Below are 56,946 nucleotides of genomic sequence, written 5' to 3'. Positions count from 1 at the left end.
CGAATCCTAGTACCCCAGCCATTTTTCTGTTCTCTTCCACTCAGGTGGTCGATAACAACGGCTATGTAGCTCAGTTGGTTAGAGCATCGCACTCATAATGCGGGGGTCACAGGTTCGAATCCCGTCATAGCCACCATTAATTTTGCGGAAGTGGCGAAATTGGTAGACGCACCAGATTTAGGTTCTGGCGCTTAGGCGTGAGAGTTCGAGTCTCTCCTTCCGCACCATTGACAGCAGTACCAAACAGACCAGCTCAGGCTGGTTTTTTTGTATCCGTTTTTCAACAATCCCCCCGCCGTTCCTCTTCCTTATCTACTCACCCAATTCCTGTTGCCTCTCGTCGACGCATCGGCTGGATGCCCGTCCCCGCAATCAACCATGGGGCCATAAAAAGCGGCCCAGAGGCCGCTCGTGTCGTATTCCATCGTCAGAACGGGAAGAACCAGGGGATGGCGATGACGCTCACCACCATCACCAGCAGGGTGAAGGGCACCCCGATGCGGATGAAATCCACGAACTGGTAGTTGCCAGGCCCCAGCACGAGCGTATTCACCGGTGACGAGACCGGCGTCATGAAGGCCGCCGAGGCCGCGATGGCGATGGTCATGGCAAAGGGATAGGGGGAGACCCCCATCTGCTGGGCTGTGCCGAGCGCAATGGGCGCCATCAGCACGGCGGTGGCGGTATTGGAGATGAAGAGCCCGATGACGGCGCACAGCACGAACAGGCTGGCCAGCATCACGCGAGGCCCCATCTCCCCCACGGCGCTGATGAGGGCGCCGACGATGAGATCCACCCCGCCGGTCTTCTGCAGCGCCAGGGCGAAGGGCAGCATGCCGACGATCAACAGCAGGGTCGGCCAGTGGATGGACTTGTAGGCGCTCTCCATGTCGATGCAGCGGAACTTGCCCATCAACAGACAGGCGATGAGGGCCGCGATGACGTTGGGCACCGGATCCGTCACCATCAGGGCTATCATGACCCCGAGCGCGATCAGGGCGTGGATGGCCTGACTGCGGGCGGGTGCCATCTCATCCACCTCGGCGGGCAGGCCCAGCAGCAGGAAGTCTCGTACCCTGGCCTGCAGTTGGCGAATGAGGCTCCAGTTGCCCACCACCAGCAGGCTGTCCCCCATCTGCAGCGGCTCGTCCACCAGCTTGCCGGTGAGCGCCTCCCCGCTCCGGCGAATGCCCACCACGCTCAGGCCGAAATGGGTGCGAAACGCCACCTCGCGGATGCTCTTGCCGAGCAGACGGGATTCGGGGATGAGGGAGACCTCGGCCATGCCCACCTCCCGCGCCTGATCGGAGAAGTATTCGCCCCGCAGTATCATGGGTTCGAGCCGCGCCTCGCTGCAGAACTCGCGCACATCCACCTCGGGGTCTGACATGTCGATGAGCAGCACGTCCTTGGCCTGGAACTCGGTGACGCCGGAGACGGTCACCATCACCCGCCTGAACTTGCGCCAGCGCTCCAGCCCGATGACATTGGCGCCGTAGCGAGCCCGTAGTTGCAGCTCGTCCAGGGTCTGACCGATGAGGGGGGAGTCCGGGCGGATCGCCAGTCGGCGGGCGCGGCCCGCCAGCCGATAGTCGCGAATGAGATCGCGCATGGTGCTGCGCCCCGCCGGCTTGCCCTTACCCTCTTCCCCGCCCCGCACCAGACGGTTGCGCATCAGCAGCATGTAGAGCACCCCGAGCCCCAGGATCAGCACCCCCATGGGGGTGAAGCCGAAGAAGCCGAAGCCCTGGATGCCGTGGCGCATCAGCTCGCTGTTGACCACCATGTTGGGGGGGGTCGCCACCAGTGTCATCATGCCGCTGATGAGGCCGGCAAAGCCGAGCGGCATCATCAGCCGACCGGCCGGGATCCCCATGCGGTTCGCCACGCTCAGCACCACGGGGATGAAGATGGCCACCACCCCTGTGCTGCTCATCACGGCCCCCAGGGTGGCCACCGCCACCATCAGGAGCACCAGTAAACGGGTCTCGCTGCTGCCCGCCACCTTCACCAGGCCATCCCCCACCTGGTAGGCGATGCCGGTGCGCACCAGCCCCTCCCCCACCACGAACAGGGCGGCGATCAGGATGACGTTGGGATCGCTGAACCCCGCCAGAGCCTCCGGCAGGGTCAGGGTGCCGCTCAGCACGAACAGGATGACAATCCCCAGGGCCACCACGTCCATGCGCACCTTGTTGGTAATAAACAGATAGATGGCGCCCACCAGCATGCAGAGGACCCAGATCAGCTCGGAATTCACACTCGCTCCTTATGTTCAGCCCCACCCCGGTCTGCCAGGGTGGCTCCCATCAGACCACAGCCTGTGCGCCCCCATTTTGTGACATATCAATAAAGGGGCAGGGCATCATCGCATATCAGGGCGCCATCGGGGGCTCAAACTTGTGCTCTCCTCTCTGCGCATTCTTTGAGGTGACAAGCCCGGGGCCGGACAAAAGTCCTGCCGGCTCCCCCGCGCCGCCCCTAGAATAGGTCCGGTCCGAGCACCTTCCCAATTTTCAAAGGAAACGAAAATGAGCATATTCGAGTGGTTCAGCATCCATCACACCCTGGTGACCATTCCTCTTGGCGGCGGCTACGCCATGTCCTGGATTGAGGCCATCGGCACCCTGTTCGGGTTGGCCTGCATCTGGCTCGCCAGTCAGGAGAAGACCATCAACTACCTGTTCGGTCTCATCAACGTCAGCCTGTTTGCCATCATCTTCTTCCAGATCCAGCTCTACGGCCTGTTGCTGCTGCAGCTGTTCTTCTTCTGCGCCAACCTCTACGGCTGGTACGCCTGGAGCCGCCCCGCCAACGCCCAGGGGGAGAGCCTGCAGATCCGCTGGCTGAGCAAATCCAAGCTGCTGCTGACCGTGGTGGTGAGCGTCGTCGCCATCGCCCTGCTGACCCGCTACATAGATCCCGTGTTCGCCGTCCTGGCCCGCACCGCTGTCTCGCTGCTGAACCTGTTTGGCGCCAACCTCGCCATCCCCGAGCCCTCCCCCGACGCCTTCCCGTTCTGGGATGCCTGCATGACGGTGCTCTCCGTGGTGGCCCAGATCCTGATGACCCGCAAATACGTGGAGAACTGGATCCTCTGGGTGGTCATCAACCTCATCAGCATCGGCGTCTACGCCGCCCAGGGGGTCTATGCCATGTCCCTTGAGTACCTGATCCTGCTGTTCGTCGCCGCCAACGGCACCCGCCTCTGGATGCTGGCCGCCAAGCGTTCCCGACAAGGAGCGGTCGCATGAGCCTGCTGCCCCACCTGCAATGCTCCCCGGATCAGATAGCCCCGCAGGTCATACTGTGCGGCGATCCGGCCAGGGTCGATCGCATCGCCGGCCAGCTCGAGGGCAGCGTCTTGCTCGGCCAGAACCGGGAGTTTCGCCTCATCAACGGCCGCCATCAGGGCCTGCCCATCACCGTCTGCAGCACAGGCATCGGCGGGGCCTCCGCCGTCATAGCGCTGGAGGAGCTGGTACAGGCCGGCGCTCGAACCCTGATCCGGGTCGGCTCCGCCGGTGCCCTGCAGCCTGAGATGGCGTTGGGGGATCTGATCGTGGTGGAGGGGGCGGTGCGCAGCGAGGGGGCCTCCTTGGCCTATCTGCCCCCCGAGTACCCCGCCTGCGCCGACATCCGCCTGCAGGTCGCCCTGCTCGAACAGATCGCCGCCAGCGGCCACCCCCACTGGCACGGACTGGTGCGATCCCACGACAGCTTCTACCGGGATGACGAGCTGGCGGTGTGCCGCTACTGGCATGAACGCGGGGTGCTGGGGGCGGACATGGAGACCGCCTCCCTGCTCACGGTCGGGCGCCTTCGCAGGGTGCGGGTCGCCGCCGTGCTCTGCAACGTGGTGGCGTTCGGGCAGGATGTGCAGCAGGGTGTGTGCGACTACGCCAGCAGCGAAGCCGCCATGATGGCGGGCGAGCGACTGGCCATCGCCGCCGCCCTCCACGCCCTGGTGCAATAGGCCCCGTCGGGGCCAACTCAGGGCCCCTGCAAAACGTTAAGCCCGGCACATTCGGGGGCGACAGCGCTGGCATCCGCCCCGCCCTCTTGCTAGCCTCATGGCCCTCGTCAATCCGGGCCGCTTCTCATGCAGCAACAACCCTACCCCCTCGGCCGCTTTCACGCCGAGCTTGTCGCACTCGAGCCGCGCTTTGCCACGGCGCTGGCGGCGTGTACCCTGTTTCTGCGCCGCTACCTGCCGGGGGAAGCCATCATGCGCCAGGGAGAGCGGTGCGAGCACCTCTACCTGGTGGAGCGGGGCCGGGTCTCCCTCAACAGCGCCGTCCATTCCGGGCGCCTGTTCCAGCTCGGCGAGATTGAGTGCCGGCACCAGATCTTCGGAGAGATGGAGTTCTTCAGCGCCACCCCGGTGCAGTGGAGCGTGGTGGCCGAGACGGAATTGGATGCCAGCGTCATTTGTGCCCACAAGCTGGCTCAACGGCTGCTGGCCGAGCCCGAGCTGACCCTGTTCTTCGCCACGGCGCTGGCCAGCGACTATCTGGATACCCTGGACATCACCACCAGCCGTCTGCTGCACCCCATCGCCTACAACATCGCCTATGAGTTGTGGCGCGAGCGCCAGCGTACCCCCATGCTGGGTTCCCGCAAGCGGGCCCACGAGGCGGCGCGCTTCGGCACCACTGAGCGGGTCTATCGCCGCGCCCTCAAGGAGCTGATAGAACAAGGCATCGTCGGTGAGGGCAGCGACGGCCCCGTCATCGCCGATCTCGCCAAGCTGCGCGCCTACCTCGCGCTCTAATCCCCCTTAACCTTTTTCAGGAGCCAATATGTCCGCCCATCCCTACCCCGAGTTCACCTTCTTCAGCCGCTTCGTCGATGACATCCAGGCGGGCCGCAAGACCATCACCATCCGCGACGAGAGCGAGGCCCAATGGCAGCCTGGCCAGCGCCTCTCCCTCTTCACCAACCCGGAGCACCAACCCTTCGGCGCCATCGAGGTGCTGACGGTGCGGCCTGTAGCCTTCGATGCCCTGAACGACGAGCACGCCCGCCAGGAGAACATGACGCTCGCCGAGCTCAAACAGGTGATCCGGGACATCTACCCCGAGCTGCCGCCGCTCTATGTGATTGAATTCAGGCTGATCTAGCCTCTAATCTGTGAGCGCACTCACGGCGGGTCTCTTGTCATGGACGGCCAGAGGCGCATAATCACTGTTTTTATATACAGTTATTGTGGAGTGCCCCCATGCAAACCTCTCTCGAACCCGCCATCGCCGAGATAGTCGACGGTTTTATCGCCGCCGGCCGCCCCAAAGCCAGTGAGCTGAGCTGGCAAGCGAGACGCCAAGGCTATCTCGCCTCGGCTCCGCTCGGCGGCGAGCGGGAGCAGGTCGGGGCCATAGAGGAGTGGCACGATCCCCACTATGCCGTACGTCTCTATCGTCCGGCCAAGGCGCAGACTGCCCACCCTGCCCTTATCTACTTTCACGGCGGCTGCTTCGTAAGCGGGGATTTCGAGACTCACGATCGCCAGCTGCGCATGCTGTGCAACCGCGCCAATGCCCTGGTATTCGCGGTGCACACCCGCCTCGCCCCCGAGCATGTCTACCCGGCCGCCCACGACGACGCCCTGGCGGCGACCCTGGCCATCATGGCCCGTCTCGCCGAGTGGGGCGGACACAGCGAGCGCCTGATGCTGGCCGGTGACAGCGCCGGCGGTCATCTGGCCCTGGTCACGGCGCTGCGCCTCAAGGCCATGCAGGCGCCACAGCCTGCGGCGCTGTGCCTCCTCTATCCCATGCTGGACGCCAGCGGTGCGAGCGACAGCTATCGCACCTATGGCGAGGATTACCTCATCACCGCCGACATGCTGCTGAGCGGCTATCGCACCTATCTGGGAGGCTTTCCCATCACTCACCCCGAGGCCAGCCCGCTTCATCATCCAGATCTTGCAGATCTGCCCCCCACCCATATCCTCACCGCCGAATGCGATCCCCTGCGCGATGAGGGGGAGTCCCTCTATCACGCCCTGCTTGCTGCAGGAGTCGAGGCGAGCTGCCAGCGCCAGCTCGGCGTCATCCACGGCTTCTTCCAGCTCGCCAAGATAAGCCCGGCGGCGCGCCAGGCCATAAACCAGGTGGCGACCTGGCTGCGCCGCCTCTGAGTTGGCCTTGCCCGGCGGTTGTGCTAATAGTGTCTCCTTTGAATCGATAAGGAGTTCAAGGTGCTTGAGATAACCGGTTTGCGAGAAGCCATGATGCACGGGGTCGAGCTGTTCCAGCTGCTGCTGGAGCTTATCTCCATCGCCTGCGTGGTGATTGGCCTTGGCAAGACGCTCTGGCTGGCGGCGCGGGTGCGGGATCACGCCCCCGGCTTTCCCCGCATCCGGCTCTGTTTCGGCAGCTGGCTCATCCTGGCGCTGGAGTTCCAGCTCGCCGCCGACATCCTCGCGACCACGGTATCGCCGAGCAAGGAGGAGCTGATCCAGCTCGCCATCATCGCGGTGATCCGCACCTTCCTGAACTACTTCCTCGGCAAGGAGCTGGATGCCCAGACCGAGCGCCAGCAGGAAAAACAGGCATAAGCCAAGGCCGCAGCCCTGCGGTTTATTCTATGGGCTGCGATATGGGAACACAGCCAGCCCCAAGTCGTTCAATGATAAATAAATGACAGTAACCGATTGAAAATAAATGAGTAAATAATCGGGACCGTGCTGATTATTTATCCCGTTTGATGCAGATCACCCCCCCTCTTACTATGTTTGTGACCTATCCATGGTCGGCTGCTCGTGGCCGGCCCCGACACTGGCATAGCAAGTGGACAATGCATGATCACCACAGACGGTAATAACGCGGTCGCCTCAGTGGCCTACCGCACCAGCGAAGTCATCGCCATCTACCCCATCACCCCTAGCTCCAGCATGGCTGAACAGGCGTCGGCCTGGTCGAGCGATCGCGGGAAGAATCTGTGGGGCGACGTGCCTCGCGTGGTGGAGATGCAGTCGGAGGGCGGTGCCATCGCTGCCGTCCACGGCGCCCTGCAGACGGGCGCGCTGGCGACCTCCTTTACCTCGTCCCAGGGCCTGTTGCTGATGATCCCCAACCTCTACAAGTTGGCGGGTCAGCTCATCCCCTTCGTGTTGCACGTGGCGGCGCGCACAGTCGCGACCCACGCCCTGTCGATTTTCGGCGATCACTCGGACGTGATGGCGGTGCGCCAGACCGGCTGCGCCATGCTCTGCGCCAGCAACGTGCAGGAGGCCCAGGACTTCGCCCTGATCGCCCAGGTGGCCAGCCTCAACAGCCGGCTGCCCTTTATCCACTTCTTCGACGGCTTTCGCACCTCCCACGAGATAGCCAAGATAGTGCCGCTGGCGGACGACACCCTGCGCGCCCTGCTGCCGGAGGCGGCCATCCGTGCCCACCGCGAGCGTGCCCTGAGCCCGGATCACCCCGTCGTGCGCGGCACAGCCGCCAACCCGGACACCTATTTCCAGTGCCGGGAGGCCACCAATCCTTGGTATGACGATGCCTACCGTCACGTGAGCGAGGCGATGGACGCCTTCGGCGAACAGACCGGCCGCCACTACCAGCCGTTCGAATACCGGGGTCATCCAGAGGCCGAGCGGGTACTGGTGCTGATGGGCTCAGCCATCGGCACCTGTGAGGAGGTGATAGCGCGGCTGATCGAGCAAGGGGAGAAGGTGGGACTGGTGAAGGTGCGCCTCTACCGCCCCTTCAGGGCCGAACATCTGCTGGCGGTCATTCCCGAGAGCGCCCGCAAGATCGCGGTGCTGGATCGCACCAAGGAGCCGGGCGCCCAGGCAGAGCCCCTCTATCTGGACGTGATGAGCGCGCTGGCCGAGGCGGTCAGTCGGGGCGAGCGTGGCAGCCTGCCGCGGGTCATCGGCGGTCGCTATGGCCTCTCCTCCAAGGAGTTCAACCCGGCCTGCGTGCAGGCCATCTTCGATGAGCTGGCGCTGGATAGCCCAAGGCCGCGCTTCACCGTCGGCATCTTCGACGACGTCACCGGCCTCTCCCTGCCGTTGCCCACTCTCGATTATCCGAGCCAGAGCAAGTTGGAGGCCCTGTTCTACGGCCTTGGCAGCGATGGCACCGTCTCGGCGGCCAAGAACAGCATCAAGATCCTCGGCAACCACACCCCGCTCTATCCCCAGGGCTATTTCGTCTACGACTCCAAGAAGGCGGGGGGCCTCACCGTCTCCCACCTGAGAGTCGGCGAGCGGCCGCTGCAATCGGCCTACCTGGTGGACGAGGCGGACTTCATCGGCTGCCACCAGTGGCAGTTCATCGACATGTACCAGATGGCGGAGCGGCTGAGGCCTAACGGCATCTTCCTGCTCAACAGCCCCTACGACGCCGATCAGATCTGGCAACGGCTGCCCCAAGAGGTACAGCAGACACTGCGCGAGAAGCACGCCCGCCTCTATAGCATCAACGCCGCCAGGATTGCCCGGGAATGCCAGCTCGGCAGCCGCATCAACACCGTGATGCAGATGGCCTTCTTCCAGCTGACCGCCATCATACCGCCGGCAGAAGCCACCGACTTGCTCAAGCAGGCCATCGCCAAGAGCTATGGCAACAAGAGCAGCGAACTGGTCGAGCGCAACTGGCAGGCCCTGGCCGCCACCTGCGAGGCACTGATCCCAGTGCCGCTGCAAGAACTCGATCCAAGTAGCCACCAGCGCCCCCCCGTGGTGTCGGCCAAGGCCCCCGACTTCGTCCAGACAGTCACCGCTGCCATGCTGGCGGGGCTCGGCGACAGCCTGCCGGTCTCCGCCTTCCCGCCGGACGGCACCTGGCCTGTGGGCACCACCCGCTGGGAGAAGCGCAACATCGCCAAGGAGGTGCCCATCTGGCAGGCGGATCTCTGCACCCAGTGCAACTATTGCGTGGCCGCCTGCCCGCACTCGGCCATCCGCGCCAAGGTGGTGGACAAGGATTCGCTCGAGGGTGCCCCCGCGACCCTGGACGCCCTGGATGTAAAGGCCCGCGACATGCGCGGCCAGCAATATGTGTTGCAGGTGGCGCCTGAGGATTGCACCGGCTGCAACCTTTGCGTCGAGGTGTGCCCGGCCAAGGATCGCACCGATCCGAGCCGCAAGGCGATCAACATGGAATCGCGGCTCGACCACCTCGAGGCCCAGAAGGCGAACTACGACTTCTTCCTCGGTTTGCCGGAGCGCACCGCCGAGCAGCTGGAGCGCATCGATATTCGCACCTCCCAGCTCATCTCGCCCCTGTTCGAATACTCGGGCGCCTGCTCGGGCTGTGGCGAGACCCCCTACATCAAGCTGCTGACCCAGCTCTATGGGGACAGGCTGCTGATTGCCAACGCCACCGGTTGCTCGTCGATTTATGGCGGCAACCTGCCCACCACCCCCTACACCACCAACGCCGAGGGCCGTGGCCCGGCCTGGGCGAACTCCTTGTTCGAGGACAACGCCGAGTTTGGCTTGGGATTCAGGCTCACCGTGGATCAGCATCGCGATCGGGTACGCCGCCTGATGACAAGCCTGGGGGATGTCGTTCCGGCCGAGTTGCAGCAAGCGCTGCAAGATGCCAGCCTGCCGGTCTCCGAGCAACGGGCCCATATCCAGCAGCTGCGCAGCCTGCTGCAGGGGCGCAGCGAGCCGGGCGCGGCTGAGCTCGCGCGGGATGCGGATCACCTGGTGGACAAGTCGGTCTGGCTCATCGGCGGTGATGGCTGGGCCTATGACATCGGCTTCGGCGGGCTCGACCACGTGCTGAGCCTGGGGGAGAACATCAACGTGCTGGTGCTCGACACCCAGTGCTACTCCAACACCGGCGGCCAGCAGTCCAAGGCGACGCCGCTCGGCGCCATCACCAAGTTTGGCGAGCAGGGCAAGCGCAAGGGGCGCAAGGATCTCGGTGCCAACGTCATGATGTACGGTCACGTCTATGTGGCGCAGATCTCCCTCGGCGCCCAGATGAATCAGACGGTGAAGGCCATTCAGGAGGCGGAAGCCTATCCGGGGCCGTCCCTCATCATCGCCTACAGCCCCTGCGAGGAGCACGGCTACGATCTGGCCCAGAGCCACGAGCAGATGAAGCAGCTCACCGCCACCGGCTTCTGGCCGCTCTACCGCTACGATCCGCGCCGCAGCGAGGAGGGCAAGGCGCCGCTGGCGCTGGACTCGAGGGCGCCGACGGCTTCCCTCGCCGAGACCCTGCAGCAGGAGCCCCGCTTCAAGCGCCTCGAGCGTCAGTTGCCGGAAATCGCCACCCAGCTCTACCGGGAGGCGGAGCTGGATGCCAGCCGCCGCTTCGCCTGGCTGAGTCAGCTCGCCGGCAAGGAGGCGCCAGCCCAAGAGTAAGCGGCTTGACGGTCGACCACAGCCAATAAAAAAGAGGGCTCCCCATGGGGAGCCCTCTTGCTATCTGGGATACCGCCATCAGGCCGGCTTGCTGGCCAGCTCGTGGCGCTTCAAGGCCAGCAGGGTGATGAGCAGGGCAGCGCTGGCGATCAGCGCCATGCCGACATAGGTGGCGCCGAAACCGGGGGCCAGCTCGGCCGGGCTCAGGCTCGCCAGGTTGTGACTGCTGCCCGCAGGCAGGGCGGAGTGGAACAGCATGGCACAGATGGCGACACCGACCGCGCCACCCAGCTCACGGCCGAAGTTGAACAGGGACATGCCGATGCCGCGATCCTCTCGTGGCAGCGCATTCTGCACCACCACGGAGAGGGCCGGCAGCACCAGCCCGAGGCCAAGCCCTGCGAGCCCCAGCCCCAGGTTGGCCCAGAGATCGAAGTGAATTTGCCACAGTGCCAGCGCCGCCAGGGCAAAGCCCGTCACCACGAAGCGCCGGTAGTGACCGGTGCGGCCGATCAGCTTGCCGCCGACGAAGGCCCCCGCCGTGATGCAGACCATGAAGATCACCATGTAGAGCCCGCTCTCGCTCGCCCCCATCCCCTTCTGCCACTGCATCTGCAGCGGCAGATAGACCAGCACGGCGAACATCAGCAGCTGGGAGGCCAGCGCCAGCAGCACGCTCACCAGATAGCCGGGCAGCCGCACCAGGTGGGCCGGCAGTATGGGGTCATGGGCGCGCCGCTCCACCAGGATCAGCAGCAACAGGGCCAGCGCCAGCCCGGCGGCCAGCCAGATAGCGGGCAGGCTGGTTTCCGGCGAGAGCAGCAGCAGGGTGAGGGTGGTGACTGTGATGAGCAGCCCTGCCCCCTTCCAGTCGAAGCGGCTGTGGCGCCGCACATTGAGGTGGCCGAGGTTCCGATTCACCAGCCAGAGCGCGAGCGCCCCGAGCGGCAGGTTGATCCAGAAGATCCAGCGCCAGCTCAGCTGCTCGCTGAAGTAACCGCCGAGCAGGGGCCCGGCGATGCTGGAGACCGCATACACAGCCGAGATGTAGCCCTGATACTTGCCCACCTCCCGCGGCGGTATGCTGTCGGCGATCACGGTGAAGGCCAGGGCGATGAGGCCCCCGCCCCCCAACCCTTGCAACACCCGGGCCCCTAGCAGGGTCGGCAGATCCTGGGCCAGGGCGCAGGCCACGGATCCCGCCAGAAACAGGCCTATGCCGATGTTGAGCATCCGCACCCGGCCAAACAGATCGCTCAGCTTGCCGTAGACGGGCAGGGCGGCGGTGGCGGCCAGCAGGTAGGCGGTGACCACCCAGGTGAGGGCGGCGCCGGCGTTCAGCTCGGCCCCTATGATGGGCAAGGGGGTCGTGACTATGCTCTTTTCCAGTGATCCCAGGGCGATCACCAGGGCCACACTCGCGAAGATGGTTTTGGGGGACATGTCGGGGGCTCGCTCATATAAAATGCCGAAAACGGCACAGCAGGGCTCATTATTGTCTCATAAATCATCAGCCGATGGCGAAAACCACTGACTCTGCCGACAGACATGACCCGAGTCGCGGCATCCCGCCGGCAAATCTGATAGGGTGGGTGCTTCGCCCAAGAGGAGTCAGTCCCATGACCGAGCAGTACCGCTTTGCGCAATACGACGCCCTGATCTTCGATATGGATGGCACCCTGGTGGACTCCATGCCATTGCACCTGGATGCCTGGGAGATCACCAGCGCCGAGTTTGGCCTGCCGTTCGATCGGGCTGAACTCAATGAATATGGCGGCATCCCCACCCGCAAGATTGTGGCCATTTTGGCCGAGCAGCATGGGCTGAACATCGACGTCGAGGCCTTCGCCCGCCGCAAGATTGCGCTCTATCTGGAGCAGATCGACAAGGCCCGGGTCTTCCCCCAGATGTGGGAGCTGGTCAAGGCGTATCACGGCAAGGTGCCAATGGGCATAGGCACAGGCTCGCCGCGCAATCAGGCGGAGCAGATCCTCAAGAGCACGGGTCTGGACGCCTACATCTCTGTGGTGGTGAGTGCCGACGACGTCGACAACCACAAGCCCCATCCCGACACCTTCCTGAGAGTCGCCGAGCTGCTGGGGGCCAATCCCGCCAACTGCCTGGTGTTTGAAGACACCCGGATCGGCATCCAGGCCGGCAAGGCCGCCGGCATGGCGACCCTGCTGGCCACCGAGGGTGAGCTGCAACCCGCCTGACCTCGGTTCTTAGCCATAAAAAACGCCCCTTTCGGGGCGTTTTTTTCAATATGGACTGCGACTACATGGCGTTGGTGGATTCGAAAATCTTGTCCGCCGAGGCCTCGACGAAGCCCGGGTAGAGCACGCCGTCGGCCTGCGGGTAGCGCAGGGCGAATTCGTAGAAGCAGCTCGGGATGGTACGCACACCGTCGGTGAAGGCCACGTCCGCCTTGTCCGCCATGGTGGAGGACTGCTCCAACATCACCTGGGGATCCCCCTTCACCTCGCCGCCCACGCCGTTCAGCACGAAGCCCGCCGCTTTCAGGGCCGCATTCACCTGCTGGATGGTGTCGAAGTCCGCCAGACGGTTGATGTTGACCGTGAAGTGGTTGGCACGATAGCCCCAGGCCGCCATCCAGGCCGCGTACTCGCTCTCCGCCAGCAGGGTCTGGTAATCGGTCCAGGAGACCTGCCAGGGAGCGCCGGCATAGAGGAAGGCCTGGGTATCGGTCAGGTGATCCGGCACCTGGGCCACCAGCTTGTGGATGATGGCCTGAGCGGTCTCGGAAAGCTCTTCCACCTTCAGCTCGCTGATGAACACCTTGGGGGCGTCCTGATCCGCGTGTTCGAAGTGCTTGGCGTAGAGCTTCTTGGCCTTGAACACATACTCACCCTTTTCTTCATACCCCAGGGCGCGGAAGTGGGCCGCCAGCTTCTCCAGCCCGAGTTTGGGCAGGTTGTAGGTCCGAAACGCCACGTGATCGTTGATGATGGGGGCGCCGCCTCCCAGCAGTTGGTGAACCTTGTGGGCACTGGGGGTGACTTGAATGTAGTTGTCCCACAGATGGCCAAACAGGGTCTCGATATCCTTTTGCATCTCTCTTTCCTTTGATTGCGGGTACAGACAAGGGCACCCTGGGATGCCCCTTTGATTGTTAGAAGGTCAGGCCCGGGGAGAGCTGATCTGGCATGGCGGCCTTGCTGTCCTCTACCGAGGCGACCGGGTACGCACAGTAGTCTGCGGCGTAGTAGGCGCTCGCCCTGTGGTTGCCGGAGGCACCTATGCCGCCGAACGGCGCGGCACTGGAGGCGCCTGTGATGGGCTTGTTCCAGTTGACGATACCGGCGCGGATGCGCTTGAAGAAGTGCTGCCAGTCCGCCTCGCTGTCGCCGAGCAGGCCGGCCGACAGGCCGAAGCTGGTGGCGTTGCCTTGATCGATGGCGGCGTCGAAGTCGTCATAGCGAATGAGCTGCAGCAGGGGGCCGAAGTACTCTTCATCGGGCAGTGCGCTCACGGCGGTCACATCTATGATGCCCGGGGAGACGAAGCCGGTACCCGCTTCCAGATGCTTGAGGGCGAGCAGGCTCTCGCCGCCGAGGCGCTGCAGGTTCGCCTGCGCCTCTACCATGCCGAGCGCCGCACGTTCGCTGATCATGGCCCCCATGAAGGGTTGCTCGGCAGCGTCGTAATGGCCGACCTTGATCTGAGCGACTACCTCCACCAGGCGCTTGACCAGGGCATCGCCCTTGACGCCACGCTCCACGAACAGGCGGCGCGAGCAGGTGCAGCGCTGACCCGAGGTGATAAAGGCGGATTGCACTATCGCGTGCACGGCGCCGTCGATGTCGCTCACGTCCTTGACGATGAGCGGGTTGTTGCCGCCCATCTCCAGCGCCAGGATCTTGCCAGGCTGACCGGCGAACTGCTGATGCAGGAAGTGACCGGTGCGGGACGATCCGGTGAAGAAGAGGCCGTCGATGTCCGGATTGCCGGCCAGCGCCTTGCCGGTCTCCACTTCGCCCTGCACCAGGTTCAGCACCCCCTTGGGCAAGCCGGCGTCGATCCAGATCTTGAGCATGGCTTCGGCCACCATGGGAGTCAGCTCGGAGGGCTTGAACACCACGGTATTGCCGGCGATCAGCGCCGGCACTATGTGACCGTTGGGCAGATGGCCCGGGAAGTTGTAGGGGCCGAACACGGCGACCACGCCGTGGGGCTTGTGACGCACGAACGCCTTGGCGCCCGGCATGGGGTTCTCGACTGTGCCGGTGCGCTCATCATGGGCGCGGATGGAGATGGCAATCTTGCCCTGCATGGCGGCGACCTCGGTGCGGGTCTCCCACAAGGGCTTACCGGTCTCCCGGGCTATGGTCAGGGCCAGGGCTTCCTTGTGCTCACCCAGCAGATCGGCGTAGCGACGTACGATGGCCAGACGATCATCCAGGTTCAAATCAGACCAATGGTAGAAGGCGCTGCGGGCGGCCTTGACGGCGGCCTCCACCTGGGCGGCACTCGCCGCCTCCCCACGCCAGATCACGGCATTCTTGGCCGGGTCTTTTGACTCGAATGCCTTGCCTTCACCGGCAAGCCACTGACCATCGATAAGCTGAACTAAAGACATAACGGATTCACTCCCTGTGGTTCGCAGGCAGCCTCGGCTGCCTGCTGCATATGCTGTGACATAAAACAGGCCAATTATTCCAGGTCGACGATGCGCACCATGTCGCCATTCTCCACCTTGAGGGCGGCCGCCATCTTGGGTGGGATGATGGCTTCGTGCTTGTCCAGATCGACCCGGATGTTGCCGTAACAGGCGCGATACTGCTCGAAGCGGGTGTTGCAGATGAGATAGGTGCGGCCACCGATGGGCTCACCCACCAGCACCGCCAGCTTCTGGCTGCGGCGCACGCTGCGGATGTGCTTCACGTCGCACTCGACCGTGGGGCCCGCATCGAAGATGTCGACGTAACCGCGATTCACGAAACCCTCGTCCTGCAGCATCTTGATGGCCGGGCGGGTCTTCTCGTGGGTCTGACCGATGACGGCGCGCGCCTCGTTGCTCAGCAGGTTGACGTAGATGGGGTACTTGGGCATCAGCTCGGCGATGAAACGCTTCTTGCCGATGCCGGTGAGATAGTCGACGGTGGGAAAGTCCATCGAGAAGAAATGCTTCTGCAGCCACTCGTAGAAGGGGCTGTGACCGTTGGCATCGGAGACGCCGCGCATCTCGGCAAACACGGTCTCGTCAAACAATTCCGGGTGCTCGGCCATAAACAGGAAACGGTGCTTGGAGAGCAGCCGGCCGTTGAGCCCCTCGCGGGCGCATTCGCGCAGAAACAGGGTGCAGAGCTCGGAGTTGCCCGTGTAGTCGTTGGAGAGGGTGAGGGTCTCCACCACGTTGTAGATGCCGAGCTTGGGGGAAGAGTGCACCACCTTGCCGATGTGATAGTTGTAAAACGGCTGGGACAGGCCGACGGCCGCATCGATGGCGCAGGTGCCGACCATCTCGCCGGTCTCCAGATCCTCGGCCACGAAGAAGTAGAGGCAGTCTCCCTTGCCGGCAGGCTTGTCGAGGAAGGTCTGGGTCGAGGCATCGATCTTGCGTTGCAGCAGCTCGTCGTTCACCGGCAATGAAGTCATGCCGGTGCCGGATTCGATGGCACAGGTTTTGAGGCCGGCGAAGTCGCGCTGCTCGATAGGACGGATAACCAACATAAATGACAACTCCCTTTCATTGACGACAGGTGGGGTCCCGGCTCCTGCCGGGAGGATTCCCCACCTCAACTAGGCTCAGGCAATCTGGATCAGGCGTTGACCACCTGAGCGACCGCTTTCTCGAACCGAGCCAGACCTTCTTTGATATCCGCTTCCGGGATCACCAGGGAGGGAGCGAAACGCACCACGTTGGTGCCCGCCACCAGGGCCATCAGGCCCTGGTCGATGGAGGCCAGCAGGAAGTCGCGGGAACGGCCCTTGAAGTCGTCGTTCAGCACGGCGCCGAGCAGCAGGCCCTGACCACGCACTTCGCTGAAGCAGTGGTACTTGGCGTTGATGGCCTCGAGACCGTCGCGGAACAGCTGCTCGCGCCGCCTGATGCCGCTCAGTACTTCCGGGGTGTTGATCACGTCCAGCACGGCTTCCGCCACGGCACAAGCCAGCGGGTTGCCGCCGTAGGTGGAGCCGTGAGTGCCCACTTTCAGGTGAGCCGCGATCTCGCTGGTGGTCAGCATGGCACCGATGGGGAAACCACCGCCAAGCGCCTTGGCGCTGGTGAGGATGTCCGGGGTAACGCCCAGACCCATGTAGGCGTACAGATCGCCGGTGCGGCCGACGCCGGATTGCACTTCGTCATAGATAAGCAGTGCGTTGTGCTTGTCACACAGCTCGCGCACGCCCTTGGCAAACTCGTCGGTGGGACGAATGATGCCACCCTCCCCTTGCAGCGGCTCCATCACCACGGCGCAGGTGTTGTCGGAGATGGCGGCAGCCAGCTCTTCCAGGTTGTTGTAGGTGACATGGGTGATGTCGGCGGGTTTCGGGCCGAAACCATCGGAGTAGGCAGCCTGACCGCCGACGCTGACGGTGAAGAAGGTGCGACCGTGGAAGCCCTGATGGAAGGCGATGATCTGGGTCTTGTGGGCACCGAACTTATCGATGGCGTAGCGACGAGCCAGCTTCAAGGCGGCCTCGTTCGCTTCAGCGCCCGAGTTGCAGAAGTAGACCTTCTCGGCGAAGGTGGCAGCGACCAGCTTCTTGGCCAGGCGCAGGGCCGGCTCGTTGGTCATCACGTTGGAGAGGTGCCACAGCTTCTCACCCTGGGTTTTCAGGGCCTCGACCAGCTTGGGATGGCAATGACCGAGGCCATTGACCGCGATCCCGCCCGCGAAGTCCACATACTCGCGGCCTTCCTGGTCCCAGACACGTGAACCCTCGCCGCGCACCGGAATGATCTTGGCGGGGGCATAGTTCGGTACCATCACTTCATCAAACACTTCACGTGTCACTGCCAACAACTCTGACATCTTGCTCTCCTTCTAACTGGCAGCAGAATAATCCACCACCCAAAAGTTAAATCCGTGTAAACGTGGCGGAATTATCACAGAAAAAAAGTAAAAAGTCTGCAACATCCCGGCCTATGAGGAACAATATTCGATTGCCCGTGAGATTTTAGGCAACCGCATTGCATAACGGCTCAGGGGGTGTTGGCAAGAGATAATTTGGGCAGGGAGGGAGGTGAATAAAGTGTCAGGAAAAAATTTTTTTGCCCCATCGCGATTCTGGGACTAGCGTCACGATTTTTTCAGGAAGAGGCCAAAAAATTGGCCAATAACTGGTGGCCCTGCTCGCTGAGGATGCTCTCCGGGTGGAACTGTACTCCCTCCAGCGCCAGTGTTTTATGTCGCAGGCCCATGATCTCGTCGACGCTGCCATCGCCGTGCTCGCTCCAGGCGGTCACCTCGAAACAGTCGGGCAAGGTCTCGTGCTCCACCACCAGCGAATGGTAGCGGGTGACCCGCAGCGGATCCTTCAGTCCCTTGAATACCCCCTGCCCCTTGTGACGAATGAGGGAGGTCTTGCCGTGCATCACCCGGCGCGCGCGCACCACATGGGCGCCGAAGGCCTGAGCGAGGGACTGGTGGCCGAGGCAGACACCCAGGATGGGGACCTGGCCGGCGAAGCGGCTGATGGCGGCCAGGGAGATCCCCGCCTCGTTGGGCGTGCAGGGACCGGGGGAGATCACCAGATGGCGGGGGGCGAGCCGGGCAATCTCCTCCAGGCTCAGCTCATCGTTGCGCTTCACCAACACCTCCTGCCCCAGGGTGCCGAAGTATTGCACCAGGTTCCAGGTGAAGGAGTCGTAGTTATCGATCAACAACAGCATGGGATTATCGGCGGCAGGCGATCAGCGATCCAGCAGGCGGCCCTGCTCCAGTTCACGCTCGCGCTGGCACTCCGCCAGATAGATGGCGGCTGCGATGGCGGGAGTCTTGTAATGCTTGTCGATGGCGTTGGAGACCATCAGTTGCAGGGTGTTGAGGTTCTTGGCCTTGCGAAACTTGCGCAGCCAGTGGCCCTTGTCACTCAGCTCTTCAATCACGGAATTTGATTCGACGGACATGCTTTCTCTTGGGGCAAAAACCCGCGTTGGCAATGGGAAGGTGAAGGCTCGAATACCGAGTCGGTAAAACAAAGAAAGCCAGGCAAATACCCAGCTCTCTTCAACTACACCTTCCCAGTATGTCAGGCTCGAGGAACGAAGCCGACTACATCATATACATTGATCAGCGTTTTTTCAGCCCTTTCCCGCGCTTTTTGTGCCCCGGCGGCCAGAATTTTCATCAGATGAGTCTCATCCTGACGCAACTCACGGAAGCGAGCCTGGATGGGCTCCAACAAGGCGACAACGGCCTCGGCGGTCTCGGTCTTGAGGTGACCGTACATCTTGCCCTCGAAGTGCTGCTCGAGCTCGGGGATGGAGCGGCCGGTTACCCCGGACATCAGGGTCAGCAGATTGGAGACCCCAGGCTTGTTTTCCGGATCGAAACGCACCACGGCCGGCTCGTCGGAGTCGGTCATCGCCCGCTTGATCTTCTTGACGATCTGCTTGGGATCTTCCAGCAGGCCGATGAAGTTGGCCTCGTTGTCGTCGGACTTGGACATCTTCTTGGTCGGATCCTGCAGGCTCATCACCCGGGCACCGTCGGTGGGGATGAAGGGCTCGGGCAGGGTGAACACCTCGCCATACAGGTTGTTGAAACGGGTGCAGATGTCGCGGGTCAGCTCCAGATGCTGCTTCTGGTCGTTTCCGACCGGCACCTGATTGGCTTGGTACAGCAGGATGTCGGCAGCCATCAGCACCGGGTAGCCGAACAGACCGACGTTGACGTTGTTCTCGAAGCGGGCGGACTTGTCCTTGAACTGGGTCATGCGCGACAGCTCGCCCATCTGGGTGTAGCAGTTCAGGATCCAGCCGAGCTCCGCGTGCTGCGGCACGTGGGACTGGATGAAGACGGTGCTCTTGGCGGGATCGATCCCCACCGCCAGATAGAGGGCCGCGGCATCCAGGCAGGCCTTGCGCAGGGCAGCCGGATCCTGGCGGGTGGTGATGGCGTGCAGATCGACGATGCAGTAGAGGCAATCGAAGTCATCCTGCATGTTGACCCACTGACGCAGGGCCCCCATGTAGTTGCCTATGGTCAGCTGGCCGGAGGGCTGGGCCCCGCTCAATACGATTGGTTTGGTCATGAAATGTGGATCCTTGTTATTAGGCCAGCAGGGCATCGAGTTCGGCAAACTGCTCGCATACCCAATCCGGATGGGAATCCGCGATGGGGCGGCCATAGTTGTAGCCGTAAGTGAGCCCCGCCACCTTCATGCCGGCGGCCTGGGCGGCCAGCACGTCGTTCTCGGAATCCCCCACCATCAGGGTGCGGGACGGGGCTATGCCCAGCTCATGGCAGGCGTGCAGCAGGGGGGCCGGGCTAGGTTTCTTCTCGGGGACGCAGTTGCCCCCCAGCCAGAGCGCGAAACAGTCGCCGATGCCGAGGGCATCCAGGATGGGCTGCACGAAGTGACTCGGCTTGTTGGTCACCACGGCCTGCTGATAACCGAGTCGCTGCAGGCGGCGCAGGCTCTGCTCCACCCCTTCATACATGGCCAGCCCTTCCAGCAGACAGGCGCGATAGTGGGCATCGAACAGGGGGCGCGCCTTGGCAAAGAGATCCGGTGCCCCGCGGTAATCCAGTGCACGCTGGATCAGCTTGTCGGCGCCGTTGCCGACCCAGGTCCGCACAACGGCCTCATCGGCCTCGGCCAGACCAAGCTCAGCCAGGGTGCGGTTGACCGCCAGGGCCAGCTGGGAGGCGCTGTCGATCAGGGTGCCGTCCAGATCGAACAGCACCAGGTCGAAGGGACGTTCAACGGACATGAGCCAGCTCCGCACGCATCTGGTCGATCACCGCCTTGTAGTCTGGCTTGCCGAAGATGGCGGAACCGGCCACGAACATGTCGGCACCGGCCGCGGCGATCTCGCGGATGTTCTCCACCTTGACGCCACCGTCGATCTCGAGGCGAATGTCGCGGCCGCTCTCGTCGATCAGGCGACGCACCTGACGCAGCTTGGCCAGGGTGCCCGGGATGAAGCTCTGGCCACCGAAGCCCGGGTTGACCGACATCAGCAGGATCACGTCCAGCTTGTCCATCACGTATTCCAGGCAGGAGAGCGGCGTGGCCGGGTTCAGCACCAGACCGGCCTGGCAACCCTGCTCCTTGATGAGCCCCAGGGTGCGGTCCACATGATCGGACGCTTCCGGGTGGAAGGTGATCAGATTGGCACCCGCCTTGGCGAAATCGGGCACGATGCGGTCCACCGGCTTGACCATGAGGTGCACGTCGATGAGCGCCTCGATACCGTAATCACGCAGCGCCTGGCAGACCATGGGGCCTATGGTCAGGTTCGGGACATAGTGGTTGTCCATCACGTCGAAATGCACCACGTCGGCCCCGGCGGCCAGCACCTTGGCAACATCCTCACCCAGACGGGCGAAGTCGGCGGAGAGGATAGAGGGAGCAATCAGAAAATCTTTCATCAGCGTCATCCATTGGCAGCTAGGCAGAAAAAACGGCGTAATTTTACCGCAAATGTCCGATGAAAACGACCCGCAAGCGCGGCAGAAGCGGGTGACTCGCTTTATCGCGTCGATCCGATGAAAACCGTCAACAGGAGGAGAGAAATGCAGGCAAGTATCGCTCGCCCAAAATGATGGCGGCACCCGAAGGTGCCGCCAGCAGACTAGCCGAGCTCGGCCAATACGGCGTCGCTTGGATAATAACCCTGCTCGGGCTCGATGCCGGGCGGATAGAGCGCCAGCAGCTCAGCGACCTTGTTGCGGCCACCGCCGTTGCGGCTGATGGTGCGCTTGACCAGGATCTCGTCCAGCCGGGCGCCACGATACAGCTCCCGCGTCAGCTCGATGTCGTGGTTGCTGATGAGCACGGGCACCCTCTTGTGGGCGGCGGTGTGACGTGCAAGACGCGCCAGCAGCGCCTGATCGTCCAGGGTGAAACCACCGGCCGAGTAGGTGGTGAAACTCGCCGTGGTGGAGAGCGGCGCATAGGGGGGATCGCAGTAGATGACCCAGTCGGACTCCGCCCTCGCCATGGCGTCGGCATAGCTCTCGCAGATGAAGGTGGCTTTCTGCGCCTTCTCCGCGAAGGCCCACAGCTCTTTCTCCGGGAAATAGGGCTTCTTGTAGGAACCGAAGGGAACGTTGAAGCCCCCCTTCTTGTTGTAACGGCACAGGCCGTTGAAACCATGGCGATTCAGAAACAGGAACAGCTGGGCCCGCTCAAAACCGGCCTCGGTCTGGTTGAACTGGCTGCGCAGGCGGTAATAGGCGGTCTTGTGGTTGTGCTCGGCCACGAACAGCTTGCGGGCCTCGCCGATGAAGTTGTCCGGCCGCTGCTTGAGATGATTGTACAGGCCGATCAGATCCGGATTGATGTCGTTGAGCACATAGGCATCGTAATCCGTGTTGAGAAAGACCGAGCCCGCCCCGACGAAGGGCTCCAGCAACACACGCCCGGCCGGCAACCGCTCGGCAATCTCTTCGACCAGGGAGTATTTTCCCCCGGCCCATTTTAAAAACGCGCGTGTTTTTTTCATGGAAATCCGGTGTTAAGAAGGCAACGCCCAAAAAAGGGGGGAGATTCTACCCCCTTCACGGGCAGCATGGCTATTGCTTCAGCTCTTTTTGTATCTGGGCAAACGACTTGGGCCAGGGTTGACCCTTCAGCAGCGCCGGCGACAACTTGCGGATCGCCGTCTTGGCCTGGGCACTGTTGGCATAGTCACCCTGTATCACCACATACCAGGGGCTCCCACGGAAACGGGTCTTGTAGACCCAGACCTTGCCCGCCAAGGTATGCTCGGCCACAAAGCTGTCGACCGCCTGGGTATTGCTCGCCCCCATCAGCTGGATGCTGTAGTGATTCTTCGGTTTCTTGTTGAGGGTCGCGACCGGCGTCAAGGCCACCTTGGGCGCCATCAGGGCGGCGGGTTCGGCAGCCTGCTTGGGCACAGCCGTACCTTGGGTCTTCTGCACAGAAGGCTGGGTAGAGGGCGTCGCCTTCTGGGTCGCTGCCGCCTGGGAGCTCACGCCGGTTAGCTCGTTCACTACCTCGGTGGGCAGGGCGCCGCTGACGTTGGGCTGCGTCATCAGCTTCTCGACCACCTCGTCGGAGATGACCACACGGCGCCCCTCGTAGTTGGTCGATTCCGTGGTGACCGTCTCGCTCTCGACCTTCTTGGGCAGGGTCTTGGCATCCGCCTGCCAGTCGCGCGCCACCTGGCTGCCATTCGTCTCGGCCGAGCCGCTGGCTTGCGCCCCGCTCGCCGCGTTTGCCGTGAGAGGATCGCTCCCTATCGGGGACGGCAGCGCCTCCTCTTGGGGCTGAACCCTGGCCTCTTCCTTGCCCATCTCATCGAACATGGGCAGATAGCTCAGTCCCAGCAGACCGGCCACGACCAGGGCCAGTACGATAGCAATCTTCTTGACGGGCAACTCGGCCTGACGTTTCTTGGGCCTTCTGTCGGTCATGATATCCTCCAGTGACTGCATGATGGCGGACGGATGTCCATGTGCGCCATTCAGGATCTCCTCTACCTTGGGCTTGGGCAAGAGGGCTGTCGGGATCTTGAGCTCTTTGGCCTTCTCATACAAGAAGATACGTTGCTCCGGTGGGCTCAGTGGCGCGACCTCCAGCTCGAGAGCCGGCATGGCCCGCCCCTTGAGTCCCCCCTTCTGGGTGCGACACCAGGCGTCACTACCGGAGACCGTGATCGCCAGCTTGTGGGGGCTTGCCAGGGTATCGTTGTGACGACAGAGCGCCCACAGCTCCCCCACCAGATCCGCAGGCAGTTCATCGGCCCGCTCGATGAGCAGCAGCAGACTCGCTGGCTTGCCATCCAGCATGCGGAAGAAGCTATCGGCCAGGGCATCCTGCGGGTTGAACAGGGGCCTCGCCACCACCTGCTGGAGCAAGAGCTGGCGCACGTCCGCCATCTTCATGGCGGCGCTGCCGATAAGGCTCACCACCCGCACCGTGTCGGGCAGGCCGTTCAGCAGACTTTCACACAGGGTGCCACGACCACTGCCGGGTTTGCCGGAGAGAAAGATGAAGGGGTGATTGAATTCAATCAGGTGCAGCAGCCGGTCGACCAGCTGCCGCTGGGAAGGAAGTTTTAGCAGTTTGCTGTTAGTCACGACCAGACTCGATTACCGCCATCAATTGGGCATCAGTCACATCACCGACGACCTGGGCATGCCCGATACCGACCGGCAACACCAGTCGCAGCTTGCCTTGAAGCACCTTCTTGTCGCGGCGCATGTGGCGGATGAAGGCGTCGAAATCCATCTCGGGGGGAGCCTGTACGGGCAAGTCAGCCGCCAGCAGCAGGGCACGGATCCGCGCCACCTCCTGCTCGGTCAGATCGCCGCGAGCCAGGGCAGTGTCCGCCGCCAGCATGATGCCGGCCGCAACCGCCTCGCCATGCAACCAGTTGCCATAGCCTTTTTCGGCTTCGATGGCATGGCCGAAGGTGTGGCCCAGGTTCAGCAGGGCACGCACCCCGTGTTCGGTCTCATCCTCGGCCACCACCTCCGCCTTGATCTCGCAGCAACGGCGGATGGCATAGGAGAGGGCGTCCGTGTCAAGGCTCTGCAGGCGCCCCATGTTGGTTTCGAGCCAGGAGAAGAACTCGGCATCCCAGATGATGCCGTACTTGATCACCTCCGCCATGCCAGCGGCAAATTCGCGGGCGGGCAGAGTCTGGAGGCAGTCGGTATCGATGATCACATGCCTGGGCTGATAGAAGGCGCCCACCATGTTCTTGCCGAGGGGATGATTGACGGCGGTCTTGCCGCCGACGGAGGAGTCAACCTGGGAGAGCAGCGTGGTAGGCACTTGAATGAACGGAATGCCACGTTGATAGCTTGCCGCAGCGAAGCCGACAACGTCACCTATCACGCCGCCCCCCAGAGCGATGAGGGTGGTATCACGACCATGGTTGGTCTCAAGCAGAGCAGACATGATCTGCTCAAAGGTCGCCAGGGTCTTGTAGGCTTCGCCATCCGGCAGGATCAGGTGTTCAACCTGAAAACCGGAGAGCAATTGAATGACCCGTTCAAGATACAAGGGGGCGACGATGGTGTTGGTCACTATCATGACCCGCTTGCCCTTGATCGTCTCTGCCAACACCTTGGGGCGTTGCAACAGACCCGCAGCTATCTCAATCGGGTAGCTGCGCTCACCCAGTTCGACCTTCAACCTTTCCATGGACGTCCTCTATCGATTACATGCCGATCAACTTAACGATTTGATTGGCAACAACTTTTGCACTCTGCTCATCGGTGTGGATGACAAAGTCCGCGACTTCTTCATACAGGGCGTTGCGCTCGAGGGCCAGACGCTCCAGCACTTCACGGGGCGGCTCTTCGGTTTGCAACAGGGGACGACGCTTGTCTCTCTGAGTGCGTGCCAGCTGCTTCTCAATGGTGGTTTCGAGGTAGACGACGATGCCACGGGCGGAAAGCTTGTTGCGCGTCTCGCGGCTCTTGATGGCACCGCCACCCGTTGCCAGCACGATGCCCTGCTGCTCGGCGAGTTCGCCGATCACCTTCTCTTCGCGGATCCGGAAACCCTCTTCGCCTTCAACATCGAACACCCAGCCGATATCGGCACCACTGCGGCGCTCAATCTCATGATCCGAGTCGAAAAACTCCATGTGCAGTTGTTCTGCCAGATGTCTACCTATGGTGCTCTTGCCCGCACCCATGGGACCTATCAGGAAAATATTGCGTTTCTCAGCCATGTCTTTTCGTTAGTAATTACAAACTGTATGGCCCCGGTAAACACTCGACCGGGGTACCTATGAACCTTATCTTGCGATGGATCAGGAGGGGGATTATCTCAATAGAAATCAGGACTGGCAACCGCAGCCCTTACGCCCCAGCCTCATTGGGGCGTAAGGTTATATGTGTTTTACCCTCACATGTAAAGCATTCAGAGGGCGTCGGTCACGATCCGCGGGGTGACGAAGATCAGCAGTTCCCGCTTCTTGTTCTCGCTGGTGGTTTTCTTGAACAGGTAGCCAAGACCCGGGATGTCCCCGAGCAGCGGCACCTTGCTGACATCATTCTTGATGGTCTGTTGATAGATGCCGCCGAGCACCAGGGTCTCACCGTTGTTCACCAGCACCTGGGTGGTGATGGACTGAGCGTTGATGGAAACCGCATCCCCGGTACCGGTCGGCACGGTTTCCCCCTTGGTATCCTGAGTCACGGTCAAGTCCAGGATCACCCTGTTGTCCGGGGTGATCTGGGGAGTGACCTTGAGGCTCAGTACCGCCTTCTTGAAGGTGACCGAGGTCGCGCCGCTGGAGGAGGACTCCACATAGGGGATCTCGGTACCCTGCTCAATCAGCGCCGGCTTCTGGTTCGCCGTGGTTACCCGGGGGCTGGCGATGATCTCGGCCTTGCTCTCTTTCTCCAGCGCCGACAGCTCCAGATCCAGCAGGGTGCCGTTGGCGAGACGGGCCACCTGGAAGGCGAGGGTACCGGCGGCATTGGTCACCGGCAGGTTGACGTTCAACCTGTCTTCGACCCCGGGTCTGGTGATGGTGGAGGTACCATCGTTGTTGCCCGAGCCGTCGTTGCCCTCTATGGTGCCCGAAGTGCCGTTGCCGTGCCCATCCGTCTTGGTCACCCCCCAGCGTACCCCCAGCGCCTCGTCGAAACCATCGTCTATGGTCACCATGCGGGCTTCAATCACCACCTGCTTGACCGGGATGTCGAGAATATCCAGCATCCGTTTGACGTTGCTGATGACATCCGCCGTATCCTTGACCACCAGCACGTTGGTGCGCTCATCCACGCTCACCGCCCCCCTCGGGGAGAGCAGCTTGGTACTCTCGGAGGAGAGCAGCGCCGCCACTTCCGCCGCCTTGGCGTAGTTGATCTGCATATATTCGGTATAGAGCGGCGCCAGGTCGGCCACCTGGTTGCGACTCTCCATCTGCTGCTTCTCGCGGGCGGCTATCTCTTCTGCCGGGGCCACCAGCAGGATGTTGTTGTCCAGCCGCTTGTCCAGCCCCCTGACCTTGAGGATGATATCCAGTGCCTGCTCCCAGGGCACACCATCGAGGCGCAATGTGATATTGCCGGAGACTGAATCCGTGGTCACCAGGTTCAGATTGTTGAAGTCGGCGATGATCTGCAACACGGTTCTCACTGGAATATCCTGGAAGTTCAAGGAGATGGGCTTGCCTTGGTACTGCTTGGCCGCCGTGGTGGCGACCCGCTTCTTCACCTCGATGATGAACATCTTGTCGGCCTGATCGTAGCGATAGTCGAACTGGCCGTTGACCGATAGCTCAAACAGGGTGTCGTTGCCCTGACGGAACACCTCCACCTGAGAAACCGGGGTCGCGAAGTCCTGCACATTGATGAGATTGAGCTGATCATCCGGGATCCGGGTGCCGTGGAACTTGGCCAGCACCTTCTGGCCGCGGCTGCTGACATCCACCGCCGCCGAACTGTTGTCCAGGGTCACCAGAAATTCCCCCTGCCCCTCCTTGCCACGCCTGAAGTCCACCCCCTTGACCGAGTTGAAGTAGGCTCCGCTATTGGTTTGCTGGGTGGACAACACGGGTTTGTAGGCTGCTGCCGGCGCGGGAGCCGAAACCGGTTGAGGGGCTGGCATGGCTTGATTCTGGGCCACTCGCTGGGTGTCGATCAAAGCGGACTGGGTGACAGGCTGGTTTCTGACCAGAGCAGACTGGGTCGCCACCGGCGTCGTGGTGGCTACCGTGGTCGGGGCTGTCGATTGGCCGACCTTCTCCCCCAACGACACCAGCAGCTTGCTGCCCTGCTGATGAACCTGATAGGGAGTCAGCTGATCGAGGGCTATCTTGATGTCGAGCCCCTCCCCCTTGCCTTCCACCTTGAGATTGTCCACCCCTTGCTGCTTGATGGGCAGCGGGTTGACCGTCAGCGCGCCGACGGCACCGGGCACATGAAGCAGCAACTGATTCGGCTCATAGGACAATCTGTCGCTGAAACCGCTCACCGGCTCACTGAAACTCAGTTCCAGCAGCAGTTGATCGGCCAACAAGGGGTTCACCTTGACCTCTTGCAGCGTCGGCACCGCCCACACCTGATGGCAGGCCCCAAACCACAGCAGCGCCACGCCGGTCATCCTGCTTATTGTTGTTCTCATCTCAGCTCATCCCTGATCATTGTTTTGCGTCGAGATTGGCCATGGCCAACTGGGTTTCTCGCGTGACCCAGCATCCCTTGCCATCCGGTACCGTCTCCATCAAGTCGACATGGGTATTCGTTATCTTGATGACTCTTCCCTGATCCAGCCCCATATGTTGATTCAGCCCGATCCGCACCGCCTGTCCATCTGGCGTGTTGATAAGGGCCCATAACTGTCCCTGTTTGCCGATGGAGCCCTTCATGCTCAAACTGGCCAGTGAGTAGCGCTCCAGTACTTCCTTCTCACGGTTGGCCACTATCTGGGCACAATCCGGTTTGACCCTGGCATCCGCTCTGGAACTGTTCTCAGGCTGAGGCTCGATGAAGGGGCTGCGCTGCTCAGTGTGCTGATAGGCCATGGGCGAGAATGGCTTGATCTCCGGCAGAGGTTCAATGGGCACTGGGGGTCTCGCCTTGGTCTGCTTCACATATTCATCCATGTCCTCCTGCCCGCCGCAGGCGGAGAGCAGCAGTATGGGCAGCAAGAGGCAGAGCGGTCTCAGATTCATGGCTGCGCCCCCACCGTCTTGCCGTTGTACTTGTAGGTCTTGGCCAGCATGGACATGCCTATCATCTCGCTCCCATCCTTGTCCTGATTGAGCGTGAATGACTCCAGGATCACTATCCGCGGCAAGGCCGCCATATCGGCCGCAAACTTGCCGAGCTCGTGATAGGTGCCGACCACCTCGATGCGCATGGGCAGTTCGGTGGAAAACTCGCGCTGGACCTCGGGCTCCCAGTTGATCCGGTTGAGCTTCAAGCCATTGTCCGTGGCGATGAAGCTGATGTCATCGAGCAGCCCAGCCACTTCATGGGTGTTGGGCAACTGTTTGAGCTGGGTATCCACCAGATGTTCCAACTGCACCATCTGTTTCTTGTAGGCCCCCAGATTGGCCGCTTGCATGGCCTTGGTCTCAAACTGACCTTTCAGCTCCCCCTCCTTGGCGGCCTCCTGGCGCAATGCCGTCAGGGAACTCGCGATCACGTAGTAATAGATGCCGCCTCCCACCAAGGCACAACAGATGCCGATGAAGATCCCCTTGGCAAGCTTGGGCCAGCGGGCAATGTCGTTGAGATCGAGTTCATTGAGCTGCTGCAGATTCATGGCTGCCCCTTGGCCGTGCTCAGGTTGGTGGAAGCGATCAGGAACATCATGGAGAACTGGCTCAGCGCTATGGGGGCCACCTCGGCGGTGAAGATGGTGCTGAGCTGGGATTGGCCCAGCCAGCCTGAGCCGTCGATGCGCCGCATCATGCTGGCAACCCGCCCGTAGGCTTCCGCCTTGCCGTTGACATCGATCCGGTTGGCCTGCAGCGCCAGGGTATTGAGATAGACTCCGTTGGGCACCAGCACGGGCAACTGATTGAACAGGCGCACCGGCAGATTGCGGCGCATCTGCAGCTGTTCAATGAGCTGCATGCGATCGATCAGCTCCTTGCGCCGCTCCTGCAGCAAACGGATCTCGCCGAGCTGGGCATCCAGCAGGGTCATCTCCTGCTGTAACCGCTGGTTACGCTGTTGTTGGTGGGAGACCTGCTGCACGACCAGCCAATCGATGGCAAAAGCCAGAGAAGCCGTCGCCGCCAGAAACACCCCCAACAAGACGCCAAACTGTTTCTTCTGGCGTTGAGCCCTGACCACCCGCCAGGGCAGCAGGTTTATATTTGACATGGTGTGAAGCTCCGCAGCGCCAACCCAAGTGCAGCCATGTATTTGGCCCCATGAACGAGTCCTCCCTCTCCCTTGGGTTTGCCAAACAACACAAAGGGATCCGGATGAGATACCTCACAACCTAGTTCACTACCAATCTGCTTGGCAAGGCCTGGCAGCAGGCTGCCTCCCCCCGTCAGCACCAGCCGGGATAACTCCTTGTTCCCCGATGAGCTGCAAAACAGCTGCACGTTGCGCTTCACCTGCAGCACCAGGGTATTGAGGTGAGGCTGCAGCACCTCGACCTCATGGTCGGCGGGCAGGGAGCCTTGCGTCTTGGCAAGCTCGGCCTCTTCCAGACTCATGCTGTAAAACGAGGCCAGGGCCTGGCTGTATTGATCCCCACCGAAATTTTGCAGGCGGGAGTAGATCACCTGACCCTTGATCAGGGCGGCAAAGGTGATGGCACTGGCGCCGATGTCGACGATCCCGACCGGTTTTTCCCATGTCTGCAGTTCCGGCAGACAGGCCAGCACAGCGCGCCCGAGAGCATGAGCGCCAACGTCCACGACCTTGGTGTTCATGCCGGCTTCCGTCAGGGCGCTGACCCTGCCGCTGACGCTCTCGGTGCGGGCTGCGCTCAGCAATACCTCCTGGCGGCTCTCATCGGTCGTCACCCCCAGGATCTCGAAATCCAGGCTGACTTCATCGAGGGGGAAGGGGATGAGTTGCTCGGCCTCCAGCTGCACCTGGCTCTCCAGTTCGCTGTCGTTGATGTTGGTATCGACCTGGATGACCTTGGTGATGACGTTGGAGCCGGTCACCGCGGTGGCCACGTGCTCGCAATCCCCCTGAATAAGCCGCTTGAGGGACTTGAGGGACTGGCTGACCCGTTCAATATCCTGTAATTGGTAATCGACCAGCGTGCCTTTGGGCATGGCAATCTCGGCGACAGACTCGAGATGCAACTTGCCGGGACGCCCGCTGAGGGTGACGGCCTTGATGGTTTGACTGCCAAAATCAATACCCGCCAAGGAGAGGAGGGATCCTTTGCTGAATAGCCCAAACATATACACATCCATGCGTTATTGGGTTTTAGGACTTATTGTAGGACAGCTCATCACGGGGTGATGATTTAACTCAATATAATGCTCTATCTATCAATGTCATAAAGTTTATGTCAAAAATTGACCCGCCTCTCCCTTCCTCCTCTGCCCGCCCCTCGCCTTGGTAATTGCGCCATGAAGTGCTACCCTCGCGCCTCTTCTCGAGGTCCGGGTCCCTGGACAGGAAAACCTCGAATCTGCAGGGCTAAAAAGGCTATACTCTGCGCCCGTTGGCTAATTTTAAGACGATTGGTAGTTCTTCCATGCTGAAATGGCTCGTTCGCCTCTTTATTGTGATGATGCTGGGTGCTGTGCTGGGTGTTGCCAGCCTCATCGGCGTCTACTTCTACATCAAGCCCCAGTTGCCGGATGTGAGCGCCCTGCGCGATGTCAAACTGGCTACCCCCATGAAGGTCTACAGCCGGGACGGTGAGTTGATCTCCCAATTCGGCGAGATCCGTCGCATCCCGCTGCGTCTGGACGAGATACCCCAGTCCATGATCGACGCCGTGCTCGCCACCGAGGATGCCCGCTTCTACGAGCATCCTGGCATAGACCCCATCGGCATCATCCGGGCCGCCACCGTTTGGGCTGTCTCCGGCCAGGCCCGCCAGGGCGCCAGTACCATCACTCAGCAGGTCGCGCGCAACTTCTTCCTGAGCAATGAGAAGACCCTGGTACGCAAGATCAAGGAGGTCTTCCTGGCCTGGCGCATCGAGCAGAATCTCTCCAAGGACGAGATCCTGACGCTCTATCTGAACAAGATCCCCCTCGGCTACCGGGCATTCGGGGTCGGCGCAGCCGCCCAGGTCTACTTCGGAAAGGATGTGAAGGATCTGACCCTGGACGAGATCGCCATCATCGCCGGTCTGCCCAAGGCCCCGTCCATGCTCAACCCCATCCGCTCCCCCGAGCGTGCCTTCGCCCGCCGCAACGTGGTGCTCGGCCGCATGCTGGAGACCGGCAAGATCACCCAGGCCCAGTTTGACGAGGCGTCCAAGATGCCGGTCAAGGCCCGTTACCACGGCGCCGAGACGACGCTCAATGCCCCTTACCTGAGCGAGATGGTGCGTCAGAAGATGGTGGAGCAGTTCGGTGAAGATGCCTACACCATGGGCCTGCACGTCTACACCACAGTCACCGCCAAGCGTCAGCGGGCCGCCCATCGCGCCCTGCTGGACGGTGTCTTCGACTACGATACCCGCCACGGCTATCGCGGTCCCACCGCCCTGCTGTGGAAGGCCGGTGAACCGGCCTGGGACTACGAGCAGATCATGGCCCACCTGGCCAAGCAGCCGACCTATCAGCCGCTGATGGCGGCCGTGGTCACCAAGCTGACAGACAAGAGTGCGACCCTGGTGCTGAAGAATGGCAAGCAGGCCGAGCTCGGCTGGAATGGCATCAAGTGGGCGCGTGCCTTCATCACCGACGATCGCCAGGGCTTCTCCCCGAAATCGGCCCGGGACGTGCTGAAAGTCGGCGCCCAGATCTGGGTGCGGGAGAAGGGTGAGGAGCTGCTGCTCTCCCAGATCCCCGAAGTCAACGCCGCCCTGGTGGCCATGAACCCGCAGGATGGGGCCATCGAGGCCCTGGTCGGTGGCTTCAGCTTCGAGATCTCCAAGTTCAACCGGGTGGATCAGGCACGCCGCCAAGTCGGTTCCAACATCAAGCCCTTCCTCTATGCCACCGCGCTGGAGCAGGGCTACACCCTGGCCTCCCTGATCAATGATGCCCCCATCAACCAGTGGGATCCGGCCAAGGGCCCCATGTGGCAGCCCAAAAACTCACCGGCCATCTATGAGGGCCCGACCACCCTGCGCCTCGGCCTCGCCAAGTCCAAGAACGTGATGTCGGTGCGACTGATGCGCGCCATCGGGCTGGATACCTATATCGACGGCCTGACCCGCTTCGGCTTCGCCCGGGATCACATCTCGGCGAACGAATCCCTGGCCCTCGGCGCCGCCGAATTCACCCCGCTGGAAGTGGTGCGCGGTTACTCCGTGCTGGCCAACGGCGGCTTCCAGGTCAGCCCCTACTTCATCACCGAAGTGACCGACAGCTTCGGTCAGCCCCTGTATCAGGCCAATCCGGCCGCCGCCTGCCGCGACTGCGGCGTGCTGGCCGCCGCCGGTCTCGACAGCGCCGATGCCTACCTGAATACGGCACCGGACTGGAAGGCCCAGTGCCCGATCGATCCCGTGGTGCCCAACAACATGGCGCCTCAGACCATCAGCGCCCAGAGTGCCTTCCTCATCACCGACACCCTGACCACCGCCATCTGGGGTGGCAACGGTTGGCGTGGCACCGGCTGGCGGGCGGCCCGTGACCTCAAGCGTCACGACATCTCGGGCAAGACCGGGACCACCAACGAATCGCGGGATGCCTGGTTCTCCGGCTATACCCCGAACCTGGTGGCCACCTCCTGGATCGGCTTTGACAACCACCAGCGCGGCCTCGGCCGGGCCGAGTTCGGGGGCGGCGCCGCCCAGCCCATCTGGATCGACTTCATGAAGACGGCCCTGCAGCAGATCCCCGAGCGCAAGATGCCGGTACCTGAAGGGGTGATGCAGGTGCGCATCGATCGCGAAACCGGTCTGTTGACCAACCGCACCGATGGCAGCACCACGGAAGAGTTCTTCAAGGAGGGGACAGAGCCGACGCGTTACTCCAGCCAGCTCTCCGATGGCAATCAGGTCTACGGGGGCGATGGCTCCAGCAGCGATGGCCCCGTCTCCACGGACGACATCTTCTAAGCTCGCAGACATGCAAAAACCGGCGCCAGGGCGCCGGTTTTTTTATGCACGCATTACCACATCATGCCAACAGTGACTTCATCAACAGCGAGATACGCGCCGCCAATTCATTGAAGCAGGGTCTTCTCACCGAGTAGTGACGGTAGAGCAGTGATATGGTTCGCCCCGGAATAGGGTCGATCACGGGTCGGTAGCTGACGCCCCCCTCCTCCTTGTTGGTCGGCACGGCGAGACGGGGGATCAGGGTCAGGCCGCTGCCCGCCGCCACCATATTGCGCAGGGTTTCGAGGCTGGTGCCCTTGAAGCGCTGATCCTCCCCGATACCGGCGGCGAAGCAGAAGCCCATGGCCTGATCCCGCAGGCAGTGACCATCCGCCAGCATCAGCAGCTTCTTGCCCTTGAGATTGTGCAGCGGCACCGCCCTGGCCTGGGCCTCGGGATGCTGCCTGGGCACCGCCAACCACATGGGTTCCTGATAGAGCGGGATTGTGCCAAAGCCCTCCATCCCCTCCAGCTCCGCCAGCACCACGCAATCCAGCTCCCCCTCCTCCAGACGCTTGAGCAGTACCTGAGTCTGCTCCTCGTAGAGGTAGAACTCCAGCTTGGGGAAGTGCTCCCGCAAGTCCTGGATGATGTGGGGCAGCAGGTAGGGGCCGACGGTGGGAATGAAACCGATGTGGATCTCGCCGGACATGGGCTCGGCGAAGTGCTGGCCGATACTCTTCAGCTCGCGCACCTCCTTGAGCACCTTGCGAGCCTGCTGGGCCATGGCGTCACCGGCAGGCGTGAACAGCACCTTGCGGGAGGTGCGTTCGATGAGGATGACCCCCAGCTCGTCCTCCAGCTTGCGCAGCTGGCCGCTCAGGGTCGGCTGACTGACGAAACAGCGCTCCGCCGCCTTGCGAAAGTGCTTCTCCTCTTCCAGCGCTACCAGGTATTCGAGATCGCGAAGGTTCATACAACTACATCCGGCCCATTAATGAGTCCGCTAGCATGCCCAAGAACGGGCGACGGGACAAGGGATGTCCATGGTGGGATGAATGGGGGGATGAGAGGAAGCGGGCCTGAACGCTCGTCCAGGCCCGCTCATTGCTCCGTACGGGGAGATCCTCACACCCTGAAGCGGCGTACCATCTCCTGCAGCTGGGTGGCCAGCTGATTGAGGTCGTTGCAGGCGGCTGCCATCTGGGTCGCCCCGGCCACCACCTCCTCAGAGGCATGGCTGATGTTGACCACATTGCGATTGAGCTCCTCGCTCACCGCCCCCTGCTCCTCGGTCGCCGTCGCTATCTGGATGTTCATCTGGGAGATGCTCTCGACCGAGCCGCTGATCTCGGTGATGGAGGCTCCCGCCTCCCGCGCCGTGCCCACGGTTGCCTGCATCAGCGCCTGGCTCTGCTGCATGGTGCTGCCGGCCTGCTCCGCCCGTTGCTGCAGCTCGGAGATGATGGTGTTGATCTGGGCGGTGGAGTCCTGGGTTCGCTTCGCCAGCGTGCGCACCTCGTCTGCCACCACCGCGAATCCGCGCCCCTGCTCGCCGGCCCGGGCCGCCTCGATGGCGGCGTTCAGCGCCAGCAGGTTGGTCTGCTCGGCGATGCCGCGGATCACCTCCAGCACCATGCCGATGTTGCGGCTGTCGTCGCCCAACTGGCGGATCACCTCGGCGGTGCTCTCGATGGCGGAGGCGACCTGCTCGATCCGCACGATGGAATCGTTGACGGTGTGGGCCCCCTGCTCGGCGGTGCCGCTCGCCTGGGTGGCGGCTTCCGCCGCCTCGTTGGTGTTGCGGGAGACCTCCTGCACCGTCGCCTGCATCTCGTTCATGGCCGTCGCCAGCTGATTGAGCTCATGCTGCTGACTGTTCATGCTGGTCGCCGACTGCTTGGCCACCACGCTTATCTCCTCGGCGGCCGAGCTGAGCTGCACCACGGAGCCGGACACCTCGCTGACCAGGCTGCGCAGGCGGCCCTGCATCTCGCCAAAGCCCTTGGCCAGCTGCCCCAGTTCGTCGTTGTTGAACAGGTCAAGATCGAGCCGGGTCGCCAGATCCCCGCCCGAGACCTTCTGGGTCTGGGCCAGCAGCAGCATGACAGGGTTGCGGATGAGCCGCGTCAGCAGCCAGGCCACCACGACCACGAACACCACAGTGAAGAAGCCTATCAGGATGCTAAGCGTCCTGGAGTTTTCATATACCCCCTCGATGGTGGCCGTCATGTTGCGGGCAACCTTGTCGTTGATGTCCCGCAGCACCAGAGCCTTCTTGCTGACGGCAACCAGAGCAGTCATAGTGATCCCTTCGCGCAGAGCCATGACCTTGACCATATCCCCCTGCTGCAGCGCGGCGGCGAGCTCGTCATGGGCATCGAAGTATTGTGCTGCCGCCTCTGTGAGCGCCTTGAACTCCTGCTCTTCTTGGGCCGATGTAAACGGCATGGCCGCATAGGCCTGGGCGGCGGTGGCAAATTCCTGCTTGGCCGTCTGATAGACCTTGTCATAACGCGCCACCCCCTCCTTGTCTTGCCCTGAGATCACCATGTTCAGCTCGGCCCGCCGCGAATTCAGCAGGGAGGTCTCCATCTGGTTGGCGGCCTGCATGCTCGGGATCAGGTTGCCCGTGATCAGGGTCGTGTCACGAAATAGCCCCGACAATTGCGACACCGAAAACCACGCCAGTGCGACCACCAGCACGGCCAGGGTGGCAAATCCAGCGCTCAGCTTCTGACTAATTGACATGTTTTTGAACATGATGCGTATCCTTGACGACCTGAGAGGCATCTGGGTATTTCATACCCAAATGATGACTATTCATACGGAGATAAATCTAGCTGCATCTCCCTATATCGTCAGCCTCAGGTCAAGCATGAGTCCATGCCAGCGTTCAGAAGCACTGTTCAGACCAGATCACCTATCTAGATTGTGGTTTTACCTGCTTCAGCTGTGCCGAGAGAAAATCGGTGAAGGCTGCAGGATCTCCGAGGAAGGTGGCGAGGGGAAGCACAACCAGGCGCTCGCCCTGCACCAGCCCCAATGTGGGATAACCCTGCCCGCCGAGACGGCGCAACCAGGCCTGGCTCTGGGCCAGATGTTCATCGAGACTGACCTCACGATACGCCACCTCGAATGCCTCCCTATTGAGCCCTTGCTCCTCGGCCAAGGCGGCGAGCCGGGGGAGTGACCCCACCCAGAGACCATCGCGGTAATGGGTCTGCTGGATGCGGTGCAGCATGGTCAGGGCATCTCCCCCCAGGGCGCTGACCGCCAGGATGGCGCGAATGGGGGGCTCGGAGTCGAGCAGCAGGCCATCGCTCAGCAACAGCTCATCGAAATAGCGCGCACCGAAGGACTGGCCGGTCAGGGCCTGGATCCGCTCGTCATGGGGGAGCACATAGTCGCGCAGCGCCGTCCCCATGGGTTGGCGGCGATCCCCCAGCCAGAGGCCGCCGCCATGCAGCGCGATCTCAAGCCCGGGGATCTTGGCCGCGGCCGCCAGCAGGGGGGCCGCCCCATAACACCAGCCGCAGAGGGGGTCGTACACATAATGCAGGGTCGAATCGCTCATCGCGCTTTACTCCAAACCGATTGAAAAAACCGGGCGCTCGGCCCGGTAAAAAAACACAGGGAACAGACTCAGGCTATTACCACTTCATCTCGCCGGTGGCGACCTTGGCACCGATATCCAGGCCGTCATCGACGGGCAGAGCGGGGTAGGCCTGCTTCAGCTCCGCCACCAGCCCGGCGGAGCCCTTGGCCTTGGCAAGCGCCTGTTCGAAGCGCAGCACATAGTCGCGAGTGAAGGTCACGGCATTGACTCCCTTGGGTTCGGCCCCGAGGAAGTGACCGGGCACGACCCGCTCGGGTTTGAGCGCCAGCATCTCGTTCAGGGTCTGCACCCACTGGGCACGCGCGGCCTTGGTCTGGCTGTCCGCCATCCACACATGGGTGTTGCCATACACGGGTACACCGCCCAGCGCCGTCTTGACGGAGGGCAGCCAGAGGTAGGCACTCGGGGTATTCATGGCCTTGATCTCTATGGTTTCCCCTTCCAGGGTCAGGTGAGAGGCGGTCAATACCTCGGGCACGATCAGTTGCTTCGGCGCCTGCTCGGCCAGGATGGGGCCCCAGTAGGCCAGCTTGGCATCCTTGGTCTGCTTGATATGGTCAACCACGTGCTGGCTGGCGAGGATCCTGACCTCGGGGAAAGCCGCCTTGATCGGCTCGAGCCCGAAGTAGTAGTCCGGATCCCCGCCGCTGATGTAGACGGTGGTCAGTTTCTTGCCGCTCTGCTTCACCAGATCCACCAGCGCCTTGCCATCCTTGACCCCGAACTGGGCGTCGATGAGGATGGCCTCCTTGTCGCCGGCCACCAGCTCGGAGGAGACGGGGAAGATCCCCTTCTCGCCGGGGTTGTAGACGGTCACCGTCAGGGGCGCGGCGAGGGCGGCGCCGCCGAGCAGGGTGGTGGCCAGGGTCAGGGTACGCAGTACAGTGTTCATCGGATATGCCTCATCGGTTGTTTGTTCATCGAGTAGTTGTAGTTTATTGAAACATTATCAGCGCAAATACCGCATAATGAGCGCATCACTGTTGCATTAATCGAACATATAGGGGCAAAAATGGATCGGCTGACCGCATTGCGAGTCTTCGTCTGCGTGGTTGAGCAGGGCAGCCTGAGCGGGGCGGGCGAGCGACTGGAGATGTCCCGTGCCATGGTCTCGCGCTATCTGGCGGAGCTGGAGCGCTGGATGGGGGCGCGCCTGCTGCACCGCACCACCCGCCGCCTCAGCCTCACGGGGCCGGGGGAAGAGGCCCTCAATCGAGCCAGGGCCATGCTGGCACTGGGGGAAGAGATGGAGCAGCTGGCCGTGCGCAGCGACGAGGCCCCCAAAGGGCAGTTGCGCATCACCAGCAGCTACTCCATCTCGGATGCCCTGCTGGTAGAGGCCGCCAACGCCTACCTCGCCCGCTATCCGGGGACGGCCATCGACATCCTCTTGCTGGACAGAACCGTCAACCTGGTGGAGGAGCGCATCGACCTCGCCGTGCGTATCACCAACGATCTGGACCCCAACCTGGTGGCCCGCCGCCTCGGGACCTGTCACTCCGTGGTCTGTGCCAGCCCGGCTTACCTGGCGCGCCACGGCACCCCGCAGCGGGTACAGGACCTCGCCCTGCACAACTGCCTCACCTACACCTACTTCGGCAAGAGTCTGTGGGAGTTTGAGGGGGCGGATGGCCCGGTCTCCGTACCGGTGAGCGGCAACCTGAGCGCCAACATCTCCAACCTGCTGCTCAAGGCGACCCTGGAGGGGGCCGGCATCAGCCTGCAACCCCGCTACTCGGTGCAAGCGGAGCTCGCGAGCGGCGCCCTGATCCCCCTGCTCGGCCAGTGGCAACCCAAGCGCCTCGGCGTCTACGGGATCTATGGCACCCGCAAGCAGATGTCCCCCCTGCTGCGCAGTTTCCTCGACTTCCTCATCGAGCGCATGGCCGGGGATCCCCTCTGGCAGGGCGGATCATGAACAGCAAAACGGGGCCTGCGGGCCCCGTTTCATGCACGGCGTAGTTTATGCCTCGAAACCAAACTCCCGGGTTGGGGGCGTCTGCTCGGTGATGGTCTCTTCCTCCAGGTAGATGTCCCGATAGGCTGCGTAGATGGAGTAGTTGATGGCGGGCAGCACCACCAGCAGACCCACCAGGAAGAGCGCCGCGCCGAGCAGCATCAGCAAGGCCCCGATCAGCCCCCACCAGAGGAAGGGCCAGATGTTGCGCAGGCAGCCCATGAAGCTGAGCCTGGCCGCCTGCAGGACCCCGACACCCTGGAAGAAGATGAGGGCCGGGGCGAAGGTGATGGCCATCAGCATGGGAACCACCAGCGCCATCCCCAACAGCAGGCAGAGCAGGAAGCCCTGTGCCTGCGCCGGAGTCAGGGTCAGCGTTTCCGGGTTCTGGGCCAGCAGCCCGGTCAGATCCCACAGATGCAACAGGGCGAAGCAGACAAGCAGGATCAGGCCGAGCATGCCGAGCACCAGCAGGCCCCCCAGCACCAAGGGGGTCAGACGGTGGCGAAAACCGGCGAAGAAGTCCGCGAACTGGAGGGATTGCCCCTTGAAACCGCGCCGGGCCACGGCCACCCAGCCCGCCCCCCACACCATATAGAGCAGCTGCGAGATGAGGCCGCCCGCGGGGAGCTGATCCAGCACCAGACCCACCACGAACCAGAGCACTATCATGGCCACACTGGCCCCCATGCCCCGATTGAAGATCTCGAAACCGGTTCGGATCCAGACCCAACCCCGACCCATGGGGTGGCGCTTGGGTTCGCGTCGTAGGCTGGGTTCTGTGTTCATCATCGACCTCGCAGGAAAACAAACGAAAAGCCCCTCAGGGCACGGTCACCGTGACCATGATGGTGCCGGTATAGGCACCGGTCCGCACCACCTGACCCGGCAGCTTGGTCGGGTACAGCCTCACCTTGTAGTCGGTGTTATGGGTGGCTGCCGCATAGGGTACAGGGATAGCGGTAGCAAATGGAATAGGGGTCTGGCTGCTCTGCTCCAGCATGCCCACGCCGACGCCGGCCAGGCTGGTGGTGATGAAGCGGTTCTGGCTGGTGAGCGCCCCCCCGAAGCTGTAGCTGAGCGGGACCACGTAATCGCTCGGGATCTGGCTGCAAGTGACGCTGACATTGACGGTGCGGGGGGCATAGCCCCTGGGAACATCCCCCTCCACGAAGGCACTCTGGGCCACGGCGCCGAGATCGATGGGAATATTGGTGCCCGCCGGGAACTGGCAGGTCGGGGTCGAGGTGACGCTGATATTCATCGCCAGGGTGCTGAAGGCATTGGCCGGATTGGTATCGGGTGTACTACCGCGACGCACAAAAAGATAGGCGACATTGCCGCTGAAGGTCTGGGTGCCCGTGACCCCTTTAAGCAACTTGAGGGTATATTGACCCCCATTGATAGAAATGCCACCGACATTCAAAGTGATGATGTTACTAACACAGAGCGATATGGTGAGCGGTGCATAGGTAAATGGAACCTCTCGATAAGATCCCCCCACGTTAAACTCGACCTTGATCCCGAAATATTCATTTAGTTTGAGCAGATTTCCACCGGATGGATTAGCGATTTGCGGAAAACTGGATCCCCCTGAAACTTCTGTCGTTAATCCCAAAATGAGACCAGTACAGTCGCAGGTAGCAGAGCTGGTCGTAGAGAAGGCGGTGGGGCCGCTGGTTGCACCAGGCTGGTAGAGGGTATTGGTGGTACTGATGGGCCCGGTCGCCACAAAGGAGCTGGTACATTGACCAATGACGGCATGGGCCTTGGGCTGCCACAGCAGGCCACCCAGCAGCAAGGCTCCCATCAACCAGAGGCTCGACCTACCCGGCCAACCCTGTCCCACTTGTTCAGTCATGCGTGTTGCCTCCCTCCTTGCCGGGCACGAACCCCTGCTCATGGTAGGTGCCATCGTCATCAATCCAGCGCGCACGCCCCTGGATGGCAGCGGCGCCCCCCCCTTGAAGCGGGATTTTCAGCATCCCATAGGGCGGAATGAGGCCAGCCTGTTGCCAGCCAAGCCTGCGTGAACCCGCCTCGAGCCACACCTCGCTCAAGCTGATATAAAAAGGGCCCGGATTGCTGACCCTCAAACCATCGGCCAGTACCCGCCAATCGAGCCGGGCAACGGCATCCGCCACCCGCCCCTGCAAGCCGGGGGGACGGTAGAACAGCTTGATCCGGGTGCGATAGGCGAGCTGCACGCTGGCCTGGGAGGTGCTCGCCTTGGGCGGCAACCCCAACACATTGAGCCAGAACAGGGACTCCCTGTCCTGGGGTAGCAGCGCCAGATCCTCGGCCCCCAGGATGCGCAGGCTCTGCCCCTTCTGCGGCCCCAGCCGCATCATGGGGGGGGCCACCAGGAAAGGGGTCGAGACCTCGGCCGGCCCCTGCTGCTCGTCCCCCCCGTCTACCCAGGCCTGCAGCAGGCTGGGCTCGGTCCCGTCGTTGCGCACCAGCAGACTGGCCTCCCCCCCCTGATAGACGAGCCGGGTACGGGTCAGGTTGAGCGCCGCCTCCCCTATGTGTCCCCATAGCAGGGCGATCAGGCACAGAGTCCCACGCACGCAGATGGTCATGAGCCCCCCGAGCCGATGCAACGGGCTCTTACCTGCTGATAGGGCACCGTCGGATCCGGTTTTGGCATCCGGTAATCCAGCTTGCACTGCTGGTTCGACTCCTCTCCCCACTGGACATAGAGCGAGCCCTGTTCGCCGCGCACGAAGACGAGGCCCCCCTGCCCCACCACGGCCACTGAGCCACCGTCACCATCGACCACCTCGGCACCGAAGGGAGGGCTGGAGCCGTCCTGCCGCTGCACCTTGAGCAGCAGCGGCTGGCCGAGGTGGGTCTCATAGTCCAGCTTGACGATGGCACCGCGGCGCGGCGCCACCATCTGGGCGCTGCCCTCTATCTCCACGTCCAGCGGCAAGCCGCTCGGATCCAGGCTGATGACATTGGTGCGATAGGGGTTGAGCCCCGCCAGCACGGCGTAACCATCGCCATCGATTTCACTGCCCATGCCCTGGCTTATCTTGGCGCCCTGGGCACCCTTTGCCTCCACCAGCGCCATCGTCTCCCCCTGACTCTGTCCCAGCACCCAGCCATCCTCGTGCACCAGCAGGGTTCCCTTGGCCGAGGCCACATACTGGGAGTAACCCTCCCCCTGACTGGTACTGATCCCGAGCTGGGTGGTCGCCGCCTGATACTGCAGATTGGCGCCATAACCCTGATTGCCGGCCCCGCTCCCCTGCCCCTGGCTGCCGTAGAGACCGTAGTAGAGGCGACCATCCTGGGTCCCGCCGTTGAGGTCCAGCCTGGCACTGTAGCCCTGTCCCTCCTGGTAGGAGAGGGTGCTGCTCAGGCGGGGAGAGCCGAGCCTGTTGCCGATGGGGATGCTGAGACTCAGCATGTATTGATCCCCCACCCCGTCGTCCAGGGAGTGGCTGGCGGAGAGCGTCAGGTTGCCCCAGTCAAACCCCCGGTTATAGCCGAGCTGGAAACTGCTGCTCTCGGTCTGGCCGCCCCAATAGTCACGACGGATCCCGTTGAAGTAGAGGTCCCCCCAGTCCCCTATCGGCTGATTGATGTTGAGCTGGAAGCGATTGCGCTCCCGCTGCAGCTGATCGAAGCTTTGCGATTGGGCCGCCGCCACGTCGGCCAGGTCCAGATAGCCTTCACTGGAGAAGCGGTAGGCCGCCAGGGTGAAGTAGGTCTGGGTGATATCCATCTGCTTGCTGTAGGTGAGGCGATAGCTCTGACCGCTGAGGGATGAAGGCAGGCCCGAGTCGGCGGGCAGAGCCCGCGCCCAGGAGCCGGTGACATCCAGGGCCAGGGCGCCATAATCGGACCCCACGGCGCCCCCCCCCAGCAGGGCACCGTAGTCTTCGGCGGCTATGGTGCCGCCATAGAGGGTCAGGGTGTTGGAGAAGCCGCGCCTGTAGGTGCCTTGCAGGAAGTCAGGGCCATCGGGGCCCGCATCGTTGCGATAACGCCCCAGGGTCAGGCTGAAACGGGAGCTGTCATCTCGCAGCATCTGCACCACGGAGGAAAATGGCAGGGTAAAGCTGCGGGAGCTGCCATCCGCCTCAGTGATGGTCACATCCAGATCCCCGGCGAAGCTGGTGGCATAGAGATCATCGATGGCGAAGGCGCCAGGGGCAACCTGGGTCTCATAGATGAGGGTACTGCCCTGGCGGATGCTGACCCTGGCATTGCTCTGGGCCACGCCGCGCACCACGGGGGCGAAGCCCCGCTCGAAATCCGGCAACATGGCATCGTCGCTGGCCAGCTGTACGCCGGTGAACGGTACGCTGTCGAAGCTGTCCCCGGGAGTGAAGTACTCCCCCAGGGTGAGCTGGGCGGTCCGGGAGGTGACATCTCGCTGGGCATAGCTGTTGAGGGTCTGATAGCTACCCCCGTCACTGCCTTGCCAGGAGCCGTTGTGGCGCAGCCGCCAGGCCCCGAGATTGATGCCGGCATTGAGGTTGACGCTGTTGCTGAACCCCTCGTCGACCCCCTCCTGCTCGCTGTAGTAGAGGTTGACGTTGTAGCCGACGAAGGCTGCGTCGATCCCCTGGACCCACTGCTCGGGCCCGACGTAATCGCGCCTGACCCGCCCCAGATAGGCCTGGGGCAAGCTGAGTATCCCGCTCAGGCTCGCCAGATCGAAGCCGAAACTGGCCCCCGGCACCAGCGACTCCACCCTGATGCAATCGCTTTGCAACTGCTGCTTCACCGAGGGCTGGTTCGGCAACTTGTCCACCAGCAGGCCCCACTGCTTGAGCTGATCCTGTTTGAAGCAAAACAACGGAACCTTGGGATCCGGGCCCGCTCTCACCTCCACTTGCTGGCTCAGGGAGACCTTGCCGTTGAGGGTGATGTCGAGCTGATAGAGGCCGGGGGGGATGAAGTCGGCGCGGGTGAAACGGGCGAGATCTATGTTCACCCCCAGGCTGTCGAGCAGGCGGCTGTCGAACTCCACATCGGATGCGGGCGCTGTGACCTGGGTATCGGAGGGGGATTCAGCCGTCTGCGCCATGACGAGAGTTCCCCAGAAACACGACAACAGCCAGCATCCCGAGAGGGCTTTCAACCCCTTCGCAACGGGAGGCCTGCAGAATGGTGCGAGACTTGGGGGTGTGCTGGCAATCATGACGCTCCCCCCTCATAACCGGCAGACGTTCCAGACGGGAGGGGGCCAACCTCTTGCTCCCCCATCATGACTCGCGCTCAATGGAAGACGAATTGACCCACCTCCCGGGCGCCGTAGTCATTGAGCCAGTAGAAGGTCACCGCCTTGGCATGGGAACTGGCCGGCAGCCTGTCCACGGGGAAATCGAAGTAGCCCCCCGGCGCCACCATGCCACCGCTCTGGTTGCTGTACTGCCTGGCCTCGGCCGTCTGCAACTCCAGGTTGCTGATGCTGACATGGTAGAGGCTGGGGTTGCTGGCGCGCAGGGCATAGCCCTGCCCCTGCTTGACGAGGCGCCAGGTCAGCCGGTGGGCGGAGCGCTCCACATTGCCTGCCAACCCCTCCGGCCGGTAGAACAGCTTGATGCGCGAGCGAAAGGCGAGCTTGACCTGGTTCTTGTCTAACTGAGTCGATTTGGCGCTGGGAGGAACCTCCAGCACATTCAACCAGAACACCGACTCCCTGTCCCTGGGCAAGCCCTGCCCCACGTAGGCAAGGCGCAAAGACTGGCCACGCAGGGCCTCGATACGGGTGATCGGGGGGGTGACGAGGAAGGGCACCGCATCGGCGCCAGGGCGGATGGAGCGATCGCCGGCATCGATCCAGACCTGTACCAGGGAAGGCAGGTTGCCCTTGTTGAGCAGCTCCAGCGTGACCTCCCGGGCGGCGGCAGGGTAGATGACCCGGGAACCGGAGATCTGGACATAGCCCCAAGCTTGCCAGGGCAGTAACAACAGCCCCCCGACTATGACCATGTGTCTCACCCAGTCAGGCAACCTCATGGGGCGATTCTCAGTGGTAATCCAGGGAGTAGATGAGATCCGATGAGACCAGGCCGGCGACGACGGCGCCGGTGGCCACATACTGGGCGCTGTAGTAGAGGGTGGCCGTTCCGGTGCCGCTGAAATTGACCAAGGAGTTGTTGGTGTTGGTGCGAAGGTCGATGGGACTGCTGTTGGCCGAGAGGATCTGCACCTCCACATTCTGGGCCGGGTTCTTGCCGCCGGCGGCCACGGCCTTGTTGGTCAGGTTGCCCGTGGCCTGGGCCACCCCGACGTTCTCGAAGTAGGCCCGCACCGACCCCGTCACCGGGCAGCCGGTGAGCGCCAGGTTGAAGCCCGTCGCCCCCGCGGTCTGGCCTATGCTGGTCAGCGCGTTGGTACTCACAGTGGGCAGAGTCACTATGGCCGAGGCGTTGCCGCCATTGACGGCGATGGCGCAGGTGCCGGCGGTCACTTCACCGTTGATGGTAATGGTGCCATTGAAGGCGGCAGCGGGCAGGGAGACCAGCCCGCCCATGGCGAGTGCAAGTATCGTAGAGCGAGCATTCGTCTTCATCACAACCTCCACCTGTCTGGATGTCGCTGGCGACTGCCGTTTTCCCTGCCAGTGCAATTTCCTTGTCACCATGGGTGTCATTCAACAACCAATTTATAGTGATACATTAGTAAATAGCACAAAGACACCGAGCTTGCTCGCCCCCGGACAACTCTTTATTCGGCCCCCTTGTCCGGAGCGACGGACAGTCCGGCGGGAATGTGGCATCATTTTCCCCCTCAGATTTCATCCGCCTTTTTTCATGGAGCCTTCATGCGCCGCCTCTTGTGTCTTGTCCTGCTGCTTTGCAGCGCCCAGCTCCATGCCGAGCCCGGTTTCATCAGTCGCCTGCTCAACCATCCCGTCCCCGGTGGGGTGGCCGTGGTACCGCTGGGAGACGGGGCCGAGGCTCCCGGCGTCCGCTATCAGGGCAAACCCGTGCTGGTGGTGCGAGAAGAGGGTCGTCGCTGGATAGCCATAGTCGGCATCCCCCTCAAGAGCGCCGCCGGCGTCCAGCAGCTGACCCTGAGTGATGGCCGGCAGCTCAGCTTCACCGTGGGCACCAAGCACTACCGCGAACAACGCATCAAGTTGAAGAACACGCGCCAGGTCAATCCGCTGGCCGAGGACATGGCACGCATCAACCGGGAACTGGCGGAACAGACCAAGGCCTACCAGACCTTCAGCCCGGCCCAGCCCAGCAACCTGATGTTCGACAAGCCGGTCAACGGCCCCCTCTCCAGCCCCTTCGGCCTGCGCCGCTTCTTCAACGGCGAGGAGCGCAATCCCCACTCCGGCCTCGACTTCGCGGTCGGCGCTGGCACTCCCATCAAGTCTCCGGCGGCAGGCAAGGTGATCCTGATTGGCGACTACTTCTTCAACGGCAATACGGTGTTCGTCGATCACGGCCAGGGGCTCATCAGCATGTTCTGCCACATGTCCAAGGTGGACGTGAAACTGGGTCAGAGCCTGCCAAGGGGCGGCATCGTCGGCCGGGTCGGCGCCACCGGCCGCGCCACCGGACCCCACATGCACTGGAACGTCAGCCTGAACGATACCCGCGTCGATCCCGCCATCTTCATCGGGGCCTTCAAGCCCTGAGACATCTCCCATGACAAGAGAGGCAGCCCAGGGCTGCCTCTTCTCTTTTATGCCGGTGACTTGCGTCAGCGCGGGAGGGCATGCAGCCTGGCCTCCTTGCCCATGGCCCGCCACATCAGCAAGACCAGCACTGTGCTGCAGGTGGGGAGCGCCAGCCAGACCCCGGCGACCCCCCACAGGGAGGAGAAGCCCCACAGGAAGCCGCCGATCAGCACCAGCTTGCCACCGGTGAGTAGGGAGGCGATCCGGGCCCGGTTGATGGCCTGGAAGTAGACGGCCCCCACCAGCAGCAAGCCCTCCATGGGCAGACCCCAGAAGTAGAGCCAGATGCCGAGGGTCGCCACCGGCAGCAGGGCCGCGTTGTCTCCGGCAAACAGATAAACCACCCCCTCCGGCCAGATATAGAGCGGGATCATGCCGCACAGCGCCACCACCAGGGTCACTCCCAGCGCCAGGTTGCGCACTTTCAGCACCCGCTGCCAGTTGCCGGCCCCGGCATTGAAGCTGGCGATGGGCTGGATGCCCATGGCGATCCCCTCGAAGATGAGATAGAAGAAGGCCTCGCTGTAGCTGAGCACCCCGTAGGCGGCCACATGCAGCGAGGTCCCCACCGCGAGCAGCGCCTTGTTGTGCAGCGCCAGCACCACCGACAGATAGAGGTACATCAAAAAGCTCGACACCCCGAGTCGCAGGGTTTCCCCCATCAGCCGCCAATCCGGTATCAGGGTATCCCAGCGGATGCGCAACTGGCTGCGAGGGGTGAAGAAGTGCCACAGACACAGGCCGCCGGTCACCGCCTGGGAGAGCATGGTGGCGATGGCCGCCCCCGCCAGCCCCCAGGGGATCACCGCCATCAGCAGGTAGTCGAGCAGCACGTTGAGCACGCCGCCGCCCACCAGGATCCAGGTGGTGAGGCCGGGACGGCCGTCGTTGCGCAGCAGGGCGGTGAAGGCCATGGAGAGCACGGCGAAGACCCCGAGCCAGGCGTACCACTGCAGATAGGCGAGGCCGGCGTCGAAGATGACCCCTTCGGCCCCCATCCAGGCCAGCATCTCATCCCCATAATTGATGCCGATAAAGGCGAGCACGGCGGACGCTACTAACACCATCACCAGCGCATTGCCGACGATGTGCCGCGCCCTGGCCTGTTCCCCCTTGCCCAGATAGAAGGAGGCAAGGGACGAGGAGCCCATGCCGATCAGCGCCCCCACCGCATAGAGCACGGCGCAGATGGGATAGGCCAGCATCATGCCCGCCAGACCGTCCTGCCCCAGGATATGGCCGACGAAGATGCCATCTATGGTGACGTAGACGCCGGTGACCAGCATGGCCGCCACCGTCGGGGTGACATAACGCAGGAAGAGGCGGGAAAGGGGCGCCGTGCCCAGATCGAGGGTGGACATAGGATGCTCAGCAACAGGGGAGAAACGAGCGGGATAATAGCCAAACAAAGCCCTGAGCACCCGTTATTTGTGTTGAGAATCATTAATATGGAAAACTTTACCCACCTCTCCCCCTGCTTTAGGCTAGGGCCAACTCTCATGAACGGAAACGTGCGCCATGTTGCAACGCCTGCTCTGTCTGATGCTCTGTCTCAGCCTGCTCCCCTTTTTCGCCAAGGCCGACGACGCCATCACCCAGGTCGAGGAGCTGTTGCAAAACGTACCCAAGACCGAGAGTCCGGAAAACCAGCAGCTGAGGGAGAGCTACCAGCAGGCGCTGCAATACGCCCGCGACGCCCAGCGCTACCGGGAGCAGGGCAAGGCCTATCAGCAGCTCCTCATCGACTATCCCAAGGAGTCGGCGCGCCTCAAGGAGAGCCTGCACAACTATCAGCCCCAGTCCCGCCCCTCCCTCGCCTCCCTCAAGGAAGATGCCCTGCGCCAGGCCATCAGCCTGAGCAGCAACCGCCAGCTCAACCTGCGCAAGGAGCGCCAGGGGGTGACCGATGCCCTCAACCAGCTGGAGAGCACGGGCCAGGAGTATCATCAGCGGGTCGACGAGCTGCGCAAGCAGTTGCAGCAGACCCGCACCCAGCTCGATCGCCTCAGCTTCAGCAACGGCTCGGATCGGCTGCAGGAGGCCCAGCAGCTGGCGACCCGGCTCAAGGAGCAGAGCCTGTCCGACCGGATCCAGATGCTGGAGCTGGAGCAGCTCTCCGCCCAGCAGCGCAACGATCTCGGCAAGCTGAAGCTCCAGGAGCTCAACCTCGCCATCACCGACGAGGACGAGTGGCAGGCCAGCCTGCTCGCCCAGCAGAACCAGCTGCGGCGGGAGAAGACCGAGCTCGCGCTGGCCGAGAGCGATCGACTGCGCAGGCAACTCACCTCGGACTTGCCCCTGTTGCAGGAGCAGCAGCAACAGAACCAGGCCCTCTCCATCCAGCTCGGCGCCCTCGAGGATCAGATTGAGCGGGTGCAGGATGAGCAGCGCGGGGTCGACAAGTCCCTCTCCGGCCTGAACGACCTGGTCAACTCGGTGCGCGAACAGCTGGAGTGGCTGCAGATCAGCAACGCCTATGGGGAGAACCTGCGCAGCAAGCTCGCCGATCTGCCCGCCTACTTCCCCCTGGACAAGCTGGAGTCCGCCATCGTCAAGGCCCGCATGGCCAAGTACCAGTACGAGACCGAGCAGGATGCCCTCAAGGATCCCGCCCTGGTCCGCAACAATCTGCTGGAGGGGGTAAGCCTCGACCGGGCCCAGCGCTCCGTGCTGGACAACCTGCTCAAGGCCAGGCGGCAGCTGCTGACCCGGCTCAACGACGCCTCCGACACCCTGATCCAGGAGCAGACCCGCCTCAAGCTCATCTACAGCCGCCAGAACAGCAAGATCGACGAGGTGCGCGAGCTCAGCGCCAGCCACCTGTTCTGGATGCCGGACGTGCGCCCCCTGAGCCCCGCCGTGCTGCTCGGCGTCCCCGCCGCCCTGGGGCTGGCCCTGGATCCGATCAACTGGCTGCAACTGCCGAGAGCCATCGCCGACAACAGCCCCATGAGCCTGACCCTGGCGGGGCTCGGCCTGCTGGGCCTGATCTGGTGCTGGGTAAAACTCGCCCGCCACCTGACGGAGTACAGCCAGTACATAGCCCCGCGCATCGGCAAGGTGACCCAGGACAAGTTCAGCCTCACCAGCCGGCTTCTGATCCGCTCCCTGCTCGCGGCCCTGCCGCTGCCCGCCATGGTGCTGATGCTCCACGGCCTGCTGGATAGCGCCTGGCAATACCCGTTCGCGGTGGCGGTGGCCCGCGGTCTCGGGGAGATCTGGTTCCTGCTGCTGGCCCTGCTGGTGGCCCGTCACCTCACCCTGGACAAGGGGATCCTGATCCTGCATTTCCGCTGGCAGAAGGAGCGGGTGCAGCGGGTATGGGGCCAGTTCCGCACCCTGCTGCTGGTGCTGATCCCCTGCTTCTTCGTGCAGGGGATGGCGAGCAGCTATCAGGAGCACGCCTTCTACGACTCCCTCGGCCGGCTGGCCTTCATCGTCGGCGCCCTCTGGCTGCTGCTGTTCTTCGCCCGCCTCAACCGGGAGCGACTGCCGCTGACCTGGGGCCAGGCTGACATGAGCAAGCCCCACCTGCTGCACCACTTCATCTGGAACAGCCTGATGTTGGCCCCCCTGCTGGCGGTGCTCGGCTCGTTGTTCGGCTACTTCTATACCTCCCGCACCCTGCTGCGCCAGCTGGAGCTGAGCCTGCTGACCGGGCTCGGCTGCCTGCTCGTCCACTACCTGGCCCACCGCTGGATGCTGATCCAGCGCCGCCGGCTCGCCTTCGATCGGGCCAAGCACAAGCGGGCGGAGATCCTGGCCCAGCGGGAGCGGGACGAGGAGGATCTCAGCTCGGAGATCCCCGACGTGGTGGACGAACCCGAGCTGGATCTGGACACCATCAGCGCCCAGTCCCTCGGCCTGGTGCGCACCCTGCTGATGCTGGGCTTCACCATGCTGGTGCTGGTGCAATGGTCGGATCTCAACTCGGCGTTCAGCTTCTTGAGCAGCATCGAGGTGTGGCAGGTGAGCAGCAAGGTGGCGGGCATAGAGCAGCTCTCCGCCATCACCCTGCAGGATCTGATGCTGACCGCCTTCGTCTTCATTCTGACCGTGGTCACCGCACGCAACCTGCCCGGGTTGATGGAGCTCAGCCTGCTCCAGCACCTGAGCCTCTCCCCCGGCACCGGCTTCGCCCTGACCACGGTCAGCAAGTACCTGGTGCTGCTGATCGGCGCCCTCACCGGCTTCTCCATGCTCGGCATCGACTGGTCCAAGACCCAGTGGCTGGTGGCGGCCCTCTCTGTGGGGCTGGGTTTCGGCCTGCAGGAGATCTTCGCGAACTTCGTCTCCGGCCTCATCATCCTGTTCGAGAAACCGATCCGGCTCGGTGACACCGTCACCATCCGGGATCTCACCGGCACCGTCACCAAGATCAAGACCCGCGCCACCACTATCGTGGACTGGGACAGGAAGGAGATCATAGTCCCCAACAAGGCCTTCATCACGGAGCAGTTCATCAACTGGTCCCTGTCCGACGCCATCACCCGGGTCAAGCTGCGCATTCGCATCGGCCTGACCCAGGATCCCAAGCGGGTGCAGCAACTGCTGGAGCAGTGTGTGCAGGAGTCCACCCTGGTGCTGGATACCCCCACCCCCGAAGTGTTCCTCATCGAGTTCACCGACTCGGCCCTCATCTACGAGATCCGGCTCTACGTCAACAACATGGATCACCGCATGCCGATCACTCATGAGGTGCATTCGCTGATCCTGGAAAAACTGCATCAATTAGGCATGCATCTGCCCCACCAGCAGATCGATATCAGGATGAGTCGGGGGTGATCGTGCCGCACAGGGATCACCGCATGTCCCCATGCACCCACGAGGTTCATTCGCTGATCCTGGACAAGCTGACCACGCTGGGCATGCACCTGCCCCACCAGCAGATAGACATTCGCATGAGCCGGGGCTAACACTGGGGCTCAGCCCGGAGACAGGAGTGACACCAATGCAGATCATTGCCCATCGGGGCGCCAGCGGGCTGGCACCGGAGAACACCCTCAGGGCCATGGCGCTCGCCATCGAGCTCGGCGCCGGCGCCATCGAGCTGGACGTACAGCAGGCCGACGGCGAGCTCTGGGTCTTTCACGACAGGCGGCTGGAGCGCTGCACCGACGGACGCGGAGTGCTCAGCGAGCAATCCCGCGCTTATATAGAGAGCCTGGACGCGGGCCAGGGGGAGCGGATCCCGACCCTGTGGCAGGTGATGAGCCTGATCGCGGGGCGCTGCGAGCTGCATATCGAGCTCAAGGGGCCCCATACCGCCGAGGCCGTGGCGGCCCTCACCCACCGCGCCGAGGCGGAGCTCGGCTTCAACCCGGCCCAGTGGGTCGTCTCCTCCTTCCATCACCCCGAGCTCACACGCTTCAAGGCATTGCGGCCGGAGATCCGGCTCGGCGCCCTGACCGCCAACCTGCCGCTCCAGCTGGCCCAATTTGCCGAGCGACTCGGGGCCTGGTCCCTCAATTGCGACGTGGACTTCGTGGATGCGGATCTGGTGGCGGATGCCCACCGGCTAGGGTTAAAGGTCCTGGTCTATACGGTCGATGAGATGAGTGACAGAGACACACTCGCGGCCATGGGTGTCGATGGCATCTTTACCAACCGACCAGATCGATTCAAGTGAGTATTGGCGCGGCCTGGCGTGCCATGGGGAGGTGAAAAAAAACTGAAAATAAGTGCGCATCGGGATATATAAAGTGCCATTTCAGCCGATACATGATCGGCCCATAACAATAACAGACACCACACAGATCTCAGATTGACGCTCACAAGGATGTAACCATGAATCTATCCATCAAGAACAAGCTGGTCCTCGCCATCGGGACCATCATTCTGCTCATCACAGGCCTGCAGGTCTGGTACAACACCACCCAACTGCGCAGCGAAACCCAGCGCCTGATCTGGAGCTTCATCGACGACAGCTCCGCCGCCAACGTCAAGGGGATCTCCCGCTGGCTCGACGCCCGCATCAGCATGGTGACCTCCACCAAGGAGGCCTTCGCCAAGGAGGATGAGCCCATCAGCCACCTGGCCCAGTCCATGCACGCGGGCAACTTCGACCTGGTCTACGTGGGCACCCAGGATGGCCGCATGATCCAGAGCAAGCAGACCGATCTGCCGGCCGGCTATGATCCCCGTCAGCGCCCCTGGTACAAGGACGCCACGGCGGCCGGCAAGCTCGCCATCACGGCCCCCTATGCCGACGCCGCCTCGGGCAACCTCATCATCACCATCGCCGAGCCCTTCACTCGCGGCAACACCCAGGGGGTGATCGCCGGTGACGTCTCCATCGACGGCCTGGTCAAGGACGTGCTGGCCATGAACTCGGAGGGCACCTACGCCATCCTGGTGGACAGCAACGGCACCATCATCGCCCACCCGGACAAGGGGCTGACCCTCAAGCAGGCCACCACCCTCTCCCCCGAGCTGACCGCCGCCAAGGTCAACGAGCTGGCCCACGACAATACCATCTCCGAGATGGAGATCAGCGGCAAGGCGAGCGTCTTCGACCTGACCGAGATCCCCAACACCAACTGGTACTTCGGCATCGTCGTTGACGAGGCGGTGGCCTATCAGTCCGTCTCCCGCATGGTCACCTCGGCCCTGCTGCAGGGGCTGCTGACCATCCTCATCGTGGCGGGCTTCTCCTACGTGGCCATCAACGGCTCCCTGGCACCGCTGAAAACCCTGGGTGACGCCATCGCGGATCTCTCCCGCGGCAACGGCGATCTGACCCGCCGCATCAAGATCGAGCGCCAGGACGAGGTGGGGGCCGTCGCCGGCCACGTCAACACCTTCATCGAGCGCATCCACGTGATGGTGCAGGACATCTCCAACTCCTCCGGTCAGCTGAACCAGCAGGCCAGGTCCTCCCACGACATGGCGGAGAAGTCCAACCAGGGGCTGGCACGCCAGCAGAACGAGATCTCCCAGATTGCGACCGCGGTGCACGAGATGTCCGCCACCGCGGTGGAGGTGGCCAGCAACGCCGAGCAGACCGCCGAGGCGGCCCGCAGCAGCTCCAGCAGCTGCGAACACGGCAAGCAGGTGATCGCCCGCAACCAGCGCTCCATCACGGATCTGGCGACCCAGGTCAAGCAGGCCTCCGGCATCATCCAGGAGCTGGAGAAGAACGCGCAGGAGATCAACACCATCCTCTCCACCATCCAGGGCATCGCCGAGCAGACCAACCTGCTGGCGCTGAACGCCGCCATCGAGGCGGCCCGGGCCGGGGAACAGGGTCGCGGCTTCGCCGTGGTGGCGGACGAGGTGCGGGTGCTGTCCCAGCGCACCCACAGCTCCACCGTCGAGATCCGCAGCATGATAGAGACATTGCAGCGCAACACCCAGGGCGCCGTCAGCACCATGCACGAAGGCCAGCTGCTGGCCCAGAACAGCGTGGAAGATGCGAACGATGCCACCCAGGCTCTGGAGCAGATCACCACCTCCATCAACCAGATCTCCGACATGGCGACCCAGATCTCCAGCGCCGCCGAGGAGCAGCGGGCGGTGACCGACGAGGTCAGCCGCAACATCCAGGCGGTCAAGGATGTCTCGGACGAGCTGGCGGTGGATGCGGACAGCTCCCGAAATCTGTCGGCACAGCTCAAAAATATCTCAGGCGAGCTGAACAATCAGGTGGGCATGTTCCGGATTTGATCCCATTCCGACACGTCAGACAACGAGGGCCTTATGGGCCCTCTTTTTTATAAAACCCTTTTCATTTCAATGGTTATAATTGCCCTTCAGACTCTCTTTGCTGTGATCTGCCTCCCCCTTCGGTCAAGGAGATGACGCATAAGAATCCCATCATGGCTATATTCGCATTACTTTTTCGAAGCCTTTTGGCCACAAACAAGATGTGAATAATTATTATTAAATTTTCTTGATAAAAAACTTAAAAACTTTATGGGTAATACCTAAAAAGAGAGGTATTTCTCATTTTCCTGAAAGAAAAATACGTACAATCTTGGGGTTAAAGCAATGAAGGCAATGGCTGTGGCCGATCCGGCTCATCGACGGATGGCGATAATGACGGCATTTTTCTCCAAGGAATGGGGTGGTTTCAACGAAAACCACCATTGCCACGCACTAAAACAAAGCAATTTGACTTGCATCAAGCCTGAATTTTTTTCATAGAGCAAAATCGTGCCCAGCAAATCTATCCCTAAGGAGGCAGATGTGGATATTATCAAGACCGATGTCGCCATCATCGGTGCCGGTGGTGGTGGCCTGCGTGCCGCTATCGCCATAGCGGAGGCTCACCCGGAGCTTGAAATCGCCCTGATTTCCAAGGTCTACCCGATGCGCAGCCACACTGTGGCCGCGGAAGGCGGCGCCGCCGGTGTCGTCCGTGATGATGACTCCCTCGAGAACCACTTCAACGACACCGTATCCGGTGGCGACTGGTTGTGTGAGCAGGACGTGGTCGATTACTTCGTCAACAACGCCACCAACGAGATGATCCAGCTGGAGCACTGGGGCTGCCCCTGGAGCCGCAAGCCGGACGGCAAGGCGAACGTGCGCCGCTTCGGCGGGATGAAGATCCCCCGCACCTGGTTTGCCGCCGACAAGTCCGGTTTCCACATCCTGCACACCCTGTTCCAGACCTCCATCAAGTACCCGAGCATCAAGCGCTTCGACGAGCACTTCTGCATGGACTTGATCGTGGAAGATGGCCGCGTCCAGGGCGTGCTGACCTTCGACATCCAGAACGGCATCACCCGCTTCATCCAGGCCAAGTCCGTCATCCTGGCCACCGGTGGCGCCGGCCGTGTCTATCGCTACAACACCAACGGCGGCATCGTCACCGGTGACGGCATGGCGCTGGCCTACCGCCATGGCGTGCCCCTGCGCGACATGGAATTCGTGCAGTATCACCCCACCGGCCTGCCGGGCACCGGCATCCTGATGACCGAAGGTTGTCGTGGTGAGGGTGGCATCCTGGTGAACAAGGATGGCTACCGCTACCTGCAAGACTACGGTCTGGGCCCGGAAACCCCGGTCGGCCAGCCGAAGAACAAACACATGGAGCTGGGTCCCCGCGATCGTCTCTCCCAGGCATTCTGGCAGGAGCAGCAGAAAGGCCGCGTGATCCAGGGCCCCATGGGGGATGTGGTTCACCTGGACCTGCGTCACCTCGGCGAGAAGTACCTGAAAGAGCGTCTGCCCTTCATCTGCGAACTGGCCAAGGCCTACGTGGGTGTGGATCCGGTCAAGGAACCGATCCCGGTCCGTCCGACCGCCCACTACACCATGGGTGGCATCGAGACCAACGGCCAGTGCGCCACCCGCATGCCGGGTCTGTACGCCCTGGGCGAATGTGCCTCCGTCGGTCTGCACGGCGCGAACCGTCTGGGCTCCAACTCCCTGTCCGAGATAGTGGTATTCGGCAAGGTGGCCGGTGAGCACGCCGGTGAATTCGCCAAGACCCAGACTCACGGCAACACAGCCGCCCTGGCCGCCAAGGCCGAGGCGCTCATCAAACAGCACCTCTCCCTGCTGGACATCGACGGCACCGAAAACCCGGCCGATATCCGCAACGAGTTGGGCATGTCCATGGAAGCCGGCGTCGGTATCTACCGTACCGAAGAGCTGATGCAGGGCACCATCGACAAGATCAACGAGCTCAAGGCCCGCTACAAGAAGATCAAGATCAACGACAAGTCCTCCGTCTTCAACACCGACCTGCTGTACGCCATCGAACTGGGCTACATGCTGGACGTGGCCGAAGCCATGGCCCACTCCGCCATCAACCGCAAAGAGTCCCGTGGTTCCCACCAGCGCCTCGACGGTTATGAGGAGCGCGATGACGTGAACTTCCTCAAGCACACTCTCTCCTTCTACAACCAGGAAGGCGTCCCGACCATCGATTACTCCGATGTGAAGATCACTAAATCCCAACCGGCCAAGCGCGTGTACGGTTCCGAGGGTGAGAAACAAGACGAGGCTAAGAAGAATGGCTGAGATGATCGAAATTGAGATCCTGCGCTACCGACCGGAGCAGGACAACGAGCCCTGGATGCAGACCTTCCAGGTGCCCTACCTGAAAGAGATGTCCCTGCTGGACGCCCTGCAGTACATCAAGGATCAGCTGGACTCCACCCTGAGCTTCCGCTGGTCCTGCCGGATGGCGATCTGCGGCTCCTGCGGCATGATGGTCAACGGTATCCCGAAGCTGGGCTGCAAGACCTTCCTGCGGGACTACCTGCCGGGCAAGATGACCATAGAGCCGCTCAACAACTTCCCCATCGAGCGCGACCTGGTGGTGGACATGTCCGACTTCATCGAGAAGCTGGAGAGCATCAAGCCCTACATCATCCCGGCCGAGCCGCGCAGCCTGTGCGACGGCGAGTACACCCAGACCCCGGCGGACATGACGAAGTATCACCAGTTCTCCATGTGCATCAACTGCGGTCTGTGCTACGCGGCCTGCCCGCAGTACGGCATCAACAAGAAGTTCACCGGTCCGGCGGCACTGGCTCTGGCCTATCGCTACAACGCCGACAACCGCGACAGCGCGTCCAAGGAGCGGATGAAGATCCTGAGCCAGGACGAGGGCGTCTGGGGCTGTACCTTCGTGGGTT

At 62.4% G+C, this 56,946-nt stretch carries 47 protein-coding genes and 2 tRNA genes (1 of these 49 only partly in view); 18 read left to right on the top strand and 31 right to left on the bottom strand.

The genetic code is table 11. The features are described from left to right. Positions 1-59: 59 nt before the first annotated feature. Positions 60-136, top strand: a tRNA-Met gene (locus tag ACRCYW_RS21750). A gap of 8 nt (positions 137-144) precedes the next feature. Beyond that, positions 145-227 (top strand) — tRNA-Leu (locus ACRCYW_RS21745). A gap of 200 nt (positions 228-427) precedes the next feature. Here the strand turns inward: ACRCYW_RS21745 and ACRCYW_RS21740 are convergent. Beyond that, complete coding sequence (locus tag ACRCYW_RS21740; RefSeq protein ID WP_438552049.1) at positions 428-2,260, bottom strand: SLC13 family permease; 1,833 nt, start codon at positions 2,258-2,260, stop codon at positions 428-430. A 271-nt stretch (positions 2,261-2,531) separates the two neighbouring features. Between ACRCYW_RS21740 and pnuC the strand changes: the two genes are divergently transcribed. The 7 genes from pnuC (at position 2,532) to nifJ (ending at position 10,333) form a co-directional block, all read left to right on the top strand. Next, on the top strand, positions 2,532-3,254 hold the full coding sequence (pnuC, locus tag ACRCYW_RS21735) for a nicotinamide riboside transporter PnuC (RefSeq protein ID WP_438552048.1): 723 nt from the start codon (positions 2,532-2,534) through the stop codon (positions 3,252-3,254). Beyond that, complete coding sequence (locus ACRCYW_RS21730; protein WP_438552047.1) at positions 3,251-3,976, top strand: nucleoside phosphorylase; 726 nt, start codon at positions 3,251-3,253, stop codon at positions 3,974-3,976. The genes pnuC and ACRCYW_RS21730 overlap by 4 nt, the downstream gene beginning before the upstream one ends. A gap of 126 nt (positions 3,977-4,102) precedes the next feature. Further along, positions 4,103-4,774, top strand: a complete 672-nt coding sequence (locus tag ACRCYW_RS21725) for a Crp/Fnr family transcriptional regulator (protein WP_438552046.1) — start codon at positions 4,103-4,105, stop codon at positions 4,772-4,774. Between the two features lie 28 nt (positions 4,775-4,802). Then, positions 4,803-5,123 (top strand): N(4)-acetylcytidine aminohydrolase, encoded by a 321-nt coding sequence (gene yqfB / locus ACRCYW_RS21720; protein ID WP_438552045.1) that lies wholly within the window; start codon positions 4,803-4,805, stop codon positions 5,121-5,123. 98 nt (positions 5,124-5,221) lie between these two features. Next, positions 5,222-6,139 (top strand): alpha/beta hydrolase, encoded by a 918-nt coding sequence (locus ACRCYW_RS21715; protein ID WP_438552044.1) that lies wholly within the window; start codon positions 5,222-5,224, stop codon positions 6,137-6,139. 60 nt (positions 6,140-6,199) lie between these two features. After that, on the top strand, positions 6,200-6,559 hold the full coding sequence (locus ACRCYW_RS21710) for a DUF1622 domain-containing protein (protein ID WP_438552043.1): 360 nt from the start codon (positions 6,200-6,202) through the stop codon (positions 6,557-6,559). A gap of 243 nt (positions 6,560-6,802) precedes the next feature. Then, positions 6,803-10,333, top strand: coding sequence for a pyruvate:ferredoxin (flavodoxin) oxidoreductase (gene nifJ, locus ACRCYW_RS21705; RefSeq protein WP_438552042.1), 3,531 nt, complete (start codon positions 6,803-6,805; stop codon positions 10,331-10,333). A 78-nt stretch (positions 10,334-10,411) separates the two neighbouring features. Here the strand turns inward: nifJ and ACRCYW_RS21700 are convergent, their stop codons facing one another. Beyond that, on the bottom strand, positions 10,412-11,776 hold the full coding sequence (locus ACRCYW_RS21700) for an MDR family MFS transporter (protein ID WP_438552041.1): 1,365 nt from the start codon (positions 11,774-11,776) through the stop codon (positions 10,412-10,414). Positions 11,777-11,952: 176 nt separating this feature from the next. On the opposite strand from ACRCYW_RS21700, the gene ACRCYW_RS21695 reads away from it, so the two are divergent. Next, positions 11,953-12,549, top strand: a complete 597-nt coding sequence (locus tag ACRCYW_RS21695) for an HAD family hydrolase (protein WP_438552040.1) — start codon at positions 11,953-11,955, stop codon at positions 12,547-12,549. Between the two features lie 61 nt (positions 12,550-12,610). On the opposite strand, the gene ACRCYW_RS21690 is transcribed toward ACRCYW_RS21695, so the two are convergent. The 18 genes from ACRCYW_RS21690 to tapM form a co-directional block, all read right to left on the bottom strand. Further along, positions 12,611-13,408, bottom strand: a complete 798-nt coding sequence (locus ACRCYW_RS21690; RefSeq protein ID WP_438552039.1) for a DUF1338 domain-containing protein — start codon at positions 13,406-13,408, stop codon at positions 12,611-12,613. A gap of 58 nt (positions 13,409-13,466) precedes the next feature. Continuing rightward, positions 13,467-14,933 carry a succinylglutamate-semialdehyde dehydrogenase gene (gene astD, locus ACRCYW_RS21685; RefSeq protein WP_438552038.1) on the bottom strand — a complete coding sequence of 489 codons (1,467 nt, stop codon included), beginning with the start codon at positions 14,931-14,933 and terminating at the stop codon, positions 13,467-13,469. A 74-nt stretch (positions 14,934-15,007) separates the two neighbouring features. Then, positions 15,008-16,027, bottom strand: coding sequence for an arginine N-succinyltransferase (gene astA / locus ACRCYW_RS21680; protein WP_438552037.1), 1,020 nt, complete (start codon positions 16,025-16,027; stop codon positions 15,008-15,010). A gap of 89 nt (positions 16,028-16,116) precedes the next feature. After that, positions 16,117-17,334, bottom strand: coding sequence for an aspartate aminotransferase family protein (locus ACRCYW_RS21675; RefSeq protein WP_438552036.1), 1,218 nt, complete (start codon positions 17,332-17,334; stop codon positions 16,117-16,119). A 278-nt stretch (positions 17,335-17,612) separates the two neighbouring features. After that, entirely contained in the window at positions 17,613-18,194 is a 582-nt protein-coding gene (locus ACRCYW_RS21670) for an aminodeoxychorismate synthase component II (protein WP_438552035.1), read from the bottom strand. A gap of 21 nt (positions 18,195-18,215) precedes the next feature. Then, positions 18,216-18,431 (bottom strand): hypothetical protein, encoded by a 216-nt coding sequence (locus ACRCYW_RS21665; RefSeq protein WP_438552034.1) that lies wholly within the window; start codon positions 18,429-18,431, stop codon positions 18,216-18,218. A 122-nt stretch (positions 18,432-18,553) separates the two neighbouring features. Further along, the gene (gene trpS, locus ACRCYW_RS21660; RefSeq protein WP_438552033.1) at positions 18,554-19,558 is read right to left on the bottom strand and encodes a tryptophan--tRNA ligase; all 1,005 of its coding nucleotides are present in this window, start codon (positions 19,556-19,558) and stop codon (positions 18,554-18,556) included. 19 nt (positions 19,559-19,577) lie between these two features. Continuing rightward, positions 19,578-20,240 (bottom strand): phosphoglycolate phosphatase, encoded by a 663-nt coding sequence (locus ACRCYW_RS21655; protein WP_438552032.1) that lies wholly within the window; start codon positions 20,238-20,240, stop codon positions 19,578-19,580. Next, on the bottom strand, positions 20,230-20,901 hold the full coding sequence (gene rpe, locus ACRCYW_RS21650; RefSeq protein WP_438552031.1) for a ribulose-phosphate 3-epimerase: 672 nt from the start codon (positions 20,899-20,901) through the stop codon (positions 20,230-20,232). Before rpe ends, ACRCYW_RS21655 begins: the two co-directional genes overlap by 11 nt. A 203-nt stretch (positions 20,902-21,104) precedes the next feature. Then, on the bottom strand, positions 21,105-21,977 hold the full coding sequence (locus tag ACRCYW_RS21645) for a Dam family site-specific DNA-(adenine-N6)-methyltransferase (protein WP_438552030.1): 873 nt from the start codon (positions 21,975-21,977) through the stop codon (positions 21,105-21,107). A gap of 70 nt (positions 21,978-22,047) precedes the next feature. Beyond that, the gene (locus ACRCYW_RS21640; RefSeq protein WP_438552029.1) at positions 22,048-23,577 is read right to left on the bottom strand and encodes an SPOR domain-containing protein; all 1,530 of its coding nucleotides are present in this window, start codon (positions 23,575-23,577) and stop codon (positions 22,048-22,050) included. Beyond that, entirely contained in the window at positions 23,570-24,649 is a 1,080-nt protein-coding gene (aroB, locus tag ACRCYW_RS21635) for a 3-dehydroquinate synthase (protein WP_438552028.1), read from the bottom strand. Before aroB ends, ACRCYW_RS21640 begins: the two co-directional genes overlap by 8 nt. A 16-nt stretch (positions 24,650-24,665) precedes the next feature. Beyond that, positions 24,666-25,184, bottom strand: a complete 519-nt coding sequence (aroK, locus tag ACRCYW_RS21630) for a shikimate kinase AroK (protein ID WP_349919028.1) — start codon at positions 25,182-25,184, stop codon at positions 24,666-24,668. A gap of 191 nt (positions 25,185-25,375) precedes the next feature. Then, positions 25,376-27,589 (bottom strand): type IV pilus secretin PilQ, encoded by a 2,214-nt coding sequence (locus ACRCYW_RS21625; protein WP_438552027.1) that lies wholly within the window; start codon positions 27,587-27,589, stop codon positions 25,376-25,378. 16 nt (positions 27,590-27,605) lie between these two features. Next, positions 27,606-28,133 carry a pilus assembly protein PilP gene (locus ACRCYW_RS21620; protein ID WP_438552058.1) on the bottom strand — a complete coding sequence of 176 codons (528 nt, stop codon included), beginning with the start codon at positions 28,131-28,133 and terminating at the stop codon, positions 27,606-27,608. A 2-nt stretch (positions 28,134-28,135) separates the two neighbouring features. Next, entirely contained in the window at positions 28,136-28,735 is a 600-nt protein-coding gene (gene tapO, locus ACRCYW_RS21615; protein WP_438552026.1) for a PilO family type IV pilus biogenesis protein TapO, read from the bottom strand. Beyond that, positions 28,732-29,301: a PilN family type IV pilus biogenesis protein TapN gene (gene tapN / locus ACRCYW_RS21610; protein WP_438552025.1), complete on the bottom strand. Its 570-nt coding sequence runs from the start codon at positions 29,299-29,301 to the stop codon at positions 28,732-28,734. The genes tapO and tapN overlap by 4 nt, the downstream gene beginning before the upstream one ends. Then, positions 29,289-30,350, bottom strand: a complete 1,062-nt coding sequence (tapM, locus tag ACRCYW_RS21605) for a PilM family type IVa pilus assembly protein TapM (RefSeq protein ID WP_438552024.1) — start codon at positions 30,348-30,350, stop codon at positions 29,289-29,291. The genes tapN and tapM overlap by 13 nt, the downstream gene beginning before the upstream one ends. Before the next feature lie 299 nt (positions 30,351-30,649). On the opposite strand from tapM, the gene ACRCYW_RS21600 reads away from it, so the two are divergent. After that, the gene (locus ACRCYW_RS21600) at positions 30,650-33,139 is read left to right on the top strand and encodes a penicillin-binding protein 1A (protein ID WP_438552023.1); all 2,490 of its coding nucleotides are present in this window, start codon (positions 30,650-30,652) and stop codon (positions 33,137-33,139) included. 61 nt (positions 33,140-33,200) lie between these two features. On the opposite strand, the gene oxyR is transcribed toward ACRCYW_RS21600, so the two are convergent. From oxyR to ACRCYW_RS21580, 4 genes are all read right to left on the bottom strand, one after another. After that, the gene (gene oxyR / locus ACRCYW_RS21595; RefSeq protein WP_438552022.1) at positions 33,201-34,097 is read right to left on the bottom strand and encodes a DNA-binding transcriptional regulator OxyR; all 897 of its coding nucleotides are present in this window, start codon (positions 34,095-34,097) and stop codon (positions 33,201-33,203) included. A 152-nt stretch (positions 34,098-34,249) separates the two neighbouring features. Then, positions 34,250-35,884 (bottom strand): methyl-accepting chemotaxis protein, encoded by a 1,635-nt coding sequence (locus ACRCYW_RS21590; protein ID WP_438552021.1) that lies wholly within the window; start codon positions 35,882-35,884, stop codon positions 34,250-34,252. A gap of 160 nt (positions 35,885-36,044) precedes the next feature. Next, positions 36,045-36,698 carry a DsbA family protein gene (locus ACRCYW_RS21585; protein WP_438552020.1) on the bottom strand — a complete coding sequence of 218 codons (654 nt, stop codon included), beginning with the start codon at positions 36,696-36,698 and terminating at the stop codon, positions 36,045-36,047. Positions 36,699-36,774: 76 nt separating this feature from the next. After that, positions 36,775-37,632: a Vmh family MBL fold metallo-hydrolase gene (locus tag ACRCYW_RS21580; RefSeq protein ID WP_438552019.1), complete on the bottom strand. Its 858-nt coding sequence runs from the start codon at positions 37,630-37,632 to the stop codon at positions 36,775-36,777. A gap of 120 nt (positions 37,633-37,752) precedes the next feature. Between ACRCYW_RS21580 and ACRCYW_RS21575 the strand changes: the two genes are divergently transcribed. Next, on the top strand, positions 37,753-38,658 hold the full coding sequence (locus ACRCYW_RS21575; protein WP_438552018.1) for a LysR family transcriptional regulator: 906 nt from the start codon (positions 37,753-37,755) through the stop codon (positions 38,656-38,658). 45 nt (positions 38,659-38,703) lie between these two features. Here ACRCYW_RS21575 and ACRCYW_RS21570 read toward each other — a convergent pair whose 3' ends face one another. From ACRCYW_RS21570 to ACRCYW_RS21545, 6 genes are all read right to left on the bottom strand, one after another. Continuing rightward, entirely contained in the window at positions 38,704-39,486 is a 783-nt protein-coding gene (locus ACRCYW_RS21570) for a BPSS1780 family membrane protein (RefSeq protein ID WP_438552017.1), read from the bottom strand. Positions 39,487-39,520: 34 nt separating this feature from the next. Continuing rightward, positions 39,521-40,075: a fimbrial protein gene (locus ACRCYW_RS21565; protein ID WP_438552016.1), complete on the bottom strand. Its 555-nt coding sequence runs from the start codon at positions 40,073-40,075 to the stop codon at positions 39,521-39,523. 475 nt (positions 40,076-40,550) lie between these two features. Next, positions 40,551-41,267 carry a fimbrial biogenesis chaperone gene (locus tag ACRCYW_RS21560; protein WP_438552015.1) on the bottom strand — a complete coding sequence of 239 codons (717 nt, stop codon included), beginning with the start codon at positions 41,265-41,267 and terminating at the stop codon, positions 40,551-40,553. An 8-nt stretch (positions 41,268-41,275) separates the two neighbouring features. After that, positions 41,276-43,741, bottom strand: a complete 2,466-nt coding sequence (locus tag ACRCYW_RS21555) for a fimbria/pilus outer membrane usher protein (protein WP_438552014.1) — start codon at positions 43,739-43,741, stop codon at positions 41,276-41,278. A gap of 191 nt (positions 43,742-43,932) precedes the next feature. Continuing rightward, positions 43,933-44,649 carry a fimbria/pilus periplasmic chaperone gene (locus ACRCYW_RS21550; RefSeq protein WP_438552013.1) on the bottom strand — a complete coding sequence of 239 codons (717 nt, stop codon included), beginning with the start codon at positions 44,647-44,649 and terminating at the stop codon, positions 43,933-43,935. A gap of 37 nt (positions 44,650-44,686) precedes the next feature. Continuing rightward, a complete protein-coding gene (locus ACRCYW_RS21545) occupies positions 44,687-45,232 on the bottom strand; it encodes a fimbrial protein (RefSeq protein WP_438552012.1) in 546 nt (181 codons plus the stop codon). A 252-nt stretch (positions 45,233-45,484) separates the two neighbouring features. On the opposite strand from ACRCYW_RS21545, the gene ACRCYW_RS21540 reads away from it, so the two are divergent. Next, positions 45,485-46,312, top strand: a complete 828-nt coding sequence (locus tag ACRCYW_RS21540) for a peptidoglycan DD-metalloendopeptidase family protein (protein ID WP_438552011.1) — start codon at positions 45,485-45,487, stop codon at positions 46,310-46,312. A gap of 65 nt (positions 46,313-46,377) precedes the next feature. On the opposite strand, the gene ACRCYW_RS21535 is transcribed toward ACRCYW_RS21540, so the two are convergent. Beyond that, entirely contained in the window at positions 46,378-47,715 is a 1,338-nt protein-coding gene (locus ACRCYW_RS21535) for an MATE family efflux transporter (protein WP_438552010.1), read from the bottom strand. A 157-nt stretch (positions 47,716-47,872) separates the two neighbouring features. On the opposite strand from ACRCYW_RS21535, the gene mscM reads away from it, so the two are divergent. The 5 genes from mscM to ACRCYW_RS21510 all read left to right on the top strand — a co-directional run. Further along, on the top strand, positions 47,873-51,139 hold the full coding sequence (gene mscM, locus ACRCYW_RS21530) for a miniconductance mechanosensitive channel MscM (RefSeq protein WP_438552009.1): 3,267 nt from the start codon (positions 47,873-47,875) through the stop codon (positions 51,137-51,139). A gap of 166 nt (positions 51,140-51,305) precedes the next feature. Then, positions 51,306-51,983, top strand: a complete 678-nt coding sequence (locus tag ACRCYW_RS21525) for a glycerophosphodiester phosphodiesterase (protein ID WP_438552008.1) — start codon at positions 51,306-51,308, stop codon at positions 51,981-51,983. 158 nt (positions 51,984-52,141) lie between these two features. Beyond that, the gene (locus ACRCYW_RS21520; RefSeq protein ID WP_438552007.1) at positions 52,142-54,019 is read left to right on the top strand and encodes a methyl-accepting chemotaxis protein; all 1,878 of its coding nucleotides are present in this window, start codon (positions 52,142-52,144) and stop codon (positions 54,017-54,019) included. A 522-nt stretch (positions 54,020-54,541) separates the two neighbouring features. Further along, positions 54,542-56,326 carry a fumarate reductase (quinol) flavoprotein subunit gene (gene frdA, locus ACRCYW_RS21515; protein ID WP_438552006.1) on the top strand — a complete coding sequence of 595 codons (1,785 nt, stop codon included), beginning with the start codon at positions 54,542-54,544 and terminating at the stop codon, positions 56,324-56,326. After that, positions 56,319-56,946 carry the 5' portion of a succinate dehydrogenase/fumarate reductase iron-sulfur subunit gene (locus tag ACRCYW_RS21510; protein ID WP_438552005.1) on the top strand. It continues 107 nt past the right edge of the window, so 628 of the gene's 735 nt are visible here — the first part of the coding sequence; the start codon lies at positions 56,319-56,321; its stop codon lies beyond the right edge, outside the window. Before frdA ends, ACRCYW_RS21510 begins: the two co-directional genes overlap by 8 nt.

Origin of the sequence: Aeromonas sp. (assembly GCF_051657805.1) — a bacterium.
In the GTDB taxonomy this organism is placed as follows: Bacteria; Pseudomonadota; Gammaproteobacteria; order Enterobacterales; family Aeromonadaceae; genus Aeromonas.
This window is presented reverse-complemented; position numbering and strand designations above follow the sequence as displayed.

What these genes read in the sequence shown, in the direction of transcription:
- pnuC (WP_438552048.1), top strand. Translation starts at nt 2,532, where the DNA reads ATGAGCATATTCGAGTGGTTCAGCATCCATCACACCCTGGTGACCATT.
- ACRCYW_RS21730 (WP_438552047.1), top strand. Translation starts at nt 3,251, where the DNA reads ATGAGCCTGCTGCCCCACCTGCAATGCTCCCCGGATCAGATAGCCCCG.
- ACRCYW_RS21725 (WP_438552046.1), top strand. Translation starts at nt 4,103, where the DNA reads ATGCAGCAACAACCCTACCCCCTCGGCCGCTTTCACGCCGAGCTTGTC.
- yqfB (WP_438552045.1), top strand. Translation starts at nt 4,803, where the DNA reads ATGTCCGCCCATCCCTACCCCGAGTTCACCTTCTTCAGCCGCTTCGTC.
- ACRCYW_RS21715 (WP_438552044.1), top strand. Translation starts at nt 5,222, where the DNA reads ATGCAAACCTCTCTCGAACCCGCCATCGCCGAGATAGTCGACGGTTTT.
- nifJ (WP_438552042.1), top strand. Translation starts at nt 6,803, where the DNA reads ATGATCACCACAGACGGTAATAACGCGGTCGCCTCAGTGGCCTACCGC.
- ACRCYW_RS21700 (WP_438552041.1), bottom strand. Translation starts at nt 11,776, where the DNA reads ATGTCCCCCAAAACCATCTTCGCGAGTGTGGCCCTGGTGATCGCCCTG.
- ACRCYW_RS21695 (WP_438552040.1), top strand. Translation starts at nt 11,953, where the DNA reads ATGACCGAGCAGTACCGCTTTGCGCAATACGACGCCCTGATCTTCGAT.
- ACRCYW_RS21690 (WP_438552039.1), bottom strand. Translation starts at nt 13,408, where the DNA reads ATGCAAAAGGATATCGAGACCCTGTTTGGCCATCTGTGGGACAACTAC.
- astD (WP_438552038.1), bottom strand. Translation starts at nt 14,933, where the DNA reads ATGTCTTTAGTTCAGCTTATCGATGGTCAGTGGCTTGCCGGTGAAGGC.
- astA (WP_438552037.1), bottom strand. Translation starts at nt 16,027, where the DNA reads ATGTTGGTTATCCGTCCTATCGAGCAGCGCGACTTCGCCGGCCTCAAA.
- ACRCYW_RS21675 (WP_438552036.1), bottom strand. Translation starts at nt 17,334, where the DNA reads ATGTCAGAGTTGTTGGCAGTGACACGTGAAGTGTTTGATGAAGTGATG.
- ACRCYW_RS21670 (WP_438552035.1), bottom strand. Translation starts at nt 18,194, where the DNA reads ATGCTGTTGTTGATCGATAACTACGACTCCTTCACCTGGAACCTGGTG.
- ACRCYW_RS21665 (WP_438552034.1), bottom strand. Translation starts at nt 18,431, where the DNA reads ATGTCCGTCGAATCAAATTCCGTGATTGAAGAGCTGAGTGACAAGGGC.
- trpS (WP_438552033.1), bottom strand. Translation starts at nt 19,558, where the DNA reads ATGACCAAACCAATCGTATTGAGCGGGGCCCAGCCCTCCGGCCAGCTG.
- ACRCYW_RS21655 (WP_438552032.1), bottom strand. Translation starts at nt 20,240, where the DNA reads ATGTCCGTTGAACGTCCCTTCGACCTGGTGCTGTTCGATCTGGACGGC.
- rpe (WP_438552031.1), bottom strand. Translation starts at nt 20,901, where the DNA reads ATGAAAGATTTTCTGATTGCTCCCTCTATCCTCTCCGCCGACTTCGCC.
- ACRCYW_RS21645 (WP_438552030.1), bottom strand. Translation starts at nt 21,977, where the DNA reads ATGAAAAAAACACGCGCGTTTTTAAAATGGGCCGGGGGAAAATACTCC.
- aroB (WP_438552028.1), bottom strand. Translation starts at nt 24,649, where the DNA reads ATGGAAAGGTTGAAGGTCGAACTGGGTGAGCGCAGCTACCCGATTGAG.
- aroK (WP_349919028.1), bottom strand. Translation starts at nt 25,184, where the DNA reads ATGGCTGAGAAACGCAATATTTTCCTGATAGGTCCCATGGGTGCGGGC.
- ACRCYW_RS21625 (WP_438552027.1), bottom strand. Translation starts at nt 27,589, where the DNA reads ATGAGAACAACAATAAGCAGGATGACCGGCGTGGCGCTGCTGTGGTTT.
- tapO (WP_438552026.1), bottom strand. Translation starts at nt 28,735, where the DNA reads ATGAATCTGCAGCAGCTCAATGAACTCGATCTCAACGACATTGCCCGC.
- tapN (WP_438552025.1), bottom strand. Translation starts at nt 29,301, where the DNA reads ATGTCAAATATAAACCTGCTGCCCTGGCGGGTGGTCAGGGCTCAACGC.
- tapM (WP_438552024.1), bottom strand. Translation starts at nt 30,350, where the DNA reads ATGTTTGGGCTATTCAGCAAAGGATCCCTCCTCTCCTTGGCGGGTATT.
- ACRCYW_RS21600 (WP_438552023.1), top strand. Translation starts at nt 30,650, where the DNA reads ATGCTGAAATGGCTCGTTCGCCTCTTTATTGTGATGATGCTGGGTGCT.
- oxyR (WP_438552022.1), bottom strand. Translation starts at nt 34,097, where the DNA reads ATGAACCTTCGCGATCTCGAATACCTGGTAGCGCTGGAAGAGGAGAAG.
- ACRCYW_RS21590 (WP_438552021.1), bottom strand. Translation starts at nt 35,884, where the DNA reads ATGTTCAAAAACATGTCAATTAGTCAGAAGCTGAGCGCTGGATTTGCC.
- ACRCYW_RS21585 (WP_438552020.1), bottom strand. Translation starts at nt 36,698, where the DNA reads ATGAGCGATTCGACCCTGCATTATGTGTACGACCCCCTCTGCGGCTGG.
- ACRCYW_RS21580 (WP_438552019.1), bottom strand. Translation starts at nt 37,632, where the DNA reads ATGAACACTGTACTGCGTACCCTGACCCTGGCCACCACCCTGCTCGGC.
- ACRCYW_RS21575 (WP_438552018.1), top strand. Translation starts at nt 37,753, where the DNA reads ATGGATCGGCTGACCGCATTGCGAGTCTTCGTCTGCGTGGTTGAGCAG.
- ACRCYW_RS21570 (WP_438552017.1), bottom strand. Translation starts at nt 39,486, where the DNA reads ATGAACACAGAACCCAGCCTACGACGCGAACCCAAGCGCCACCCCATG.
- ACRCYW_RS21555 (WP_438552014.1), bottom strand. Translation starts at nt 43,741, where the DNA reads ATGGCGCAGACGGCTGAATCCCCCTCCGATACCCAGGTCACAGCGCCC.
- ACRCYW_RS21550 (WP_438552013.1), bottom strand. Translation starts at nt 44,649, where the DNA reads ATGGTCATAGTCGGGGGGCTGTTGTTACTGCCCTGGCAAGCTTGGGGC.
- ACRCYW_RS21545 (WP_438552012.1), bottom strand. Translation starts at nt 45,232, where the DNA reads ATGAAGACGAATGCTCGCTCTACGATACTTGCACTCGCCATGGGCGGG.
- ACRCYW_RS21540 (WP_438552011.1), top strand. Translation starts at nt 45,485, where the DNA reads ATGCGCCGCCTCTTGTGTCTTGTCCTGCTGCTTTGCAGCGCCCAGCTC.
- ACRCYW_RS21535 (WP_438552010.1), bottom strand. Translation starts at nt 47,715, where the DNA reads ATGTCCACCCTCGATCTGGGCACGGCGCCCCTTTCCCGCCTCTTCCTG.
- mscM (WP_438552009.1), top strand. Translation starts at nt 47,873, where the DNA reads ATGTTGCAACGCCTGCTCTGTCTGATGCTCTGTCTCAGCCTGCTCCCC.
- ACRCYW_RS21525 (WP_438552008.1), top strand. Translation starts at nt 51,306, where the DNA reads ATGCAGATCATTGCCCATCGGGGCGCCAGCGGGCTGGCACCGGAGAAC.
- ACRCYW_RS21520 (WP_438552007.1), top strand. Translation starts at nt 52,142, where the DNA reads ATGAATCTATCCATCAAGAACAAGCTGGTCCTCGCCATCGGGACCATC.